Source organism: Sphingobium sp. AP50, assembly GCF_900109095.1.
Taxonomy (GTDB): Bacteria; Pseudomonadota; Alphaproteobacteria; order Sphingomonadales; family Sphingomonadaceae; genus Sphingobium.
This window is the reverse complement of record NZ_FNYZ01000002.1, coordinates 169,603-226,025: the sequence shown is the minus strand read 5'-3', so window position 1 is coordinate 226,025 and position 56,423 is coordinate 169,603. Positions and strand designations below refer to the sequence as shown.

Genomic DNA, 56,423 nt, shown 5'->3' with positions numbered 1-56,423 from the left:
CGACTTCCATGCCGCGCGCCTTTTGCGCCGGATTGCTGAGCGACAATGCGACGACGTCCTTGTTGTTCAGCGTGACCTTCAGGCCCGATCCGGCGATCAGCCGCTGCAAGGCGACGTCTGGCGTCATCTTGCCGTTGACGGATTGCGCATGCAGCCCCGCGACCTGATCATAGGGGAAGAGCAACTGGGCGCCGGACTGGCGCGCAAACAATGTCAGCGCCGTCTGCATCGACTGGGCCGGAATCTTGAATTTTGCCGGTTCGGCTGCGCTGGCGGAAGACTGGGTGGCGAGGGCGACGATCGCCGCCGTCGCGCACAAGGACAGGTTACGAAAATTCCGCATCTATTACCCCCCGTGAAATATTTGAAATCTCAGTGGTGGATACGGAGGCGGATCGCGTTTCTGCTAACGACGCTTAAAAATATCTCATTTTTGTGACCCCGGCGCTCGGGCTATCGGGGTGCCCTGTTTTGCGGTCACGGGGATGAGGGCGAAACGGGAGAGATGGGGAAACAGGGGAACAGCGTGAACGTGGAATCGATCAGGGCAAGGCTGGATTGGTTCAAGCAGGCGATCCTGCCGCATGAAGGGGCATTGCGATCGCGCTTGCGCCGCATCGTATCGCGCAGCCATGATGTGGACGATCTGGTGGCCGAATGCATGACCCGCGCTTATGCGAACGGTGACATTCACCGCACGCATAGCGGCAAGGCATTTCTCTTCCAGATTGCCCGTAACCTGCTGATCGATGAAGCGCGGCGGGAAAAGATCGTTTCGCTGGAACTTGTCGCCGAACTCGACATGCTTCAGGTCGACAATTCGACCGAAGAAGCCTTACAGGCGCGCGACGAGTTGCGTCATCTTCAGGCTATTCTCGACACATTGCCGCAGCAATGTCGCCGGGCCTTCATAATGCGCCGGGTTCATGGAAAATCCGTGAAGGAGATAGCAGAGGAGATGGAGCTATCCGTCTTTACGGTAGACAAGCATTTGACGCGCGCAGCCGTGAAGATAATGCAGGCCATCGGTCAGTTTGAGGGTTCCGGATTTGGTTGGTCGCTACACAAGCGCACAGGACATGCAGGCGATCGAGGCCGAAGCGGCGCGCCTGTATCTGAAGGCGCGGGCGAGCGACGCGGCCGATGACTGGAACGCGGCCTATGCGTGGGTAGCGGAAAACCCGGCCCATGGCTTCGCCTTTGCCAAGGCAGAGGCCGGATGGGAACTGGCCGAACGGCTGAACGAACTGCCGGCCAGCCAGGATGAGGCCCCCGCACCGCAGGCCGTCATTGCGCAGGCGGAAGCAAGGCCGCTGATCGGCAGGCGCCGTCTGCTCGTCGGTCTGGCGACGGCCGCCGCAGCCATTGGCGTGGCCTCTACCGTCGCCCTGCGGCTGTTCGACACGGTCGACCATTATCGCACGGCGCTTGGCGAAACCCGCACGGTGCGCCTGGCCGACGGATCGCTGATCCACCTCAACACCAACAGTTCGGTCGAGGTCGCCCTGCGCGATGATATGCGGTCCATCAAGCTGCTGCGGGGCGAAGCGCGTTTCGATGTGGCGCATGACACAAAACGGCCGTTTATCGTGAATGCGGACGGGACGCTGGTGCGCGCGGTCGGCACCATGTTCAATGTGCGCCTGCGGGCGGACGTGACCGAACTGACAGTGATCGAGGGGATCGTTGCGGTGCGCAACGGCGATTCCGCCGTGCGACGGATCGAGAGCGGCCGCAGTGCCGCCGTGCGTAGCGGCAGCATCGCCGTTACCCATTTGGAACCGGCCAAGATCAAGCAGCGCATCGCCTGGCAGGACGGCATGGTGGAATTTGAAGGCGATACGCTGGCGCAGGCGGTCGAAGAGTTCAACCGATATCGCGCGACGCCGCTGGTCATCGGCGATCCGGAAATCGCCAGTCTGCGCGTGGGCGGCGCCTTCCGGCTCGACCGGTCGCAGGATTTCGTCGATGCGCTGGAAAGCGGCTTTGCCATTCGGGCCGTGCCGGGCAGCGACAATTCGATAATATTGGTTTCTGCCAACGGCGATTAGCAGAATGGCGCCGGCCGCCCGTATCAACGGGGATGGATCAGCTTTCTTCTTTCGCGTCAGCCAGACTATCGCCCTCCTCCGGCACGGCCGGGCAAACCACCATATCCCGCCAGGATCGCTTGCGGTCGATTCTGGGCGGATCGATCGGCAATATGATCGAATGGTATGACTGGTATGTCTATTCGGCCTTCACCCTCTATTTCGCGCCGATCTTCTTCCCCTCGGACGACAGCACGGCGCAGTTGCTGAACGCGGCGGCGATTTTCGCCGTCGGTTTCCTCATGCGGCCGATCGGTGCCTGGGCGATGGGCATCTATGCCGACCGCCGGGGGCGCAAGGCCGGGCTGACCCTGTCGGTGATGATGATGGCGGGCGGATCGCTGATGATCGCGGCGATCCCCAGCTATGGCACGATCGGGGTCGCCGCGCCGGTGCTGCTGCTGTTCGCGCGGCTGATACAGGGGCTGTCGATCGGCGGCGAATATGGCGCCAGCGCCACCTATCTGTCGGAAATGGCGCAGAGCGACCAGCGCGGTTTCTTTTCCAGCTTTCAATATGTGACGTTGATCGCAGGGCAGTTGCTGGCGCTGTGCGTGCTGCTGCTGCTCCAATTGTTCCTGACCGAACATCAACTGGAAAGCTGGGGTTGGCGCGTGCCCTTCGTCATTGGCGGGGTGATGGCCATTGGCGTCTATCGCCTTCGCCGGGGCCTCAAGGAAACCGAAGCGTTCGCAGAAAGCGCGGCAGTGAAGGAACAGCCGCAGTCGAGCGGGTGGAATCTCATCCGCCGGCATCCGCGCGAAGTGTTGTTGGTGATGGCGTTGACCGCCGGCGGCACGCTCGCCTTCTATGCCTACAGCACCTATATGCAGAAATTCCTGGTCAACAGTGCTGGGTTCGGCCGCCAGACCGCGACCGCCATCATGGCGTCGGCGCTGTTCATCTACATGCTCCTGCAACCCATGGCGGGGTGGCTGTCCGACCGGATCGGACGCAAGCCGCTGCTCATTGGGTTCGGCGTCAGCGGCGTGCTGTTCACCACGGCGATCTTCACCGCGCTGGAAAGCGTCACATCCTCCTTCAGCGCCTTCCTGCTGGTGCTGGCCGGTTTGGTGATCGTCACTGGCTACACGTCGATCAATGCCATTGTGAAGGCGGAACTGTTCCCGGCCAATATCCGGGCTCTGGGCGTCGCCTTGCCCTATGCCCTTGCCAACACGCTGTTCGGCGGCACCGCCGAATATGCCGCGCTCTGGATGAAGCAGGCGGGGATGGAAGGTGGCTTCTACTGGTATGTCACCGCGATGATTGCCGTGTCGCTGATCGTCTATCTGCGCATGCCCGATACGCGCAAAACCAGCCAAATCTGAAGAGAAGGGGGAAGAAGCCCATGCCATCGCTGAATCGGACGCTTTGTTATATCCTGCCGCTGATGCTGCTGTGTCAGCCGGCGACGGCGCAGGATGCCCCATCGCCAGTCGAGCCGGCCTTCACCTCGGTCCAGCCGGGCGACTTCGCCATTGCCGGATCGCTGTCCAATAGCTGGGCGGATTTCGACAATGATGGCGATCTCGATCTCGCCGTGTCGCTCAAGGGCGGCGACATCCGTCTCTATCGCAACGACAATGGCCGGTTCGTCAATGTCGGGCCGCAACTGGGCCTGCCGACATCGGGGCCGGAAATGCGCGGCGTCGCCTGGGGCGACTATGATGGCGATGGCTGGGTCGACCTGCTGGGCGGGGCGACACAGCCGGGGGAACTCAGTCTGGTCTTCCACAATGACGGCGGCAAGAGATTCGCCAATGTCGCGCCCGAAATCGGGCTGACCATTCCCAACCGGTCAGCGCGTCAGACCAGTTGGGTCGATTATGACAATGATGGCGATCTGGACGTCTATGCCACGAACCGGATCGGCCCGAACAGTCTCTATCGCAACGACAAGGGCAAGTTCGTCCAGGTTTCGGCGGGGACTGGCGTGTCGGACTCGCGGCCCACGGTCGGGGCCTGCTGGTTCGATTATAATCGCGACGGCTTTCTCGATGTCTTCCTGGCCAACCAGTCGGGCGCAACGGATGCGCTCTGGCGCAACAATGGCGACGGCAGCTTTACCGATGTCGCGCCTGCGCTGGGCATGGACAATCCGGGACGGACCAAGGAGGAAGGCGGGGTCGGCTGCGCCGTTGGCGACTATGACAATGACGGCTTTCTCGACCTGTTCGTGCCCAATTATGGCGTGAACACGCTCTACCATAATAATGGCGACGGCAGCTTTACCAACGTTGCCGGGGCAATGGGCGTGGGGATAGACAATCACGCCGTCGGCGCCGCATGGGGCGATTATGACAATGACGGCTTCCTCGACCTCTATGTCACCTCCTATCATGGTCCGCGTGACCAGCAGCAGCCCAGGGACAGCTTGTTCCACAATGAAGGTGGCAAGGGGTTCCGGCAGGTTCTGACCGAAACGTCGAAGCTGAATGTCGGCGATCATGGCGTGCAATGGGTCGATTATGACCGCGATGGCGCGCTCGACCTGTCGGTCATGCGCGGTTACACCAGTCAGGGCGGGCACTTCCTGTTCCACAATGATCTGGACCGGGCGGCGGCAAAGCGCAGCCTGTCGGTGACGTTGCTCGATGCGAAGGGGCGCTTCACCCGCATGGGGGCGGAAGTGCGCCTGTATGACAAGGCGGGCAAGATATTGGCCACGCGCCAGCTTTCCACCGGTGACGGCTATAATTCGGAAAATGCCACGCCGCTACATTTCGGTCTGAAGTCGATGGATGCCGTGACGGTCGAGGTGACCTGGATGAGCCGCATGGGACGCAAGCTACAGACGGTGCGTAACATTGCCCCGGCCCGCTATGCCGGAAAGACGCTGGTCATCAGACAGAAGTGATGACGAATCGGGCGTGGTGGAGAATGATCCGCCACGCCTAGCCTCATGAAGGCAGCAGCATCGCCGGTCGACCTTTCATGCGCAGGGGTGGGATACCAGGCAAGACAGGCCGGATGGCCGGTGTCTGTCGTGCAGGTCGATGAAAACTGGAGCGGGCGAAGGGATTCGAACCCTCGACCCCAACCTTGGCAAGGTTGTGCTCTACCACTGAGCTACGCCCGCTCGGGCGGCCGAAAGACACATCTTCGGCGAATGTGGCCAATCGGCAAAAACTGGAGCGGGCGAAGGGATTCGAACCCTCGACCCCAACCTTGGCAAGGTTGTGCTCTACCACTGAGCTACGCCCGCTCGGGCGGCCGGAAGAGTGTACCTCTCTCGGCGGGTGGCGGCCAACTAGCAAGGCTTTCCCAAATCGGCAAGGGGCAGAATTGCAGAAAAATGAAATCCTCTTCCCGGATCGCCAAAATCCCGACTTTTCGGCACTTTAGCAGGGCACGGAAAATGAGCTTCAGGTGGGCGCTGTCCCGCCGCTCGGCGAATCGCAAGCTTCCCGTCGTGAAAAAGCGCCGCTTGGCGCGCGCCGTCCATCTGCTAATCTGTATTCTTATCCGTTGCGGCGGGATCATTTGGCGCCGCCCTTCGTAATGAACAGCAGCCAGCGGGCCAAAAATAAGCAGGCCGCTCAATCGCAGGGAAGAACAGACATGTCGTCCGATTCACTGACGCGCCGCGGCCTGTTGCAGGGCAGCGCTGTCATCGCCGCCGCCGCGCCGGCCCTGTCCGCCGCCTCCGCCACAGCGCCCTCCCCAAATAGCGGAGTCAAAGCCATGATGCCGGTGGAACTGACCGTCAACGGCCGTGAGGTCCATCTCCAGCTTGATCCCCGCACCAGCCTGCTCGACGCGCTGCGTGAACATCTGCACCTGACTGGCACCAAGAAGGGCTGCGACCATGGCCAGTGCGGCGCCTGCACCGTCATTGTGGAAGGACGTCGGATCAACAGCTGCCTGACGCTGGCGGTGATGCATGATGGCGAGACGGTGACGACGATCGAGGGGCTGGGCACGCCCGAGGCGCTGCATCCGATGCAGAAGGCCTTCATCGTCCATGATGGCTATCAGTGCGGTTACTGCACGCCGGGGCAGATTTGTTCGGCGGTATCGGTGCTGGAGGAGATCGCGGCCGGCATCCCCAGCCATGTCACGCAGGATCTGGACGACGTAGCGCTCAGCGATGCGGAACTGCGCGAGCGGATGAGCGGCAATATCTGTCGCTGCGCCGCCTATCCCAACATCATCGCCGCCATGCGCGACGTGGCAGGGGAGAAGACGGCATGAAGCCCTTTACTTATGAACGTGCCACCAGCGTACAGGCGGCGGCGAAGGCGGCGGCTTCCGTACAGGGCGCGCGCTTCATCGCGGGCGGCACCAACCTGCTCGACCTGATGAAATTGCAGATCGAAACGCCGACCCATCTGATCGACGTCAACCATCTTGGCCTCGACCGGATCGAGGAGACGCCGGAGGGCGGGTTGCGGATCGGCGCGCTGGTCCGCAATACGGACCTTGCCGCCGACAGGCGGGTGCGGCGCGACTATGCGGTGCTCAGTCGCGCACTGGTGGCCGGGGCGTCCGGGCAGCTCCGCAACAAGGCGACGACCGGCGGCAATCTGCTGCAACGGACGCGCTGCCCCTATTTCTACGACACGCGCATGCCCTGCAACAAGCGTCAGCCCGGCAGCGGCTGCGGCGCGATGCAGGGGATGAGCCGTAGCCTCGCCATATTGGGCGTCAGCGACGCCTGCATCGCCCAGCATCCCAGCGACATGGCGGTAGCGATGCGCCTGCTGGACAGCGCAGTCGACACGATCGATGCGAATGGCGCGACACGGTCCATCCCGATCGCCGACTTCCACCTGCTGCCCGGCGACACGCCGCAGCGGGAAACGCTGCTGAAACCGGGCGAAATGATCACAGCCGTCACCCTGCCAAAGCCGATCGGCGGCACCCATGTCTATCGCAAGGTTCGCGACCGCACCTCCTATGCCTTTGCGCTGGTATCGGTGGCGGCGATATTCGGCAAGGACGGCACGGCGCGCTTCGCCTTTGGCGGCATTGGGGCCAAGCCCTGGCGCGTGGCGGCGGCGGATGCGGCGGCAAGGCGGGGGCCAAAAGCCGTGGCGGAGGCTGCCCTCGCTGGCGCCCGCACGACCCATCATAATGACTTCAAAAAGCTGCTGGTGGAACGGACGCTCGCGTCGCTCTATCGGCAGCAGGAGGCACGGGCATGAAGTTCGACCAGCCAGCAGGCATCAACCCGATCGACCGGGGCCGGGTGATCGGCATCCCGCATGACCGGATCGACGGCGCCGCCAAGGTGACGGGCACCGCCCCCTATGCCTATGAGCGCCACGATGCCGCGCCCAATGCCGCCTATGGCTGGATCGTCGGGTCGGCGATCGCCAAGGGACGGATCGCAGCGATGGACCTGCGTGCGGCGGAAGGTGCGCCCGGCGTGCTGGGCATCGTCACCCACGCCAATGCCGGCAAGCTGGGCAAGGGCAGCATGAACACCGCGCCGCTGCTGGGCGGACCGCAGATCGACCATTATGAGCAGGCGGTGGCTTTGGTCATCGCCGACACCTTCGAAAATGCGCGCGATGCGGCCAAGCTGGTGCGGATCGATTATGTGGCGGATGTCGGCAAGTTCGATCTGGCGGCCGAAAGCATTCGGGGTGTGATGCCGCCTGACAGTTTCGGATCGCCGGCCGATTCGAAGGTCGGGGATTTCGACAGTGGCTTTGCAGCGGCGGCCGTGACAGTCGACCAGCGCTACACCACGCCCGACCATAGCCATGCGATGATGGAGCCGCACGCCACCACCGCCGCCTGGAACGGCGACCGGCTGACGCTGTGGACATCGAACCAGATGATCGACTGGGGCGTGGGCGAGGTGGCGAAGACGCTGGGCATCCCCAGGGCGAATGTCCGGCTGGTGTCACCCTATATCGGCGGCGGCTTCGGATCAAAACTGTTCGTGCGCGCCGACGCGGTTCTCGCCGCGCTGGGGGCTAAGCGGGTCGGGCGTCCGGTCAAGGTCGCGATCGCCCGGCATCAGATTCCCAACAACACCACCCATCGCCCCGCCACCATCCAGCGCATCCGCATCGGCGCGGACAAACAGGGCCTGATCGATGCGATTGGCCATGAAGTCTGGTCGGGCGACCTGCCGGGCGGCGGGCCGGAAACGGCGGCGATGCAGACCCGCCTCCTCTATCGCGGGCCGAACCGGATGACGGCGCACCGGCTGGTGACGCTGAACCTGCCGGAGGGGAACGCCATGCGCGCGCCGGGCGAGGCGGTCGGCCTGCTGGCGTTGGAAGTTGCGATGGACGAACTGGCGGAGGCCTGCGGCGTCGATCCGGTCGAACTGCGCATCCGCAACGACGTGCAATATGATCCCGAAGCCGGCCCGCAGCGCCCCTTTTCCAGCCGCAAGCTGGTGGAATGTCTGCGCGCCGGTGCGGACCGTTTCGGCTGGGCCAAGCGCAACGCGAAGCCGGGGCAGGTGCGCGATGGGCGCTGGCTGGTCGGCATGGGCGTGGCGGCGGCGTTCCGCAACAATGTGGGGATGAAATCGGGTGCTCGGATCGGCGTGGATAGCACGGGCCGGGTGATCGTCGAAACCGACATGACCGACATCGGCACCGGCAGCTATACCATCATCGGCCAGACGGCGGCGGAGATGCTGGGCGTCACGCTCGATCAGGTGACGGTGCGTCTGGGCGACAGCCGCTTCCCGGCATCGTCCGGGTCGGGCGGCCAGTGGGGCGCCAACAGCTCGACCGCCGGCGTCTATGCCGCCGCCATGGCGCTGCGCGCGATGCTGTCGGAAAAGGCCGGCTATCCCGCCGATCAGGCGCTGTTCGAGGATGGGCTCGTCAAGCATGGCAACCAGTCGCAGACGCTGGCGGCGCTGGCCGGGCGGGAAGGGCTGTGGGCCGAGGACAGCATCGATTTTGGCGATCTCGACAAACGCTATGCGCAGGCGACCTTCGGCGCGCATTTCTGCGAGGTCGGCGTCGATATCGACACGGCCGAAATCCGCATCCGGCGCATGGGCGGGGCCTTTGCCGCCGGGCGCATCCTGAACCCCAAATCCGCGCGCAGTCAGGTGATCGGCGCGATGACCATGGGCGCGGGCGCGGCGCTGATGGAGGCGCTGGACGTCGACACCCGTTTCGGTTTCTTCGTCAATCACGACATGGCGGAATATCTGGTGCCGGTGCATGCCGACATTCCGCCACAGGACGTACTGTTCATCGAAGAACTGGACGACAAAAGCTCGCCGATGAAGGCCAAGGGCGTAGGCGAACTGGGCATATGCGGTGCCGGCGCGGCGGTGGCCAATGCCATCTACAACGCCACCGGCATTCGGCTGCGCGACTATCCGCTGACCATCGACAAGCTGCTGAAAGCGCAGGCGGCTTAAGTAAATTCCGACCCAAGGTATAATGGAGCGCCGCGTCCCCTGTCCCTAGCCTTCCCGGCAAAGAATATGGGGAGAGGCTTTGTGAAGATTTTGGCGGCGCTGCTGGCGGGGAGCGCGATCGCGCTGGTTGGCGGAACGGTCCGGGCGCAGCCCCCGGACGAGGCGGAGACGGCGCGCCAGCCGATCATCGTCACTGCACCCGGCGGCGCGGTCGACATTGACGATGCGCTGACCCTGACCGCCGCCGACATCAGCCGCACCGGCAGCCCGGATTTCCTTGGCGCGCTGACCCGCAATTTTGCCGGTGTCACGCTTCAGGATGCGCAGAATAATCCCTGGCAACCCAATCTCGTCTATCGCGGCTTTGTGGCGTCCCCGCTTCAGGGGCAGGCGCAGGGCATCGCCGTCTATCTGGACGGTGCGCGCTTCAACCAGCCCTTTGGCGACACAGTCCAGTTCGACCTGCTGCCGGAAGCGGCAATTCGCAGCGTCAACCTGCTCGACAAGAGCGCCGTCTATGGCCTCAACGCGCTGGGCGGCGCGCTGACGCTGGAAACCAAGACCGGGGCCAGCGATCCGGGGCTGGAGGCCAGCCTCTCCCACGGTCGCTTCGGCATGACGGAGGCCAGCATTGCGGGCGGCACATCATGGGGCGACTGGAGCGCTTTCGGGGCCTTTCAATATACGCGCGATGATGGCTGGCGCGATCATTCGCCCTCCACCCTCTATAATGGCTATGCCGATATCGGCTTCGACACCGCGACGGGCGGCCTGCACCTGAAGGTGGTGGGTGCGAACACCGACCTTACCGGCAATGGCGTGTCGCCGGTCGAATTGCTGGCGGCGGATCGGCGCGCGGTCTTCACCTGGCCGGACAATAGCCGCAGCCGCTATGGCCGGGTCAGCCTGCATCCCTGGGTCGCCCTGTCGGACACCACCCGGCTGGAAGGCACGCTCTATGCCCAGAAGCTGACCCTGCGCACCGTCAATGGCGACGCCGCCGATATCGAGGGCTGCGAGGATGACGATGATGAAGGCTATGTCTGCCTCGAAACCGTGGGCGGCGATGACGATGACGAGGAACAGGCTGTCCTGACCGACGCCAATGGCAATCCGATCGCCGACACGCTGGGCGGGGAGGGCTATGGCGTCCTTAATCGCGGCCGCACCGCCACGCGGGCGATGGGCGCGCTGGTGCAGCTGATCGACAAGCGCATGCTGGGCGCGGGGGAGAATGTCTTCGCGCTGGGCTTCAGCTATGACGCCAGCCGAACCCGCTTCGGCACCTCGACCGAACTCGGCGCCCTGACCGACGACCGCAGCGTCAAGGGCCTGGGATCGATCATCGTGCAGGAAGATGGCGCGATCGCGCCCGTCGGCCTGATCGCCCACACCGATTATTGGGGCGCCTTCGCGCAGGATCGCCTGCCCATCACCTCTCGCCTGTCGGCCGAAATCGCGCTGCGCTACAATTATGCCCGGATCGTCATGCAGGATCAGATCGGCACCGCGCTCAACGGGCGTCACCGGTTCGAGCGGCTGAACCCCGGTATCGAATTCGATTATGCGCTGTCGGACGGCATCAGCCTGCGGGCGGGCTATGCGGAAAGCAACCGCGTGCCGACCCCCGCCGAACTGTCCTGCGCGGACGAGAATGCGCCGTGCAGCCTCACCAATTTCTTCGTCGCCGATCCGCCCTTGAAACAGGTCGTGGCCAAAAGCTGGGAAGCAGGGGCGAAGGGCCATTCACAGGCCGGCGGCTTCGCCATCGACTGGCTGCTGTCCGCCTACCGCACCGACAATCGCAACGACATTCAATATGTCGCGTCGGAGATTCGCGGTCGCGCCTATTTCCGCAATATCGGGATGACCCGGCGGCAGGGTGTGGAAGCAACGCTCCGCGCCAGACGGGGCGGCTTCAGTGCGGGCCTCAGCTATGCCTTCACCGATGCGACCTATCGCGCGCCGCTGATCCTCTCCAGCCCCGCCAATCCCTCGGCGGATGAGGATGGGCTGATCGCTGTCGAACGCGGCGACCATCTGCCCGGCATCCCCCGGCACAGCGCCACCCTTAGCCTCGACTATGCCGGAAAAGGCTGGTCCGTGGGCGGCGACGTCATCGGCCGGTCGGGCCAATATCTGGTCGGTGACGAAGGCAATGATGAAGCGAAGCTGGGCGGCTATGCGGTCGTCAACCTGCGCGCCAGCGTCGATCTCATCAAGGGCGTCAGCCTGTTCGGCACGCTCAGCAACGCCTTCAATCGCCGCTATGCGACCTTCGGCACTTTCAGCGAAGTGGACGAGATCGAACTGGAAGAAGCGCCCGGCGCCTCCAACCCCCGCGCCTATGGGCCGGGCGCGCCGCGCCGCTGGCAAGTAGGCGTGAAGGCGCGTTTCTAAATTCGATGCAAGTTATTGATCATAAAGGAAAATAGGAGGGCATGCGTTCAGATCGAACGCATGCCCTCCATAAAATCCTTTCTTATCAATACCTTGTTCTTGCGCAAAATTAAACAACTGTCTCACTCGCTGTCGCAGTTGCGCGCGGCTTCCGTCAGTCCGGCACGTCCACCCGCGGCAGCAGCGCGGCTTCAAGCCCCGGATAAAGGTGGGAAACGCTGCGCTGCAATTCATAGCGGGCGGCGGCCATGGTCGCAAAACGGTCCGGAATGGCGACCTCGCCCGCCTCCACCATGTCGAGGCCATCGCGCACCGCCTGCGTCAGCGTCGCTTCCAGCCAGTCGATCCAGTCCCGCGTCTGGGCGATCGCCGCCGTGCCGCCCGGATCGAACGGCCCATGGCCGGGCACCACGCCCTTGTGCGGCAGCGCCTTCAACTGATCCAGACTGGCGCGCCATTTCGCCAGATCAGCGGTCGGCGTGCTCGGCGCCCGATCGTGAAAGACCAGATCGCCACCCAGCAGCAGCCCGCTTTGCGTATCCAGCAGGGCCAGGTCCGCGCTGCTATGGCCGGACAGGGCCAGCAATTGCAGCCTGCGCCCGCCAAAATCCTCCTCCGCCTGCGTGATTGCCCGCCCCGGCAGCATCAGGTCGGTGCCGCGCATCCAGTCGCCCAGCAGCCGGTACATGCCATCGGCATAGCCTTGCCCCTCCGCCCGCAGCGCCTCGATCGTACCGGGCAGCGCGGCGACGATGGCCGGATCGAACGCCGCCAGCCCCATGCCATGATCGGGATGGAGATGGCTGACATAGACCCGCACCACCGGCTTGCCGGTCAGTTGCTCCGCCGCCTGCCGCAGCGCGCGGGCATAGCGGACGGACGGGCCGCAATCCCACAGTACGGTGCCCGCCGGCGTGGCGATGATCGCGATATTGGCGATGGCCCCGCCATTGCCCGCCTCGATCGGCTCGTCGGCCCCGTGCACCAGCCATAGGCCATCGCCGATCGCGTCTGGCACGATGGTATAGTCGGCCGCGCGCGCGGGCGCAGCGGCCAGCGCCGCCATTCCGCCGATCAGGGTTCGTCGCGACAGGATCATCGGCCACCCGGCATGGGTGACTGGCGCGCGACGGAGAGTGCCGCCTTATAGTCGCGGCCATTGGTGTCGCGCGCCATGATCGTCAGCGCGTCGCCCGGCTTGCCATCGACCATCAGCGTGATGGCCGGGTCTTCGGCGACCGCCGCCCAGATTTCCATCTCGCCCAGCGTTCGGCCCTCTGCATCCTTCACCGCCAGTGCCTCCAGATGATAGGTGGCGATATTATCGACGAAGCCGGTGTCCATCGGATGCCGGAAATTCAGGCGCAGTCGGCTGAGTCCGTCCGCCATCGGCCAGGCTTCACCCCGTATCTCGCCCAGATGATCGGCCCAGTCGCCTTTGACCCGGCTGACCGGCGGCGCGGAACAGCCGCCGCCTGCCGCATCCACCCAGCCGCCCGATACCAGCCACGCACCGCTCGCCAGTTGCACCGCGCCGCGCACCGGCGTCCGCTGGTCCAGCTTGATCCGGGTCGCGACATAGGCGGCAGCATGGGTCGGGCGATAATCGATCGCGATCGGTATGGGGTTCAAATCGACCAGCAGCACGATGCGGGTCACGCCGGGAATCGCGCGGGCATCGATCGCCACCGGGAAGGATCGCTGATTCTCCGCGATCATGGGAAAGTCCACCTTCAGCCGGGGATCGAAGCGAACAGGATCGTCGCCAAACAGCGTGCGCGCATGCGCGGTCCACATGGGCGATCCCAATGGATCTGCGGGCGCTGTCGCCCTGGCACCGGTCGCGACCCATGCCAGGGCGATCGCGACCCAAAGGCTTGCCTGCCTTTGCATTGTCCTTCTCCCTTGAGCCGGGGTCTATTCTCCTTTTTTGTCGCCTACCATTGGCCCTTGGTCGTATCGGGAGAGAGACATGCGTGCCGCCCAGATTCCCGTCTTGATTGCCGCCCTGCTGATCGTCCCGCCCGCGCTGGCGCAGGATGCGCTGTTCGATGCGCAGGGCTATCGCATCGCCCATTATCGCGCGCCGGTGCATCAGCCGCCGCCGGGCGTCGGGCGGATCGCGCCACAGGCAGCGGCCCAGTTGCGACCGGGGCGTGACGCGATCTTCATCGACGTGCTGCCAGCCGAGGGCGGCCATAGGGAAGCGGACGGTCGCTGGCGGCTCGCCACCCCGCATGAGTCGATCCCCGGCGCCCACTGGTTCCCCGAAGCGGGCCGGGGCGAACTGGCACCCGGTATAGGCGACTGGTTCGTCCAGGGGATCGCCCGGCTGACCCAGGGACGGCGCGACCGCATGCTGATTCTCTTCTGCAAGGCGGATTGCTGGATGGGCTGGAATGCAGCCAGTCGGCTGCGCGCGGCGGGCTATCGCAATGTCTGGTGGCTGGCCGAAGGTGTGGACGGCTGGACCGACCTGAAACGGCCGCTTTCCCGCGCGCAGCCTGATGGCGGTGTCGCCCCATAGGACCAAAGGTCAATTGTGCGCGTAGCCCCTGTGGCCGCACTCTCCCCTTAATCCGGCCGAGAAGGCCGTTTGATTCCATGGAGAGTGATTTGACTGACCTGCGTATCCCGGCCGTTCTGCTGACCGCTGCCGCCCTGGCTGTTTCGCTGCCCGCTTGCGCCAAGGACATCATCGTCCACATGAAGAATCAGGGTGCCGATGGCGCCATGGTGTTCGAGCCCAGCTATGTGAAGGCCGCACCGGGCGACACGATCCGTTTCCAGCCGTCGGACGCCAGCCATAATGCCGAAACCATGGCCAACATGCTGCCCGCTGGCGCCACGCCGATGAAGGGCGCGATGAACAAGGAAGCGGTGCTGACCGTCGGCAAGCCCGGCCTCTATGGCATCAAGTGCATGCCCCATTATTCGATGGGCATGGTCGCACTGGTGCAGGTGGGCAAGGTGACGCCGGCCGACATCGCCGCCGCCAAGGCGGTGAAGCTGCCGCCCTTCGCCGCCAAGCGCATGACCGCGGCCCTCGCCAAGGTGAAGTGAGCGCAGCCCCTTTCATTCAGACGCATATCATTCGGGAGTAGAAGCATGTTGCAGCAGGTGATGGAGCGTTTCGCGGGGCAGACGCTGATCCGCGACCAATATGACAATTATATCGGGGGCGAATGGGTCGCGCCGGTGCAGGGCGACTATTTCGACAATATCTCGCCCGTTACCGGTCAGGTGGTCGGCCGGATCGCGCGCGGCACCGCCGCCGATATCGAACTGGCGCTGGATGCCGCGCACAAGGCGAAGGATAGCTGGGGCAAGACCTCGTCCACCGAGCGGTCGAACATCCTGCTGAAGATCGCCGACCGGATGGAGGCCAATCTGGACCTCATCGCGATGGCCGAGACGATCGACAATGGCAAGCCGATCCGCGAGACGACCCACGCCGACGTCCCCCTCGCCATCGACCATTTCCGTTACTTTGCGGGCTGCGTCCGCGCGCAGGAAGGATCGATCAGCGAGATCGATCATGACACGATCGCCTATCATTTCCACGAGCCGCTGGGCGTGGTCGGCCAGATCATCCCGTGGAATTTCCCGATCCTGATGGCGGTGTGGAAACTCGCCCCGGCGCTGGCCGCGGGCAACTGCATCGTATTGAAGCCCGCCGAACAGACGCCGATGTCGATCCTCGTCCTGCTCGAAGTGATCGGCGACCTGCTGCCGCCCGGCGTGCTGAACGTCGTCAACGGCTTTGGCGTCGAAGCGGGCAAGCCGCTCGCCAGCAACAAGCGGATCAGCAAGATCGCCTTCACCGGTGAAACCACCACCGGCCGCCTCATCATGCAATATGCCTCGGAGAACCTGATCCCCGTCACGCTGGAACTGGGCGGCAAGTCGCCGAACATCTTCTTTGAAGACGTGATGGATGCGGACGATGACTATTTCGACAAATGCCTTGAAGGCTTTGCGATGTTCGCGCTCAACCAAGGCGAAGTCTGCACCTGCCCCAGCCGCGCGCTGATCCAGGAATCCATCTACGAAAAATTCATCGAACGCGCCATCGCCCGGGTGAAGGCGATCAAGCAGGGCAGCCCGCTCGACCCGTCGACCATGATCGGCGCGCAGGCGTCGAACGACCAGCTCGAAAAGATCCTCTCCTATATCGAGATCGGCCTGAATGAAGGGGCGGAACTGCTGACCGGTGGCGAACGCGCCAGCCTCGATGGCGAACTGGCCGACGGCTATTATGTAACCCCGACCGTGCTGAAGGGCCACAACAAGATGCGCATCTTCCAGGAGGAAATCTTCGGCCCCGTACTGGCCGTCACCACCTTCAAGGACGAAGCCGAAGCGCTCGCCATCGCCAACGACACGCTCTATGGCCTCGGCGCCGGCGTATGGACGCGCGACGGAACCCGCGCCTATCGCATGGGCCGTGGCATTCAGGCCGGGCGCGTATGGACCAACTGCTATCACGCCTATCCCGCCCATGCGGCGTTCGGTGGCTACAAGCAGTCGGGCATCGGCCGTGAAAACCACAAGATGATGCTCGACCATTATCAGCAGACCAAGAATCTGCTGGTCAGCTACAGCCCCAAAGCGCTCGGATTCTTCTAAGAGACCGTTTGAAGATGGTGCGGTTGAGGGCTGGCGAGGGATTTTGTGCGCTGGCAAGGAGCGATCGAAACCACGATGCCGGGACATCGTGGTGAGATCGCGACGCCGCCAGCGCGCAAAAGCACCGTCAGACCGACCCGCATCCATTTTTAAACGGTCTCTCAAGGGGCTGCGAACAGTCGAAGGCGCTTTCCTCTCCAACTGCCTTCGACGGCGGCGGGCATCATTTTCCCCGATGCCCGCCGCATCGTTTTTTGGGGAAAGGGAAGAGGATGCACATGGCTGAACTTCCACCACGGATATTGGCGACGCCCGCCGCGCAAGCACTGATGCACCGGCTGGCGCAAAGCCATGGGGCCCTGATGTTCCACCAGTCGGGCGGCTGCTGCGACGGTTCCGCGCCGATGTGCTTCCCGCGCGGCGAGTTCAGGGTCGGCGCGCAGGATGTGCTGCTGGGCCATGTCGCGGGGGACATTCCGGTATGGATCGGCGCGGCGCAGTTCGAATATTGGCGCCATACCCAGGTGACGATCGACGTCGTGCCGGGGCGCGGCGCGGGCATGTCGCTGGAAAGCCCGCAGGGCGTGCGCTTCATCGTGCGTTCGCGCATCTTCACCGATGACGAAAATGCTCTGCTGGAGGCGGCGGGCGAGCCGGTACGCGGGGATAGCGTAACGGGATAGATGCACCATTCCAAGGATGACAAGCGAACGCAAGGCGGTGCATAACCCTCAAAAATCAGGGTAGCCGCGGGGAGAGGGACATGACCATGCTAGCGTCGGAGATCGGCTTTGCGTCGAGCCACTCGCCAGATCCGGCGGTGGCGATGGCCGATGTCGCGCGGCAATTGGGGGATGCCTCGCTCGCCGGCATGCTGCTCTTCTGCTCGCACCGGTTCGACCGTGATGCGCTGGCCCGCGCGGTCAATCGCCATAGCGAAAATGTCGTCGCCATCGGCTGCACCAGCTCGGGGGAACTGACCGAGGCGGGCTATGACGAAGACAGCCTGAGCGTCATCGGCTTTCCGGCGGATGGCTTCCACCTCGTCTCCCATATTTTCGACGATATCGACGCTTTCGATCCGGTCGCCGCGCGGGAGGATATTCGCGCGCTGGCGGCGGTCGCCGATCGGGATAGCCGGCATCTGGGCGCGCAGGTCAATCATGTCGCGCTGTTTCTGGTGGATGGCCTGTCGCACCGGGAAGAATTGCTGACCATGACGATGCAGGATGCGCTGGGCGATATTCCGCTGATCGGCGGATCGTCGGGCGATGGCCTGGCCTTCCGCGAAACCGCGATCTTTCAGGGCGGGCGCTTTCACCGCCGCGCGGCCGTCATCGCGATCCTCTCCACCGCGCGCCCGATCCATGTGTTCAAGGCGCAGCATTATCGCCCCGGCGCGGCCAAGATGGTCGTGACCGGTGCCATTCCGCAGGACCGGATCGTGACGGAGATCAATGCCGAACCGGCGGCGCAGGAATATCTGCGGCTGGCGGGTCATGCCGGCGAGGCGCTGGGGCTGGCCTTCTACGCCGCTCATCCGCCGATGGTGCGCGCGGGCGGCGACTATCATGTGCGGTCGATCCAGAGCGCCAATGCGGATGGCAGCCTGACCTTCTATTGCGCCATCGACGAAGGCATCGTGCTGACCGTGGGTGAACCGATCGACCGGATCGCGGGCATGGAGGCGATGTTCACCGATATCGCCAGCCATGTGGGCCAGGTCGACCGGATCATCGCCTTTGATTGTGTCCTGAACCGCATCGACGCTGAACAGCGCCAGATCGGCCGTGCCGTGTCCGAACTATACGGCCGCCACCGGGTCATCGGCTTCAACACCTATGGCGAGCAATATCATGCCCTGCACGTCAACCAGACCTTCAGCGGGCTGGCGATCGGGCGATGACGGAGATCGCGCTCTCCCCGGTTGAAAGCGATTACGAGCTGGACAGCCTGCGCGAGGAGGTGCGCAAGCTGCGCAAGATCAACGCCGCGCTGATCGACCGGGTCGAACGGTCGAGCGACATGGCCGGCAACGCTTTCTCGATGTTCGAAACCGCGATCACGCTGGAAGCGATGGTGCGCGACCGGACGATCGAACTGGAAGATGCGCTGGGCCGCCTCGCCAAGGCCAATGCCGATCTGGCCGACGCGCATGACAAGGCGGAGGCGGCGCAGGTTCGCCTGCGCGACGCGATCGCCTCGATCAACGAAGGCTTCGTCCTGTTCGATGCCGACGACCGGCTGGTCCTGTTCAACGACGCCTATCTGGGCTTCTGGCCCGAAATCGCCGATCAGGTCCGCGAAGGCCTGTCGTTCGAGGAGGTCGCCCGGCTGGCCGCCGCCTATCACCAGCCGCTGGCATCCGTGGTGGCGCCCGATCGCTGGGTGTCCGACCGGCTCGCCCGCCACAGCGTGGCCGATGGCGGGCATGTGCAGGCGCTGGCCGACGGGCGCTGGATTCAGATCAATGAATTGCGCACCAGCGAAGGGGGCATCGTCGGCATCTATACCGACATTACCGAGGTGAAGGCGGAGGATGCCCGCGACCGCGCGCTGGAACTGGGCGAGCGTAACCTGGTGCTTCAGGCGACGCTCGACAATCTGTCCGAAGGCGTCTGCCTGTTCGATGCCCATGGCCGGGTCGCCGCCTGGAACGAGGCTTTGCAGCATCTGCTTGGCCTGCCCGACGACTGGGCGCAGGAAAGCGGCACCCATGCCGCGCTGGTGACGCTGTGCCGCGATCGGCTGGGGATGGCGGATCAGGGGTGCCTCGACTGGCGTGGCCATGGGCAGCGCAGCGATTCCGTCCATGCGCTGGTCCATGCCGACAACCGTAGCTATGAACTCCGCAGCACCGCGCTGGAACGGGGCGGGCAGGTGATCGGCTTTACCGACGTCACCGACATGCTGCGCGCGCAGGAATCCTTGCAGGAAACGGCTGAAAATCTGGAGCGGCGGGTGGCAGACCGCACCGCCGAACTGCGCGCCGAAGTGGCGGAACGGCGCGAGATTGAAGGGCAGTTGCGCGACGCCAAGACGGCGGCGGAAAAGGCCAATCTGTCCAAGACCAGCTTTCTGGCCGCCGCCAGCCATGACCTGCTGCAACCATTGAATGCCGCGCGTCTGTTTGTCGCGGCGCTGGGGGATCGCCGTCTGGCACTGCCGACCCGCGCGCTGGTGAACCAGACCTCCACCGCGCTCGATTCGGTCGAGGATCTGCTGGAAGCGCTGCTGGAGATCAGCCGTCTCGACGCCGGGGCGATCCAGCCGGAGATTGGCGACTTCCGGCTCGACACGCTGCTCGGCACGCTGCGGGTGGAATTTGCGCCGGTGGCCCGCGCGGGCGGGCTGGCGCTGCATATCGCCAGCGAACCGCTCTGGGTCCGGTCCGATATCCGGCTGGTCCGCCGCATCCTGCAAAATTTCCTGTCCAACGCGCTACGCTACACCCAGCATGGGGCCGTGTCGGTCGAATGCCGGGCCGGGGCGGATGGCATCAAGGTCAGCGTGATCGACAGCGGCCCCGGCATCGCGCCCGACAAGCAGGCGCTCGTCTTCGAGGAGTTTCGGCGGCTCGACACGCGGACCAGCGGCAAGGGGCTGGGCCTCGCGATCGTCAAGCGCGCGAGCGACATGCTGGGCCACCGGGTCACGCTGGAATCGGCGCCGGGCAAGGGATCGACCTTCTCGATCGCACTACCTTTGGGGGAGCCGGTCGCCGAAGCGGGCAGCGGCCCGGACATGCCCGGCCGCGACCGGAGCATGCGCGGCCTCAATGTGCTGGTGATCGACAATGAGCGCGCGATCCAGACCGGCATGCGCACCCTGCTGGGCGGATGGGGCTGCACCGTGCTGACGGCGGGCGGCTTTGCCGAGGCGACCGGTCTGTTCGCGCCGGACGCGATGCCCGACATCATCCTGATCGACTATCATCTGAACGATGGCGAAACCGGCGAGGCGACACTGGCGCAACTGCGCACACATTTCGACGCGACGGTGTCGGCCGTCATGATTTCGGCCGATCGCGGCAAGGAATTGAAGGCGCGTCTGGATGCGCAGGGCACGCCGCTGCTCAACAAGCCGGTCAAGCCCGCGCAATTGCGCGCCCTGTTGCGGACCATGCTGAAATAACATCGCCTTGGCCATCTTCCGCGCCGCAGCTAGGGTGTGGGCGGAAAAGGGGGCGGCACCGACATGGAATCGATGCAATTATTCGAACTGGTGATCGCCATGCTGCTGGCAATCATCCTGCTGCATTTTGCTGCGCACAAACTGGGCCTGCCGCCCGCCGTGGCGCTGCTGGCCGGGGGTGGGCTGTTCGCCTTCCTGCCCGGTCTGCCGGTGATCTCGCTCGATCCCGAACTGGTGCTGGTCATCTTCCTGCCACCGCTGCTGATGGATGGGGCGTGGTTCATCGCGCTGCGCCACCTACATCGCCATATGCTGGGGATCATCGCGCTGGCGGTCGGTGCGGTGGTCTTCACCACGGCGGTGATCGCGGTGGTGGCGCATATGCTGGTGCCCTCGCTCCCCTGGGCCGCCTGCGCCGCGCTGGGCGCGATCGTCGCGCCGCCAGACGCCGTGTCGGCCCGCGCCGTGCTTCAGAATGTGCGCCTGCCCCGGCGCCTGTCGATCCTGCTGGAGGGCGAAAGCCTGTTCAACGACGCCAGCGGCCTCGTCCTCTTCCGCTTCGCCGTGGCAGCGGGCGTGACCGGCGCGTTCAGCATGGTCGACGCGCTGGAAAGTTTCGCGCTGCTGGCGATCGGCGGCGCGCTGGTCGGCGCGGCGGTGGGTGCCGCCTGGGTGCTGCTCGCGCCCCGGCTGGACGACAAATATCTGATGATCGCCTCGTCTCTGCTGGCGCCTTGGGCCTCCTATCTGCTGGCGGAAAGCGGCCATCTTTCGGGCGTGATCGCCACCGTCACCACCGGCCTTATCTGCGGCTGGTATCAGCATGTCGTCTTTTCGGCCGAAGTCCGGATGAACGGCACATCCTTCTGGGCGGTGATGATCTTCCTGATGGAGGCGTTCGTCTTCCTGCTGATCGGATCGTCGCTGCGTGGCGTGATCGACCGCGTCGGCGGTTTCGATGTGGTGCTGGCGGAAATGACCGGGCCGGTGCTGGCGATCCTGATCGCGCTGACGGCGGCGCGCTTCCTGTGGGTGTTCGGATCGGACGGCGTCATCCGCCTGATCCGCGCGATGGGTGTGCGCCGCTATACGCCGATCGGCGCCCGCGCAGCCACGGTGCTGGGCTGGGCCGGGATGCGCGGCGTGGTGACGCTGGCGGTGGCGCTCAGCGTGCCCGAAGGCTTCCCCGGTCGCGACTTCATTCTGGTGACGGCCTTTGCCGTGATCTTCGGCACGGTGCTGATTCAGGGGACGACGCTGGGCGCGGTGATCCGGCTGGTGCGGCTGGAGGAACCCGAAGCCGACAGGCCCCGCATGACGATGAGCGAGGCGGAGGCCGCCATGGCGCAGGCGCAACTCCGCGTGGTGGAAGTCCATGCCTATGATGGCGAAGGCGCGCTTCAGCATCCGCGCCTGCTCGATCGCTATACCCGCCATGCCAGCATATCGACCGCCTATGCCGGGCAGGAGGCGGATTTCGCCGACCAGCTTCACGCGCATTTCGACCTGATCCTCAAAGCCGTAGCAGCAGGCCGGATCGAACTGCTGCGCCTCCACCGCAATGGCGACATAGACGAGGAGACGTTGCAGGAACTGGAGCGCGACCTTGATCTGGAGGAACTGAGCGCTCTGTCGGCCAAGGCCTGAGAAAAGGCAAAGGCCGCATGCTCCGGCAGGAGCATGCGGCCTTCTCCACCCCCAGAAGGGTTATTCAAATCAGAAAGCGGCGGTGATCGAACCCACGACGCCGGCCTTGCTGACATTGTGACCGGCAGTCGTGTAGAGCGACTTGTCGGTGTCGACATAGGATACGCCGAAGGTCAGATGACCCCAGGTATAGGTCGCGCCGAGATTCCAGTCGGTATATTCCTTGCCGATCGTCAGATAGCTGGGGCCGAAGCTGTGGCCCAGATGCGCCGACACGCCCAGCGGAGTGTTGGGGATCGAGGCCGACAGGTCACCCGCGACGTACAGATTATCTTCCTTGCCATTGCCGACGGTCAGCGCCTTCGCCTTGGGGGCGTAGTTGACGGTCAGCTTCGCGGTGGCGGGGCCGAACGTGCCCTTGACCGATGCATAGGGCTCGACGAAGTCGGTGTTCGCGCCCGCATTGCCCGGATAGTAATAATAGAGGACGCCGACGTCGATCGTCGCTGCGCCGACGGTGGTCGTGTAGCCGCCGATCAGGTCGAGTTCCTGATCCGATCCGGCCGCGATATAATCGTCGATCGAGCTGCCCCAGGTCGAGACATAGAAGCCCGAGCTGTGGCTGACGGTGATGCCGCCCTGCAACGCGATCTTCTTGTTCGTCTGCGAGATGCCACGGAAGCGATAATCGGTGACGACCGCGGCATTGCCGGTGACGGTCAGCTCGGGCGCCGGTTCGTCCTGCGCCATGGCGGGCGCCGAGAAGGCAGCGAGAGCAATGGCCGAGAGGCCGATGATGGACTTACGCATGGGGATTCCCCTTGATGATGGTTCTGCGATCGTCCCGCCTGCGTTCAGGCGCCTTCCTCTATGCTCCCCCGCTCGGGATGGGTCGGCTGCCTCAACGCGTTTGGAAATGCCCTTCCGCATTGCGCCGCACAAGATTTTATTGCCGATTGGTGTCTTTTACTGCCGTAATGTTGCTGGACTGCAACAAAATCAGGCGCGACGCATCAGTCGTCCTCGACTAAAGTCGACCCGACGCCAGGGATTCATGGGAAATCTTGATTAGGCTGTGATGGCTTTGCTCTGATTCACGCCGTCATTGCGAGCGCAGCGAAGCAATCCACTGGTGCGCCGTGGATTGCTTCGCCGCGCTTGCAATGACGATTCAGATTCTCGTCCTCACGCTTTATGGCTGGTCTGTTTCCGGGGCGCGGTGGATGACGCGCTGCGGATAGGGAATGGTGACGCCATGATCGCGGAATAATTGCCACACGCGGCCCAACACGTCCGACTTCACATTGCCGACGCCGCCTTCGGGGTCGCTGATCCACACCAATATATCATGTTCGACGCGGCTTTCGCCAAAGGCGGTCAGCCAGACATTGGGCTTGGGGTTGGCCAGCACGCGGGGGCTCTCCTGCGCGGCCTGCAACATCAGTTTCTGCGCAAGCGGCAGGTCGCTGTCGAAGGCGATGCCCACCGGGATGCGGACGCGGACGTTCCGGTCGGAATAGGACCAGTTCTCCACCTCCTGCGTCATCAGATTCTCGTTGGGAATCAGATGTTCCTTGCCGTCGCGGGTCAGCACGCTGACGGCGCGCACGCCGATCTTGTTCACCCAGCCGAAACTGTCGCCCACCACGATCACGTCGCCCGGCTTGATCGATCGGTCCATCAGCAGGATGATGCCGGCGATCAGATTGCCGATGGTCTTTTGCAGGCCGAAACCGATGGCGAGGCCCAGCGCGCCGGAAAAGACGGCAAAGGCGGTCAGGTCGATCGACAGCAAATCGACGCCGATGAAGAAGGCGGCGACGATCACGGTGATCGCCGCCAGCTTCTGCGCCAGCAATTTCTGCGTCGGGTCGAAGCCGCTGGCCTTCTGGATCGACCGGCCGATGATCTGGTTGGCAAGGCGCACGGCGGCGAACAGGGCGACACAGGTGGCGGCGATCGACAACAGGCCCAGCAGGGTGATGCGCCGCTTGCCCAGCGTCACGCCGACCCGGTCCAGCATCTCGCCCACCGGCGCAATGCCGCCGCCGCTGCCCGACACGATCAGGATGAACAGGATCAGTGCCAGCGGCACCACCGCCCAGCGCGGTATGGCCAGCCCGCGCAGCAAATGGGTGGCAAGCAGCGCCACCGCGCCGCCCAGCACGATGCCCATCACCAGATGCCCCAGCGACCCTTCCGGAAAGAAGATGAGGCCCAGCAGCAGCAGGCCGGCAGCCAGCCCATGGCGGGTGATGGCGCGGACATGGCCCGCCAGCGCATCGCCCAGCGGCGGCAGGCGACGGCGCAGGCGCGGCGCGACCAGCCGGGCAAGGCCCCAGGCCGTGGCATAGAGGAAGATGGCCAGCACCAGCGCCACCAGCGGCTGGATCAGGTCCGGGTCGCCGGGCAGGCGGGCGATCAGGTCGGTCAGGCCCGGCGTCACCGCATCAGCCCGCGTCGCGGATCGCGCGGAAGCGGGCAAGCCCCGCGTCGAGGTCCGCGATCAGATCGGCCGTATCTTCCAGGCCAATATGCAGGCGCACCGCCGGCCCCTCCGCCGCCCAGTTCGTGGCGCTGCGATAACGGGCCGGATCGACCGGCAGGGCCAGGCTTTCGAAGCCGCCCCAGCTATAGCCGATGCCGAAATGGGCGAGACCATCGATCAGGGCGGCCCGCGCTTTCTCATCGCCCCCCTTCAGGATGAAGCTGAACAGGCCGGTGGAGCCGCTGAAATCCCGTTGCCACAGCGCATGGCCGGGGCAGTCCGGCAGCGCCGGATGCAGCACGCGGGCGACGTCCGGCTGCGCTTTCAGCCAATGCGCGATCGTGACCGAGCTGTCCTGATGCTGTTTTAGCCGCACGCCCAGCGTGCGTAGGCCCCGCGCCGCCAGCCAGGCATCGTCGGGGCTGACCATCTGCCCGAACAGATAGGCGGTCTGGCGCAGCTTGCCGAACCATTCCGCATTGGCCGTTGCGCTGCCCATCATCACGTCCGAATGGCCGACAATATATTTGGTGCAGGCGAGCAGGGCGATATCCACGCCATGCGCCATCGCCGGGAAATAGAGCGGCGTCGCCCATGTATTGTCGAGCAGGGTGACGACCCCGTTGGCTTTCGCCCAGCGGGTGATCGCGGGAATATCCTGCACCTCGAAGGTCAGGCTGCCGGGGCTTTCGAGGAAGATCGCGCGGATCGGCCCGCTTGCCAGATGGGCGTCGAGCGCGGTGACATCGGTCGGATCATAATAGATCGTCTCGATGCCTTGGGGGCGGAGCATCTGCTCGCAGAAATTGCGGGTCGGGTCATAGGCGCTGTCGACCATCAGCAGCCGGTCGCCGGGTTTCAGCACCGCCATCAGCGCGCAGGCGATCGCCGCGACACCCGACGGATAGAGCATCGTCCCTTCCGCGCCCGGCTCCATTTCGGTGAGCGCATCGGCCAGGCTCCAGGCGGTCGGCGTGCCTTTGCGCCCATAGAAGAGCCGCTCATGCGTGCTGCTGCCCGCCGCCTTCCGCAGATGGGCGACATCGTCATAGAGGATGGTCGACGCGCGCCAGACCGGCGGGCTGACGATGCCGCCGGGTTGCCCCGGCATCCCCGTCCATTCCGGCCTGCGTCCGGCCTGTGCCAGCTTGGTCAGCGGCTTGCGATCATTGGGAATGCTCATGCTGCGCCTGTCGCCTTGGGTGTCGCCGGGTCGAAACCCCATTCGGCCCAGCTGCCGTCATAGAGGCTGACGTCGGTCGCACCGAGTGTCTCAAGGCCGGCGAGCAGGATCGCGGCGGTGACGCCGCTGCCACAGGTGGTGATGACCGGTCGATCAAGGTCGATGCCCACGCCTTCATAGAGTGCGCGCAGTTCCTCGGACGACTTCATGCTGTTGTCGGCGGCGAACAGCGACGAATAAGGCAGGTTGCGCGATCCGGGGATATGGCCGGACGCCATGCCGGGGCGCGGCTCCGCTTCGGTGCCGGTGAAGCGGCCCGCGCCGCGCGCGTCCAGCATCTGGCTCTCGCCACTTGCCAGATTGGCCAGCATGTCCGACTTGCTGCGCACCTGCGCGCGGTCGATCCGGGCGGTCGCAGTGCCGGGAGCGGGCGTCGCCGCGCCGCTTTCCGTCGCGCGGCCTTCCGCCAGCCATTTGGGCAGCCCGCCATCCAGGATCGCGGCGGACGCGCCCACGCCATAGAGGCGCATCATCCACCATGCGCGCGCGGCGCTGCGGATCGGACTGTTGTCATACAGGATGATGCGGCTGTCGGCGTCGATGCCCAGCGCCTGCACCCGCTGCGTCATGGCATCGTCGGTCGGCAGGCTGTGCGGCGCGGGATCGCTCGGATCGGCCAGCGTGTCGAGATCGAGGAAGGCGGCGCCGGGAATATGACCGGCCTCATATTCCGCGCGCGCGTCCCGCGGCGTGCCGGGCAGGAACAGCGTGGCGTCCACTATGCGCAGACCGGGTTCACCCAGTGCGCTGGCTAGGGCATCGGTGGAAATGAAAATGCTCATGCAGACCTCTTAGGGCCTGCCCGCCTTCGATTAAAGCGCGACTTGGCCCCGCAACCTATTCGCGGGACCAAATCGAAAGGCAAGATTACCGCGGCTCCACCGCCGGCGCCGGTTCGGCATAGGGCATGACCAGCCGCCCGTCCGGCGCAGCGGTGAAGGTCGTCTGCGAAGGATAGGCGAATTCGATCCCCTCGGCATTGAACGCCTTCCAGATGGCCAGTCCCATGCGGTGGCGCGACTGGAAATAGTCGTGCGTGTCCGGGTCCGGCACGTCGAAGCTCAGCTCATAATCCAGCGAACTGGCGCCGAAACGCACCATCCCGGCATGCACGAACAGGAATCCTTCCGCCTCGACGATCTTCTGGAGGATGGCGGGAATCGCCTCCGCCTTGTCCTCCGGCGTCTGGTAGACGATGCCGATGGCAAAGGTGACGCGCCGCTGGATCAGCGTCTGAAGGCTGGTAATTTCCTTCTGGAGCAGATTGGCGTTGGACATCACCTTCTTCTCGCCGCTCATCGCGCGCAGCCGCGTGCTCTTGAGGCCGATCTTCTCCACCCGCGCCGTGGTCTGGTCATAGGTGATGATCTCGCCCCGGCGGAACGGCTTGTCGAAGATGATCGACAGCGCCGCAAACAGGTCGGAAAAGATGCCCTGCGCCGCCAGACCGATGGCGATACCGCCAATGCCAAGGCCCGCGACCAGACCGGTGACGTTGACGCCCAGATTGTCCAGCACCACGATCGCCGCGATGGCGAACAGCGCGAAGCTGACCAGCACACGGATCAGGCCCATGGCATTGGCCAGCGTCTCGCCACCGCCATCCTCGGCCAGCGTCTTGCGCTCGATCAGGCCCAGGATGATTTCCCGCGCCCAGATGGCGGCCTGCAACACGGTTGCGATGGTGAACAGGAAGCCGACTGTCTTGGCCAGCGACACCGGCGCATCGGCATAGCCCACGACCAGCCGGGCAGCGATCATCATCATGAAAAATTGGGTAGTGCGTGCGGCGGCGCGGCCCAGCACATTGGTATAGCCCAGCGGATCGCCGCTATGGCCCTTATGCCGCTTGCCAAATTCCCGCAGGGCGGCAAGCGCAAGGTAGATCAGCGTCCCCGCGCCCACCGCAATCAGGATCTGGAGATAGTGAAGCTGGAACCAGTGCACGGTGGAATGCCACATTTCGGCAAGGTTGGGCGGGGTCACGTCGATATCGGGAAGGGCGGGGTCTTTCTTGCTGGCCATGCCTGTCCTGTCTGGAGTTTGGAAACCGTTTCAGGCCGCCGCTGCAAGCGGGGCGCAATCGGCGATGGAATCGAGGAAGGCGATCAGGCCGCGTTCCGTGCGGGATAGATAGCGGGTTCGGCGCGGCAGGCGAAGCCCCGCGCGCCATTCATCCTGCCCTTCACGGCAAAGCGCGATCAGGGCGGGGTGGATGTAGCTTTTGCGGCTGATCGCGGGCGTGTTGCCCAGCGCTTGCGCCACCGGATCGATCATCTGCTTCAGGCTGACATGTTGAGCCGCCAGCGTTTCGAAGGCGATGGCCGAAGCCCCCCATGTGCGGAAATGCTTGGCAGTGAAGGGCGCGCCCATGGCCTGCGCGATATAGGCGTTGACGTCGCTGGAACAGATCGGCCGCGCTTCGCCATCCTCGTCCAGATATTGGAACAGATGCTGGCCCGGCAGATCCTGCACCTGCCGCACGAATCGCAGCAGGCGGCTGTCGGTCACGGTCAGTTGCTGCTGCTTGCCAGACTTGGCGCGGTAGCGCAGCGTCAGCGATTTGCCGTTCAGGTCATAATGGCGGCGACGCAGCGTGGTCGCGCCGAAGCTTTTGTTGGTGGTGGCATAATGTTCATTGCCCACCCGCAGCTTCGCCAGATCGAGCAGACGGATGACCACCGCAATGGTGCGATCCTTGCGCAGGCCGCGCTGCGACAGGTCGATTTCCAGTTGCTCGCGCAATTTCGGCAGGGCGCGGCCGAAATCGGGGCAGCCGGCATATTTCTCTGCCTCCCGCGCGGCGCGGAAGTCGGGATGATAGCGATATTGTTTGCGGCCCCGGTCGTCATAGCCGATCGCCTGAATATGGCCGTAGGGCGACGGACAGAACCAGCAGTCGCGATAGGCGGGCGGCAGGGCGATGGCATTCAGCCGGTCGATCTCGTCGCGATCGGTGATGCGCCTGCCATCGGCATCCCGATAGGCCCAGCCGCGTTTCAGCGCGCGCCGCGTGATGCCGGGAATGCTATCGTCCGCATGGACGATGGGGGATTGCGCCATATTATCCTTCTCATGGCGCAAAACCCCTGATGCATCGCTTCGTTCCTACCGGACCCGGATCGGCGGCGTGCCTAGACGCCAGGGCAGGGGGCGGCGGCGCAGCACCGACAGATGCGCCAGCACCCATGTCGCACAGACGGTGATGATCGGCGCGGCAAAGGGCAGGGCGCCGGGCACCAGCAAGGTCAGCGTCGCCGCTGCGCCGCCGCCCAGCGCCAGCGCCAGCGCGCGCGGCTCTCCATCGGGACCGCGCAGCCACACCATGCAGGCGGTGACGCCGATCAGGAAGCACAGGATCGGATGCGCCGGATTGCGCGCCATCACGCCGATCGCGACCAGCAACAGGATCAGCGCGCCCGTGCTCCAGCGCAGGCCACGCTGCCCCAGCAACAATGTGCAGAGCGGATAGGCGACCAGTTCGCACACGATCGCCGCCAGTGCTATGGTCTGCGCCAGCCCCATGTCCCCCGCGATCAGGGCGACCACGGCCGTCGCCCCCCAGCGCAGCAGCCGGGTCGGCGCCATCAATATATGGCTGATCCAGTCCTTCGCCTCACCCCGCAGCGCAAAGCGCCGGTCGGCCAGCCGCAACTGAAATCCGCCCACCAGCAGCAGTGCGTCCACGCCCCATGGCAACAGGCCCGGCGCAACCAGTGGAGAGGCGAGCAGCAGGCCCAATATCAGCCCGTGCGCCAGCCCCAGCGCACGCAATTCGCCGCTCATGCCGGCAATCCGCGCTGCGCGGCGAGCGCCGCGCCCAGTTGCGCGCGCGCCGCATCCTTGCGCTTGCGTGTCAGATAGGTGTCCAGCCCGATTTGCAGGGCCAGCATCATGAAGATGAAGGGTTGATAAGCGATACCCACGAACAGCGACCCGATCATGTATATTATATGTCCTTGTTGCAGCGCGATCGCGAGCGGTGCGATCCACGCCTCATCCGGTCCGTCACGCTTGCGATAGGTGCGGCGGATGGCTTCGGTGCGAATGAAGCAGATGAAGTGAATCAGCGCCCAGATGGCGAAACCGAAATAGCCCTGTTCGCCCAGCAGCTCGAAATAGGCGCTGTGATAGGCACGCCCCTTGTCGGTGACGAGCCGGCGCTCGACCCGGCTGCCGTCAGCGTCGGTGATCGTGCTCTGGGCGAAATAGGTGAAACTGTTCTGGAGATAATTGTCGAAGCCGCCGCCACCCGGATGCGTCTTCACATAGTCGAGCGTCCACATCCACACCGCGACTCGCGTGGAGGCGCTTTCGTCGCCCTGATGATTTTCGATCGTCCCCATGCGCTGGGTGAAGCTGGCCGGCAGGAAGGGGATGGCGGCCAGCGCCGCCAGCGCCATCAGCGGGCCATAGACGAACTTCTTCTTCGACCGCAGCAGCATCATGCCCGCCAGGATGACCAGACAGACCAGTCCGGTGCGCGCTTCCGTGCCGACCGGCATCAGCATGCAGGCCAGGCACAGGCAGTAACAGAAGAGCTTCACCTTCCAGTCGCGCGGGAAGATGGTGCCATGGGTACAAACCCACAGGATCAGCGGGATCAGCGCGATGGCGACGCAACTGATGATGCTGCCTTCATACAGGCCGCTATTATTCTCCACCATCAGGTTCAGCACGCCATAGCCGCCGCCCGACAGCGCGGTCTTCATGCCGCCATTGATGATGATGGTACTGGCGCACAGGATCATGAACACGATCAGCGCCTCGATTCGCAGGCGTGTGCGCAGCACCAGCGGCAGGAACACGCCCGCGATGATCGCTTTCCACACCCAGTTCCACTTGGTCATCGCCTCGACCGGGAAATCGGCGGTCAGCGTGGTGTAACCGCACCAGGCGACCAGCAGCAGCATCAGCCCCTGCCGCGCGGAGAATCGGCAATCCTTCTTATCGTCCACCAGCAGCCAGGCGCCGACCATCGCGGCAAAGGCGATGAAGGAAATGGGGATGCTGTTCAGCAGCACATAGGACAGGCGCTGGGGCGATACGATATCGATATAGGCATAAACCGCGACCAGCAGGAACGGCCGACGGAACCCCATCAGGAAGAAGAGGCCAAGGAAGGCGACGAAGAACAGGTCACGCATCGGCGCGCGACTCCGGCGAATCGGGGGCGCCCGGCCCCTGCGGATCGGGATCGCGGTCCAGGTCCGCGCGCGGCAGCAACCGCCACGCAGCCAGCAGGATTGCGCCATGGCTGACCAGCAGGGATAAGGCATCGATCATTGGGCGTCGATCATCGCGAAGGGCTGGGTTAGGGTGCGCACGGCCTTTCTCCTAGCGATACAGAGTTGACGGGCCGTTAAACCTTTTGAGTCACACAAGGCAGGCTATGACTCATATTCTCCATGTGCTGGACCACAGTCTTCCGATGCACAGCGGCTATACGTTCCGCACCCGGGCGATTCTGCGCGCGCAGATCGCCAAGGGGTGGCAGGTCCGCGGCATCACCGGCCGCCGCCACAGCGCGGCGGGGCCTTTGCAGGAGGAGGTCGATGGCCTCATTTTTCATCGCACACCCGGCGAACCGGCCACCGGCAATGCGGTGCTGCGCGAATGGCGCGACATTTCGGCCCATGCCGATGCAATCGACGCGCTGGTGCGGCAATGGCGGCCGGACGTGATCCACGCCCATTCGCCGGTGCTCAATGCCATTGCCGCCCAGCGCGTGGCCAAGCGGCACGGCATCCCGATGATCTACGAAATCCGCGCTTTCTGGGAGGATGCGGCGGTCGGCAACGGCACCGGGACCGAAGGCAGCCCGCGCTACTGGCTGACCCGGCAGCTTGAAACCCATGCCGTGCGCAATGCTGACGCCGTGGCGGTCATCTGCGAAGGGCTGCGCGGCGATCTGATCGCGCGGGGTATCGATGCGAACAAGATCATCGTGTCGCCCAATGGTGTCGACATGGACCAGTTCGGAACGCCGGTGCCGCGCGATCCGGCGCTGACCGCGAAGCTGGGGCTGGAGGGCGCCGATGTCGTCGGCTTCATCGGCAGCTTCTATGATTATGAGGGGCTGGACGATCTGATCGCCGCCATGCCGCGACTCGTGCGCGCCCGTCCCAAGGCAAAGCTGCTGCTGGTCGGCGGGGGGCCGATGGAACAGGCGCTGCGGGATCAGGCACTGGCTTCTCCCTTCACCGACCATATCGTCTTCGTCGGCCGGGTGCCGCATGATCAGGTCGAACATTATTATGCGCAGGTCGATGTGCTGGCCTATCCGCGCAAGGCGATGCGCCTCACCGATCTCGTCACCCCGCTCAAGCCGCTGGAGGCGATGGCGCAGGGGCGACTGGTCGCTGCGTCCAGCGTGGGCGGTCATCGCGAACTGATCGAGGACGGCGTGACCGGCACTTTGTTCGCGCCGGACGACCCCGCTGCGATTGCCGAATCGCTCGCTGGCCTGTTCGCCGATCGTGCCGGATGGGATGCGCGCCGCGCCGTCGCACGCGCCTTCGTCGAGCGCGATCGTAACTGGTCGTCAAACATTTTGCGTTACGAACCCGTTTACCAGCAGTTGCTGGCGCGCTCGATCCGAACGCGGGCAGCCGCCTGAACAGGATGTGGAAACACAGGTGGCGACAGGCGTTCGGAACGGGAGAGGTAAGGCCATGGTGGCGCTGGGCGGAATCGCCGTCGCGCTGCTGACGTTGCTGATGCCGGTGGGCCTGATCGAAACGATCGTGGCATCCAGCGGCTTTAGTGAGGCTTTTCCGGCCGCCGCCCCGCCTTTGGGGATGAATGCGCGGCTGGTGGTGGCAGCTTTTGCCGGCCTGATGGCGGCAGGGCTGATCGGAATGACCCGCAAAGCGCCGGAAGGCGCGGCGGATGAAGAGATTGGGAAGGGACGCGCCCCTCGCGTCCAGGGAGCAAAGACTATGGGTTTCGCCTTCTCAAAGCTGACAGCATTGGCGCGGGGCCGCGCTATGCCCGATGCCGGTGTCGACCTGCCATCGCTGCGCCGGGCCGATGCCCACCCCGATGCGCCGCCCCGCCCGCCCATCTTCGCCAGCCGCGATTTTGACGGTGTCGAAATTTTTGCGCGCCCCGAATCGGCGCGCCGTCCTCTGGTGGTGAACCGCGAACCGGAAGCCGAATCGCTGCTCCCGTCCGCGACCTTCGCACGGCCGGAGGCGCCGCTTCCCGATGTTGAGGCCCCGGCGCCGCAGCCCGCCTTCCTGCGCCCGGTCCAGACCTATGTAGAACCCGAACGGGCTGTCGAACCCGAACAGGTCTTCGCCGCCCCGGTCGAGGATAGCTTTGAGCCTGATTTCGAAGATGTCGTCGCAACGGCTCCGCAACCGGTCGAGCCGAAGCTGGCGCCGTTGCCGCTGCGCCAGCCGACGCAGGGTCTGTCCGTCGCGCAATTGACCGACCGGCTGGAGCGCGGCCTCGCTTTGCGCAACCGCGCCACGGTGCCGTCGGTCGACTCCGCTGGCGTTCTGGCCGACATGGCCGTGCCGCCGGCTGTGCCCGTGCGCGGTGCCGTGGAACAGGATACGGACGAAGCCCTGCGCGCAGCGCTCGGCGCGCTGCGCAACCTGGCCGGTCGCCGCTGATCCGGCTCTCACCAATCCTCGATCGTCAGCGCGGACAGTTCCAGCCAGACGCTGTCCGTCTCGATCAGCCCGTCATCTATGCTGATGTCGGCGACGAAATGGCCCGATAGGGTCCATTCCGCCGACTCGATGCCGGTGACGAAATTGTCGACTCTGGCCGCATAGTCGCCCCCCGCAAATCGCAGCCGAATGACATGGCGGCGTCCTTCGAACAGGGCGCTGGCCCATGGCCGGCTGTTCGCCCGTTCGATCGTCGTCGGCATGCCCGCCCGCGTCAGCAACTGTTCCAGAAACTGGGGCAGGGGATCGCCCCTGCGATCGGCGATATCCTTGTTTCGGACCAGATTGCTCGACCCGAATCCATGATGAGCCCTTGTCATCGGCCGATGCTCCTGCGATAATTGTTCATGAAATGTTCTACACGTCTTTTCACGCGATCGCCCGGTTCGCGGCCCATCCGCAGGTCGAAGACCAGCCGTGGATCGCGCACGCATTCGCGGCCAAAGCGGGTGGGCGGCATCTGAAATTCGTGCAGGAATCGTTCGATAGTGCGCAACAGCATCTGCCTTCGTCTCCCTCGATTGGGCGACTCGCCCCGCGCGAGTCAGTAGGTAAATTCCTATCTCTCTGCCAATTTCCTACTTGTCTAGGAAAATTCCTATCAATATGGATGTGCTATGGATGAATCGTACGATGCCCGCATGGCGCTGGACCGGCTAATTGCCGATCGGGGGGAAAATTATGCCGATCTGTCCCGGCTGATCGGCCGCAACCCGGCCTATATCCAGCAGTTCATCAAGCGTGGCTCGCCGCGCAAGCTGGATGAGGAGGATCGCCGCATCCTGGCCCGCTATTTCGGCGTTGCGGAACAGATGCTGGGCGGTAGCGCGACGGACAGGGCGGCTCCGGTGCGGATGCGCGGGCTGCCTGCCGTGGTCGCGGTGCCCCGGCTCGCGCTGGGCGCGTCGGCGGGCGGCGGCACGCTGGACGATGATGAACGGGCGTCGGGCGCTATGGCCTTCGACGCGCGCTGGCTGCGCCATCTGGGCGTCCGGCCCCAGCGCGTCTCGATCATCCGGGTCGATGGCGAATCGATGGCGCCGACGCTCAATGACGGCGACGACATCATGGTCGATCATGATGACGATGCCGATCGGTTGCGCGACGGCGTCTATGTGCTGCGGCTGGACGCGGTCCTGATGGTCAAGCGGATCGCCATGGGGCCGCTGCGCGGTCGGTTCAGCGTGGTCAGCGACAATCCGCATTATCCCGACTGGGCTGATATCGATCCCGCGCTGGTGGATATTGTCGGCCGGGTCGTCTGGACCGGACGACGCTTGCACTGACAGGTCGGATGGGATGCTATGGCCATACACAGGGAGTTGGCTTTGAACGATAATGGCGCCGTGATCCGCAAGGCGATGGAATGGCAGGGTGCGCCCATGGCGCTGGCGACGGTGATTTCCACCTGGGGATCGGCCCCCCGTCCGCGCGGCAGCCATATGCTGGTGCATCGCGATGGCCGGCTGGAAGGCAGTATTTCGGGCGGCTGCGTCGAAACCGACGTGCTGCAACGCGCCGCCGAGGTGATCGCCGGGCGGCCCGCCCATGTTCAGACCTATGGCGTGGCCGATGGCGATGCATGGGAAGTCGGCCTGCCCTGCGGTGGCGAGATCGCCGTACTGGTGCAACCGGTCGCGGAACATGGCTTCGCGCCGCATCTCTTCGCCCGTATCGCGGACGAAAGCGGGAAGGGCCGGGCGCTGACGCTGATGACCGATCTGGTCAGCGGTCAGACTCGCGAAGGGGAAGGGGCCGATGGGTTCGCCAACCGCTATGATCCGCCCCGCCGCTTGCTGATCGTCGGCGCGGTGCAGATTGCACAGAGTCTGGTGCCCCTCGCGCAGGCCATTGGCGTAACCCCGGTCGTGATCGATCCGCGCGGCCGCTTTTTAACGCCGGAACGCTTTCCGGGCGTCTTGCTGGACGATCGCTGGCCCGACGAAGCGGTCGCGGCCCATCATCCCGGCGAATCGACCGCGGTGGTGACGCTCAGCCACGACATCAAGATTGACGATCCTGCGCTGGCTGCCGCCCTGCGCGCGCCGACCGGCTATATTGCCGCGCTGGGATCGCGCAAAAGCCATGCGGCGCGCCTCACGCGACTGGGGGCAATGGGATTTTCACCCGACGATCTGGCGCGAATCGATGGACCCGCCGGACTGGATATCGGCGCGATCGGCCCGGCGGAAATCGCCCTGTCGATCACCGCGGGCATGGTCGCGGGCTTCAACGCCAAAGTTTGAATAAGCAGGGTCGATCGACATTCAGATGATGACGGAGCGAAAATGGTGGATTTTCGCGACCCTTGAAACGAGTCACGTACCTCGTTTCAACGAAGCGTACTAAAAGTAGGTGAGCACCGGAAGCGCGGAAATTCGCCATTTGCAGCCCGTCAGGGCTGAATGTCGAATGCCCCCTGCCGCAAGGGACGGGCAGGGGGCATATCCCTTACGCTGTCGGGCACAAAGGACCGGGGCGCCGTAGCAAAGCGCCACGAAGGATCAATACCCCAAATGACGTATATGTGAAATTTCCTGTCGCAGGACGGGATTTTACATATGTAATATTACGAAATATCGCGTCAGATGTCAGTGGCATTACTTGATGAAAGCCACCAACATCTTGTTATCCGGCCCTTTTCAACAACAGCGTCCGCCATTCTTGCCGCCATAGCGGGCTTCCTGCCGGTTCCGAAAAAATTGCGTCCGGTCCATCGGCGATTGATCGGGATGATGCGCCGCCATGTGCCGCAGATAGGCGTCATAGTCGGGCAGCCCGACCATCAGCCGAGCGGTGCGGACGAATGTGGCCAGCATTGCCCTCATTCCGCCGGCACCAGTTGCGCGGGAATTTCCCGCGCGGTCGGCGCGGCGATCCGGCGCGCGGCAAGGCAGGTCTTCACCGTGAAGAACAGGATCGACAGCACCACCGCCAGGAACAGCGCGACCAGCGCGGCGTCCACCATGTCGTTGAAGATGATCCGCTGCATCTCCGCCATGGATTTAGCCGGGGCCAGGACGACATGATCCTCGGTCGCCGCCTTGCTGAAAATGCGGGCATGGGCCAGGAACCCGACCTTGGGATCGGCGGAAAACAGCTTCAGCCACCCGGCCGACAGGGTGCAGATTAGCAGCCAGGCCGCCGGCACGATCGTCACCCAGGCGAACCGGTCCCGCTTCATCCGGAACAGGACGGCGGTGCCCAGCATCAGCGCGATCGCCGCCAGCATCTGGTTGGAAATGCCGAACACCGGCCACAGCGTATTCACCCCGCCCAGCGGATCGGTCACCCCCTGATAAAGGAAGAAGCCCCAGGCCGCGACACACAGGCCCGTCGCCAATATGCCGGGAACATGGCTCTTCGTTTCCTTGAAGGCGGGCACGGCCAGCGCGATCAGATCCTGCAACATGAACCGCCCGGCCCGCGTGCCCGCATCGACGGCCGTCAGGATGAACAAAGCCTCGAACAGGATGGCGAAATGATACCAGAAGGCCTTCATCGCCGGGCCACCGACAACATGGCTGAAGATTTCCGCCATCGCCACCGCCAGCGTCGGCGCGCCACCCGCCCGGCTGATGATCGTATGTTCGCCGACATCCTTGGCCGTTTGCGCGATCAGGTCGGACGAGATGGGGAAGCCCATGGCGGTGACGGCGGCCGACGCGCTCGCCGGATCGGTGCCGATCAGCGCGGCCGGGCTGTTCATGGTGAAATAGATGCCGGGGTCCAGGATCGACGCGCCGACCAGCGCCATGATCGCCACGAACGCCTCCATCAGCATCGCGCCATAGCCGATCATCGGCGCATGGGCTTCGCTGGCGATCAGCTTGGGCGTGGTGCCGCTGGAAATCAGCGCATGGAAACCGGACACCGCCCCGCAGGCGATGGTGATGAACAGGAAGGGGAAGAGGCCGCCCGACCAGACCGGGCCGTTGCCGCCGACGAATTGGGTCAGCGCCGGCATCTTCAAGGGCGGCGCCATGATGACGATGCCGATCGCCAGCGCTGCGATCGCCCCGATTTTCAGGAAGGTCGACAGATAATCGCGCGGCGCCAGCAGCAGCCAGACCGGCAGGACGGAGGCGACCGCGCCATAGCCGATCAATATCCAGCAAAGCTGTACCGGCGTGAAGGTGAAGGCCGGCCCCCAGACCGGCGACAGCGATACCGCCTGCCCATAGACGATCGCGGCAAGCAGGCCGATCAGGCCAAGAATCGAGACTTCCCCGATCCGCCCCGGCCGTATCCAGCGCGTATAGGCGCCCATCGCCATGGCCAGCGGCACGGTCGCGGCAACGGTGAACATGCCCCACGGGCTTTCCGCCAGCGCCTTCACCACGATCAGCGCCAGTACGGCCAGAATGATGACCATGATCATGAAGGCGCCGAACAGCGCGATCGTCCCCGCGACCTGCCCCATTTCCATGCGGATCAGCTCACCCAACGACTTCCCGTCGCGCCGCATGGAGATGAAAAGAACCATGAAGTCCTGCACCGCGCCCGCCAGCACCACGCCGAAGATGATCCACAGCGTGCCGGGCAGATAGCCCATCTGCGCCGCCAGTACCGGCCCCACGAGCGGCCCCGCACCGGCAATTGCCGCGAAATGATGGCCGAACAATACGCTGCGGTCGGTCGCCACATAGTCCAGCCCATCGGCCCGCCGGATCGCCGGGGTCGGCCGCGCGGGATCGAGCCGCATCACATGGCGCGCGATATAGAGCGCATAATAGCGATAGGCGACCAGGAAGCTGCTCACCGCCGCGACCACGATCCACAACGCATTGACAGTCTCGCCACGCGATACCGCCACCACGGCCAGCGACGCCGCACCCAGCAGGGCAAGGATGATCCATGGAATATGCCGGGTCACGCGCGCTCCGTAAGGTCGTTAGGGGAAGCGCGCACCCTAAGCCCCCAAGCCCGAAACACAACCGGTTAGCGGCGGCGGAACGGCCAATCCGTAATGCCGCTGGCCCATAGCGCCCACCAGATGATGACCGGCTGCAACGCCAGCCGGGGGCCATGATACCACCAGCTCAGATGCACCCCGCCCAGGGGAATGTCGTTCAGCGCATGATTGATATTGGCCGGCCAGACGCACAGCGCATAGAGCGCCAGCCCCCATCCTGCCGCCCGGCGCAGGCGCGGGATCATCAGACCCGCCGCGCCCGCCAGTTCGGCGATGCCGGTCAGCGCGACCACCATCTGCGGTTCCGGCACCCAGCCGGGTGTAATCGCCACGAAGCCCGCTGGCCGGGTCAGATGCGCGATGCCCGCCACCAGATAGGCGGCCGCCAACACCCAGCGCGCGATGGTCCGGCCGCGCGCCATTTCAGTGCATCACGTCGATTTCCAGTTCGCCTTCATCCTGCCCGTCCCAATAATGGGCGCGCTCGGCATGGACATGGATCATCACCAGTCCCGGCGTATCGGCTCCTTGCGCGAACCAAAGTTCCAGATCAGGGTTCCAGTGCGCATCGAACTTGGCGCGGTCACGGATCAGGTCCGCCCGCCCCTCCAGCGCGATGAATAGCGGCCGCTGCCCGAACAGGCCGGATTTGCCATGGAAGGACAGGCTGACCCGCGGGTCGCGCTCTATGTCCCGCACCATCAATGCGTCTTCGGTGGTGAAATAATAGCTATCGCCGCCATGGGCGACATCCTGATTGTTGCTCATCGGCCGGGCGCCGATATGACCATCCTCCGTATGGGTAGACAGCATCGCGAAATCGATATGCTGCATCTTCTCGGACAGGCTGGCGATCGTGTGGTGCACCATATGCCTCACTCCTTTCCTCTGTGCGCTCTTAACGCAGGATAGGGCGATTCGGGTTCCATCGGCCATCGACACCAAAGGGAATAGAACATATCAGGAACATGTAAAGTGATTCGGGACTGATCCTATGGGCCGTCGGGCCGCACCAACCTATCGCCTGTTCTTCGCGGTCAAGCCGCCGCCCGTGGTCGCGCGCCGGATCGATCATTATGCGGAGATACTGGCGGGCGGCGCGGATCGCATCCTGCCCGCGCATCAGCATGTGACGCTGGGCATCATGGCCGACATGCCGACTTATCCCCATGACCGGATCGAATCGCTGCGGGCGGCCGCCACACAGATCATGGCCGATCCGTTCGATCTGCTGCTCGATCGGCTGAGCTATGGCGGCCGGTCGGCGGCGCTGCGCCCTTCGCGCAACAACGCGCCGCTGGTCCGGCTACAGCGACAGGTGGCCGAGGCCCTGAAGCGGTCGGCCGCCCCGCCCCGCGACGACTGGAGCTTCAGCCCGCACCAGACTCTCTTCTACCGCGACGGCCCCCCGGCCCAGCGCCGCATCGACGGCTTTGGCTGGCGGGTCGAGGAACTGGTGCTGCTATGCAGCCATGTCGGACGCACCCGCCACGATGTCGTCGGCACCTGGAAGCTACAGGGCAGCGCGCAATATAGTTTGTTTTGATGCAGGGGGTGATGGGGGCTTTGGGGAGTAGGTGACGTCCCATTTTTGTAGCCCCTACCGCAAGCGTTGGCCGGAGGCACGTGACTCCGGCCAAGGGCGGCGAGACTTAATGAGCGAAGTGAATTTAGTCGCAGCGGGGTGGGCATTTGCAACGTTGCGCAGGCCCACGCCCTAACCCCCTCCCGCCTGCGGGAGGGGGAACAAGGTCCGCCTTTGGCCTCACCGCTTGCGCACAAACTCCGCGCGCAGCACCAGGCCCTTGATGCCGTCATATTTGCAGTCGATTTCTTGGCTATCGCCGGTCAGCCGGATCGCCTTGATCAGCGTGCCGCGCTTCAGCGTCTGGCCCGCGCCCTTGACGGTCAGATCCTTGATCAGCGTCACCTGATCGCCATCGGCCAGCAGATTGCCCACCGAATCGCGCACTTCCACGGCACCGTCCGCGCCAGCACGTTCCGCCGCATCCGCCGCGCTGATCCACTCGCCGCTGGCTTCGTCATAGACATAATCGTCATCGGCCATGCGCTTATCCCTGACTGACGGCTTCCAGAACCGCGGCGCGCAGTTCCGGGATGCCCATGCCTTTTTCGCTCGACGTGGCGATGATCTCGGGATGGGCAGCGGGGCGCTTGCGGATCGCGTCAGCCGTCTTCTGCGTTACGGCCGCCAGTTCGCTGGCCTTGATCTTGTCGCTCTTGGTCAGGACGATGCGATAACTCACTGCCGCGCCATCCAGCATGTCCAGCATGTCATTGTCGACATCCTTGATGCCGTGGCGGCTGTCGATCAGCACCAGCGCCCGCTTCAACGCGGCGCGCCCGCGCAGATAGTCGTTCACCAGGAACTTCCATTTGCGCACGATGTCCTTGGGCGCCTTGGCATAGCCATAGCCCGGCATGTCGACCAGCCGGAAGCGCAGCGGATCGCCCACGTCGAAGAAGTTGAGTTCCTGCGTGCGGCCGGGCGTGTTGGACGTGCGGGCCAGGCTGTTGCGGTTGGTCAGCGCATTCAGCAGCGAGGATTTGCCCACATTGGATCGCCCGGCAAAGGCGACCTCATTCACGTCCATATCGGGCAGGAAATCCAGCGTCGGCGCGGATTTCAGGAAGGTGATCGGACCGGCGAAGAGCTTGCGCGCTTCCTCGATCAGTTCCGCATTGTCTTGTTCGTTCACATTCATTCTCCGTTCGCCCTGAGTAGCCGCTGAGCGAAGTCGAAGCGGCGTATCGAAGGGCATCTCGCCATGCTTCGATACGGGACTTCGACTTCACCTTGTGTGAAGTTTACCCTGAGCGCCTGCTGCAAGCAGGCAGTCGAAGGGCTCAGTCCCTACTCAGCACGAACGGCTATAGGCTCGTCACTTCGCCGGCACCGTGGCGCTTTGCACCGGATGCTTGCGATACAACCACCATTGTTGCGCCATCGACAGGCAGTTGTTGGTGATCCAGTAGACCAGCAGGCCCGCTGCGAAGGGCGCCATGATGAACATCATCATCCACGGCATGATCGCGAACACCTGCTGCTGCATCGGGTCCATCTGCGCAGGGTTCAGCTTGAACTGGAAGTACATGCTGATGCCCAGCAGCAGCGCCAGCACACCGATCGCCAGGAAGGACGGCGGGGTGAAGGGCAGCAGGCCGAACAGGTTCAGGATATGCATCGGGTCGGGCGCGGACAGATCCTTGATCCACAGCACGAAGGGCTGGTGACGCATTTCGATCGTCAGCTGCAACACCTTGTACAGCGCGAAGAAGATCGGGATCTGGATGAAGATCGGCAGACAGCCGGCCAGCGGATTGACCTTCTCCTGCTTGTACAGCTCCATCATTTTCAGCTGAAGCTGCTGCTTGTCGTCCTTATATTTCTCCTGCAGCGCCTTCATCTTGGGCTGCACGGCGCGCATCGCCGCCATGCTGGCGAATTGGCGCTGGGCGACCGGGAACATCAGCGCACGGACGCAGAAGGTCAGACAGATGATGGCCACGCCGAAATTGCCGAGCGTTTCGAACAGCCAGTGGAGCAGCGCGAAGATCGGCTGTTCGAACCAGTAGAACCAGCCCCAGTCGATCGCACGGTCGAACAAGGGCACACCGGCGCGCTCATAGGCCTGAAGCGTCTTCACTTCCTTGGCGCCCACGAACAGGCGGACGCTTTGCGTGATGGCCTTGCCGGGCTGGAGAATGGAGGTCATAGTCGAGATATCGGCTTGATATTGCTTGTTCAGGCCTTGGAACTGACCGGAAACGACGGCTTTCTGATCAGGCACCAGCGCAGACAGCCAATATTTGTCGGTGAAACCGACCCAGCCACCGGTCGTGGTGTACTTATTCGCGCCTGCAACGGCCTTTGTGCCAAACATCTTGGCGAAAAAGCCCGGTTCTTGGCCATCAAGGTTATCGAAGTTGATATCGTAATTGGCCGCGCCGTTAAATACCCCAACCGGACCTGTATGGATGGTCCATGTGGACAAATCCTTCGAGTGATCCTTGCGGCTGATATAGCTATAGGGCTTGACGCCTACGGCTCCGGCGCCCGTGTTCGACACCTTCTGCGCGGCGGTGATCATGTAATTTTCATCCACCGACAGGCGGATTTCGAAAATCTGGCCGACGCCGTTATTCCACGTCAGCGTGACCGGGCTGGTCGGGGTCAGTTCGCTGCCCTGCGCGGTCCAGACCGTGTCCTTGGTCGGCGCCGTCAGGCCTTCGCCCTGCCAGCCGAAGCCGGCGAAATAGGCGTCCTGCGTACCCGACGGGCTGTAGAGACGGACCGAAGGCGAATCCTTGGCGATCGTGTCCTTGTAGGTCGGCAGCACGATGTCATCGATGCGCGCACCCTTCAGGTTGATCGATCCGGTTAGCCGGGGCGTGCGGATGGCGACGCGCGGGCTGTCCTTCAGCACCAGTGCCCGGTCGCGAATCGCGGCGGGGCCATCGGCGGCATCGGTGCCGGGCGCGGCGACCGGGACGGTCTTGCCGCCCTCGATCTTCGTCGCGGGCGGATTGGCCGCCGGGAAATAGCGATTCGAGACATATTGCCAGCCGAACAGGATCGCTGCGGTCAGCAGCACCGCCAGAATGATATTCTTCTTGTCGTCCACTTGGTTCGGCTCCGCCGTCTTATGTCTATTATGTCAGGGGACCGGGTCGTAGCCCGATCCACCCCATGGGTGGCAACGCATTAGCCGCTTGAACCCCAGCCAGCTACCCTTGATCGCGCCATATTTGCGGATCGCCAATATCGCATATTGCGAACAGGAAGGGGCGTAGCGGCAGGTGGGGGGCAGGATGCGCGAAGGGCCAAGCTGCCAGCCCCGCGCGATCAGGATCAGCAGCCGGGCAATCATCACTCCTCCCCGCTCGCGGGGAGGTGGCGACCCGAAGGGGAGTCGGAAGGGGATAGCTTCTTGGCGCGAGTCTCCACAGGCCTCGCCTTGCCCTTCCGGCGCGACGGATCACGCGGCGGATCGATCGGCCGCGTCATGATCTTGCCCAGCGCCTTGCTCAGTTCGGCATGCAGCAGGGAAAAGTCGCGCTCGATCCCGCCATCACGGCCGATCAGCACATGGTCGGCCCCGGCGATGCCAAGGGTCGGCAGCAATTCGCGCGCCAGCACGCGAAAACGGCGCTTCATCCGGTTGCGGATGACAGCGCCGCCAACTTTTTTCGTGACCGTGATGCCGTAACGCATCGCCGGATCGCCATCGCCGCGCTCGCGCACCAGCAGGACGAATCCTGGCATGGGGGCACGGCGTCCGCGATTCGCCGCCAGAAAATCCGCGCGCCGGACCATCATGGCCGGCGCGACAGGCTTTTCAGGCGTTGAAATCAGGCGCTCAGGCTCTTGCGGCCGCGCGAACGGCGCGCGCGGATCACATTGCGGCCACCGGGGGTCGCCATGCGAGCGCGGAAACCGTGACGGCGCTTCCGAACCAGATTGCTCGGCTGAAAAGTGCGCTTCATCGTTCATTCCTCAAAACAACTAGAGAATCGGGCGTGACAAAAAAGGGCCGCCAAAACAGCGGCCGCAAGTCAGGGGGCGTCCGATAGGCAAATGGGGTCGGGAAGTCAATGGCGGAAGCGGCAATGTGCCAACCTCTCATCCGTTCGGTTCGAGCTTGTCGAGAACCCGGTCATGCAATTCCCGACAAGCTCAAACCCAACGGCGCTTTATTTACTTCCCGCGCGCGGTCGCCACGCCTTCCTTCAGCGCATCGAATCCGATCGCGCCATTCAACACCTGCCCGCCGATAACGAAGGTCGGCGTACCGGTCGCCTGCAATTTCTGGGCAAGGGCGATGTTCGACTGGATTTCCGAATCATATTTGCTCGACGCAATGGCCGATTCGGCTTCCGACTTGGTGATGCCCGCCTTGGCCGCAGCCGCGACGATCGTGTCGCGCGTCACCTTGCCCGCGCCATAGAGCGCCTTGTGATAGGCCATATATTGGCCGCGCTCGGCGGCGAGCAGCGACACCTTGGCCGCGTCGCCGCTGGTTTCGGACAGGATCGGCAATTCGCGATAGACGACCTTCACCTTGGCGTCAGACCCGACCAGCTTGGCCAGATCAGGCAAGGAAGCCCGGCAATAGCCGCAGGCATAGTCGAAAAACTCGACCACGGTGACGTCCGCATTGGCCGCGCCTTCCCACGCGCCCGCATAGGGCGTTTCCAGCGCGCTGCGGCTCGCGTCGATCGTGCTCGACATCCGCTTGGCCTGCAACTTCTCCACCGCCTGCGGGATGATCTCGGGATGCTCCAATATATAGTCGTGGACGATCTTCTCGATCGCTGCCTTGTCGGTCGAATTGACGGCGGCGGGCGCCTGTACGGCGAGCGCGGCGCTGGCGGCCGCGACGATGGCGAAAGCGCCAAGGGTCATCTGCATGGTCCTGTTGGATAAAGCGGCGCGAAAATTCGGCCGGGTCTGGTCAGTCATCTTATCGTTTCTTCCGCTGCTGCTCGATCGCGGCGCGCGACACCATCGCGATATCCTGCGCCCGCAGATAGTCAACCGTGCCGGGCTTCAACCCCTGCATGGCGGCGTCGGCGCTGCGCAGCGCCATCGGATATTGCGCCATCATCTCATAGCGTTCCGCCGTCGCCAGCGCCGCGCGCGGAATATCCCCGCGCCGTTCATAGACGACACCCAGTTGATACCAGGCAAAGGGATTCTCGCGATCCCGCTGCACGGCCAGCCGCAGCACCTGTTCTGCCTCCGCGAAATTGGCCTCATCTTCGGTGGCGATCAGCGCATGGGACAGCAGCACCGAAATCAGGGGCTGATTGGTCAGCTTCACCGCCTCGCGCAGCGGCGCCACGGCCAGAGCAGGCTTGCCGCTCTCCAGCAATATCTGCCCCTTCAATTCCAGAAAATAGGGGTCGTGCGGCATGGCGGCCAGCAAGGCATCGGCTTCGCTCAGCGCCTTTTCGGGATAGGCGCTCTTATGCCAGGCATAGGCGCGGGCATAATGGGCCGGGATCGTCTGGTCGCTTTCGGGATATTTGGCCAGCGTCTGGTTGGGTTCCGACACGAATCCGATCAGCTTCGCCTTGATCCGCTCGAATCGCGCCTCCAGCGCCGGATCGGGCGGCCGGTCCCAGGCCGGATCGACGGTATAGACTTCGCGCAGCACATTGATGCGCTCGCCCGACAGCGGGTGCGTGCGCCCATAACTATTGTCCTGCGGGATCGCGAGGCGATATTCCTGATTTTGGAGCTTCTTGAAAAATTCCAGACTGCCCCGGCCGCTGATCCCGGCGGTGTGCAGATAGCGCGCACCGGCAAGGTCGGCCGAGCTTTCCTGCGCGCGCGAAAAGGCCAGGAAATTGCTCATCGCGGCCTGCTGGCCCAGGCCCAATATGCCCATGCCCGCTTCCGCGCCGCCCGCGGCGATCGCGGCGGCGCCCAGGACGAGGCTCAATAGCGTGACACTGGTCGCAGCCTTGATGCCTTCGCCCGATCGGATGACATGCCCGCCCTCGATATGGCCCAGCTCATGCGCGACCACGCCCTGCAACTGGTTCACATTGTCGGCCTGCGCGATCAGCCCGCTATGCACCCACACATATTGGCCGCCCGCGACGAAGGCGTTGATCTCCGGATCGTTGATGACCATCACCTGGACATTCTTCGGCTCCATGCCGGCCGCCTTGACCAACTGGCCTGACATGTCGGCCATGAAGGCTTCCGTCTCCGCATCGCGCAATATCTGCTGCGCCATGGCCGGCCGCGCCATGCAGGCGAGCGCGGCGACCAGCATCGCACAATAGCGCAGGGACCGCCGCATCAGGCGATACCGTGGAGAAAAGGGGAGGGGAGCGGCACGATCGCGTCCTGCCCATATGGCCCTGAACCTGCCGTGAAGCATGGCCCAACGAAAAGCGCCGCTGCGCGCCGGTTAAAATCCGGAGTGCAGCGGCGCTTGTTCATTCTGGTCTGCGTCCCGGCTTATTCGCCGAAGGTGCGCTGCCACCAGCCGCGGCGCGGTGCGCCTTCTTCGGCTTCGGCGTCTGCCGGCGCCGCTTCGGCGGCGACAGGCTCAGCCATGGGAGCAGCTTCCACCTCGGCAGGCGCTTCGACGGCGACCGCTTCAGCGACCACATCCGCCTTCTTGCGACGCGTGCGCTTGGGCTTGGCCGGCGCTTCCTCTGCCGCAGGGGCGGCTTCGGCAACGGGCGCTTCCTCGGCCACCACATCCGCCTTCTTGCGACGGGTGCGCTTGGGCTTGGCGGGCGCTTCTTCCGCAACCGGCGCAGGCTCTTCGGCCGGCACTTCGATGACCGCTTCGATCGGCTCGACCACCGATTCAGCCTTCTTGCGGGCGCGGGGACGACGACGGGTCTTGGGCGCTTCCTCGGCGGGGGCCTCTTCGACCGGTGCGGCTTCGACAACCGGCTCGGCTTCCACAGCCGCTTCGGCTGCTTCCTCGACCGGCGCAGCGTCGCTCGCTTCGCCCTCGGCGCTCACGGCCTCTTCGCCGCCTTCGCGACGGCGACGGCCACCGCGACGGCCGCGACGGCCACGACGGCGCGCACCGCCCTCTTCCTCGCCAGCCTCGGCAGAGGTTTCAACGGCGCCTTCGACAGCCTCTTCAACGACCGCGTCCTCGGCATCGACAGCCTCGTCCCCGGCGTCTTCGCCCTCTTCGGCCGTTTCGGCAGCGCCTTCTGCGCCATTCTCGTCGCGCTGGCCGCCACGACGGCGACGGCGACGACGGCGGCGACGGCCACCATCGCGGTCCTCGCGGTCGCCACGGTCCGCACGCTCTTCACGCTCGGGGGCCGCTTCGGCCTCCTCGGCCTCTTCCTCTTCGATGTCGTCTTCGTCCTCGATGACCTCGAACTCATCTTCGTCTTCGGGAAGCGGCGTATAGTCGACCACCCGCTCCGGACGCGGCCCGCTGGCCTCGACCGACATGCGCGCGCCCTCGATCTCGCCATCGGGCAGGATCGCGATCGTCACGCCATAGCGCTGCTCGATCTCGTCCAGTTCGCGACGCTTGTTGTTGAGGACATAGAAAGCCGCTTCCTGGCTCGCGCGCAGGGTGATCAGGCTGCCGCGACCACGCGCCGCTTCCTCTTCCAGCATGCGCAGCGCGCCCAGACCCGCCGACGAAGCGGTACGGACCAGACCGGTGCCCTCGCAATGCGGGCACTGGCGGGTCGATGCTTCCAGCACGCCGGTGCGCAGGCGCTGGCGGCTCATTTCCATCAGGCCGAAGCCCGAAATACGACCGACCTGAATACGGGCGCGATCGTCCTTCAGCGCCTCCTTCATCGCCTTCTCGACCTTACGAATGTTGGAGTTCATCTCCATATCGATAAAGTCGATGACGACCAGGCCGGCCATGTCGCGCAGGCGCAACTGGCGGGCGATTTCGCGGGCCGCTTCCAGATTGGTGGCAACGGCGGTCTGCTCGATGCCATGTTCGCGCGTCGACCGGCCCGAGTTGATGTCGATCGACACCAGCGCTTCGGTCGGGTTGATCACCAGGTAGCCGCCAGATTTCAGCTGAACGACCGGGTTGTACATGGCGGCCAGCTGATCTTCCACGCTCGCACGCTGGAACAGCGACACCGCATCGGCATATTGCTTCACCCGACGCGCATGGCTCGGCATCAGCAGCCGCATGAAGTCCTTGGCCGCCTTGTATCCATGCTCGCCCTCGACGATGACTTCCTCGATATCCTTGTTATAGATATCGCGGATCGCCCGCTTGATGAGGTCGCTGTCATTATGGATCAGCGCGGGCGCATCGGACTTGAGCGTCTGTTCGCGAATCTCGTCCCACAGGCGGGCGAGATAGTCGAAGTCGCGCTTGATTTCCGGCTTGGTGCGCTGGAGCCCGGCCGTGCGTACGATGCAGCCCATGGTCGAAGGCAGCGCCATTTCGGCGATGATCGTCTTCAACCGCTTGCGGTCGGCCGCGTTGCTGATCTTGCGCGAAATGCCGCCGCCATGCGACGTGTTGGGCATCAGCACGCAGTAACGACCGGCCAGCGACAGGTAGGTGGTCAGTGCCGCGCCCTTGTTGCCGCGCTCTTCCTTGACGACCTGCACCAGCAGCACCTGACGGCGCTTGATGACGTCCTGAATCTTGTAGCGGCGGCGCAGCGCCATGCGCTTGCGGCGCAGTTCGTCGGCGGCTTCGTCGCCCTTGTTGCCGCCCTTGCGGCGACCGCCCTTATTGGCTTCGGGCGCTTCGCCCTCGGCGCTTTCCTCATCGTCATGATGATGGCTGGCCTCTACGACTTCTACGCCGTCCTCGCCTTCATCCTCATCATCATAATCGGCGCGCAGCGCGGCCTCTTCCTCGGCATGCTCGCGCTCTTCACGCAACAGCGCCTCGCGGTCTTCGCGTGGAATCTGATAATAGTCAGGATGGATTTCGCTGAAAGCGAGGAAGCCGTGGCGGTTGCCGCCATAATCCACGAAAGCCGCCTGAAGCGAAGGCTCCACGCGGGTGACTTTGGCCAGATAGATATTGCCTTTGAGCTGCTTGTGCTCGGCCGATTCGAAATCGAATTCCTCGATCCGGTTACCCTTGACGACCGCGACCCGGGTCTCTTCCCGGTGGCGCGCGTCGATCAGCATACGCATTGTCATTTATATGTCTCCGGCGTGGACGGGCAGCGGCGCGGGGCCGCGCTTCCACGCGATAGTGATGGGACGGCCGGGCGCGCTCCAATGTGGGCGCGGATGTCGGCATCGTCCGGGTTTCAAGGAAAAAGAGCGTGTCTGCTGCGTCGGCAGGGCCGGACAAAGCGCCGGGCCACACCATCCACGCCGCTTCGCCCGTTGCCGGGGCGAGCGTGGATGGAAATTCATGCCTCATGCAGCGTCAACCTGTTTACGTCATCGGCAGGGGTGCGATCCCGCGCCTGTCGATGCTTATCTCATTGGCCCCAAAGGCCGCTTTCATAAAGCGGACCTGTCAGGAATATGAATGGGTAGCAGTCAAATATCAAAGGGGCAACGGCTCCCTGAAATATTATGTCGAATCTGTGGCGGTGCCGCCTGACCCGCTTTTCATCCTGAAGACGCAATTAACCCTCTCATTTTACGCGACTCAAACCGGCGATGCTTAATCCGGAATTCAGCGTGGGGACGCTTCGGACGGATCATCTTCATGAAATTTGGCTGGACGGCCAATGTGCAGGCGTTGCACAAGCGACGCATGTTCCAAGGCCTTGCCCTGGCAGGCATGATCATAGCCGCTCCCGGCAGCGCGGGTGGCATTTCCGGTGTGGATGTGCGCGACAACCATGTTGTCGTGCGGTTCGACGACCGCGTGAACGGCGCGTCCGCCTTCCTGCTGGATTCGCCCCGCCGCATCGCGCTCGATATCGACGGCGCCCAGATGCGTCGGGCGCAATTCACGCCGGGACAGGGCAATATATCGGCGGTCCGTCAGGGGCAGCTGAGTGGCGGCACCGCGCGGGTGGTGCTCGACCTTGCCAGTCCGGCGACGCTGGGCGATGCGCAGATGGCGGCCGATGGCAAATCGCTCAGCTTCTCGCTGCGTGATGTCACCGATCAGCGCTTCCGGTCGGAAGTGGGCAGGGGGCGCACCCGCTTCGATGCCCCGGCCGACATGGCGGCACGCCCGCAAAAGCGCATCCATTCCATCACCGTGCCGATCCCGGCCGCCGCGCGGGGTCTTTCCCTGCCCCCGGTGGAGGGCGCACATGATGGCAGCCGGCCGCTGATCGTGATCGACGCCGGCCATGGCGGCCATGATCCGGGCGCCATCAACAAGGAAAATGGCAAGCGCGAAAAGGATGTCACGCTGGCCATCGCCCAGGCGATTCGCGATCAGCTGGTCAAGGGTGGCCGGGTGCGCGTGGCGCTGACCCGCGATGACGACAAGTTCCTGGTGCTTCAGGAACGCTATGGCATCGCGCGCAAGATGGGGGCGGACCTGTTCATCTCCATCCATGCCGACGCCGCCGAAAATACCGAAGCGCATGGCGCGACCGTCTACACCTTGTCCGAAACCGCCTCCGACCGCGAAGCCGCCCGGCTCGCCGCGCGGGAGAATAAGGCGGATATCATCAACGGCGTGAACCTTGGCGGCCAGTCGGGCGATGTCTCCTCGATCCTGATCGACCTGACGCAGCGCGAATCGATGAATATCTCGGCCAATTTCGCCCGCCTGTTGCAACGGGAGGCCGCGCCCTATGTGCCCTTCCGCAGCGCCTATCATCGCTTCGCGTCGCTGATGGTGCTCAAGGCGCCGGACACGCCATCGATCCTGTTCGAAACCGGCTATATCAGCAATGCCGACGACAGCGCCTTCCTCTCGTCCCGCGAAGGACAGGGCAAGATCGCCCGCGGCGTCGCCCGCGCGATCGAGGTGCATTTCGCCCGCAAGCTGGCGATGCGCGATGGCACGGTCGGGGGGTAAGAGCCTGTTTGGAAAATGCGCGAAAGAGCGCATTTTCGACCCCGCACCGGCCCGCACCCCCACCCGACCGCCCATCAGGATACCATGTCTGGGAGGTCGGGTGGGGGTGCGGGCCGGTGCGGATGCGCCACCGGCGCATTCCCCAAAAATGTCCTATGGGCGGGGCCTTTGCTATCATGGCTCCGCCTTTTCGATAGGATCAGGGATGCGCAATAAAATGTCGAAATCTGCGGGAAATATGCGAAGTTAAGGGATCGTTGTTCGCGCACCTTGCCCGCTTCGGACGCGGGACCGGCCACCAGATGCGGCCGATCGCATGATCCCCACTGGCCTTGGCCGCGATTTGACCCTAGAGCCTCATTCCCATGGAAGAGGCCCGTTCCGAAACCGCCCCTAAGTCCTTTGCCTATCGCCTGCGCCGTGACGCCGGGGGCCTGTTTGGACGCTTGCGCCCCCTATGGCAGCGCCGCCTGTTCCGCTGGGCGGCGATCCTGCTGGGCGGCTTCCTGCTATTCTGCGCGTTGTTCTGGGTGATTTTCGCCCGTGGCCTGCCGGACGCCGCCACGCTGCTGGAATATGAGCCCCCGCTGCCGACCATCGTGCGCGATATCAACGGTCAGCCGGTGCACAGCTATGCCCGCGAACGCCGCGTCCAGTTGCAATATAGCGATTACCCGCAACAGCTGATCCACGCCTATCTGGCGGCGGAAGACAAGACCTTCTTCGACCATCATGGCGTCGATTTCCCCGGCTTTGCCGGTGCGGTGTTCGACTATGCCAGCAAGCTTGGCTCAGGCCAGCGCGCGCGCGGCGGCTCCACCATCACCCAGCAGGTGGCCAAGAACCTGCTGATCGGCGACGAATATTCCCCCACCCGCAAGGTGAAGGAGATGATCCTCGCCTGGCGTATGGAAAATGTGCTGAGCAAGCAGCAAATCCTCGAACTCTATCTCAACCAGATCTTCCTCGGCCGGAACGCTTACGGTGTGCAGGCGGCGGCCCGCGCCTATTTCGACAAGGATGTCGCCGACCTCCAGCTCCACGAAATGGCCTATCTCGCCATCCTGCCTAAGGGTCCGGCCAATTATCGCCCGGAAAGCGAAACCGGCCATGCCCGCGCGCTCGACCGCCGCAACTGGGCGTTGGGCGAAATGGAAAAGAATGGCTGGATCACCGCTGCCCAGCGCACCGCCGCGCAGGCGCAGCCGCTCGGCACGGTGCAGGCGCATGGCTCCAGCTTCGATGCCCGCGCCGGCGGCTATTATATGGAGGAAGTCCGCCGCCGCCTGATCCAGCTTTTCGGCGAAAAGGCGGAGGACGGCCCCAACAGCGTCTATGCTGGCGGCCTCTGGGTGCGCAGCCCCTATGATCCCGCGCTACAGGATCATGTTGCTACCTCGTTGCGCAACGGCCTGCTGCGCTTCGACGCAGGGCGCGGCTGGTCCGGTCCGGTCGGCCAGGTGAATGTCGACAATGGCTGGGAAAAGGAACTGGCGGCCAGCTATATCGACGTCGACTATGCTGAATGGCGCGTCGCGGTGATCATCAGCCGCACGTCCACGGACGCACAGATCGGTTTCGCAGACGGCAGCACCGGCACGTTGCCTGCGGGCGCGGCGCAGACCCCCTATCGCAAGACCGGAGGCCCTGCTTTCTCGGCGATGAAGCCCGGCGACCTGATCGTCGTGGCGCGCAACGGATCGAACTGGGCGCTGCGCAGCATCCCCGAAGTCTCCGGCGGCATGATCGCGGAGGAAGTCCATACCGGTCGCATCCGCGCGATGCAGGGCGGCTTCGATTCGCGCCTGTCCAGCTACAACCGCGCAACGCAGGCGCTGCGGCAACCCGGTTCGACCATCAAGCCCTTCGTTTACGCAGCCGCGCTCGACAATGGCATGACTCCCGCCTCGATCATCGTCGATGGCCCCTTGTGCGTCTATCAGGGCGCAGGTCTTGGCCAGAAATGCTTCCGCAACTTCTCCGGCGGCAGCGCCGGTCCGCAGACGATGCGCTGGGGCGTGGAGCAATCCCGCAACCTGATGACCGTGCGCGCCGCCAGCCAGACCGGCATGGACCGCGTCGTGCGCACCATCAAGAATATGGGGATCGGCGATTATCAGCCCTATCTCTCCTTCGCGCTGGGCGCGGGCGAGACGACGGTAGAACGCATGGTCAACGCCTATGCGGCGCTCGCCAATCAGGGCCGGCAATTCCCGCCCAAGGTCATGGACTATGTACAGGATCGCCGTGGCAAGGTGATCTGGCCCGAACGCTGGCGCCCCTGCGACGGCTGCAACATGGCGAACTGGGACGGCAAGCCGATGCCCCGCTTCGGTATGGAGGGTAAGCAGGTGATGAACCCGATGACCGCCTATCAGGTCGTCCACATCGCCGAAGGCGTCATCCAACGCGGCACCGCCACGGTGCTGGCCGATCTCAATCGCCCGCTCTTCGGTAAGACCGGCACCACCAACGGCCCGACCAATGTCTGGTTCGTGGGCGGATCGCCCGACATCGTGGCAGGCGTCTATATCGGCTATGACAAGCCGCGGAGCCTGGGCGGCTGGGCACAGGGCGGCCGCATCGCCGCGCCGATCTGGAAGGCGGCGATGACGCCGCTGCTGGAAACCATGCCCAAGACGCCCTTCGTCGCTCCGGCTGGTATCCGCATGGTCGCGATCGACCGCCGATCGGGCAAGCGCGTCTATGGCGCCTGGCCCGGCACCGATCCCAAGCCGGCCGTGATATGGGAAGCCTTCAAGCCCGAATCCGAACCCCGCCGTTCGATCCGCAAGGAAGAAGCCGAGGAACAGGCCAAGGTCGCCGCGGCCCGCGCCGCCTCCGCCGTATCCAACGGCCGCCGCCGCAACGACGCTGATTTCCTGGAAGGACAGGGCGGGATTTATTGAAGATGGACCTGACCGGCGAATGGTGGGGAACATATTATTATCCCGATCACGCTGGGCCGGTTACGCCCTTTAACGCCCGAATTCAGGATAATGGCGGTCATATCGGGGGCGCTATCGTGGAACTGGACCAATTGGGCGATGGGGCGGTGCTCAACGCAACTATCATTGGCTATCGCCACGATCTGCACGTCGACTTCATAAAGACCTACGATGCAGAGGCGCCGGAGGAATATGGCAACCCAGTAGATTACGTAGGCAGCCTTTCGCCTGATGGGAGCAGGATTGTCGGCGTATGGAGTTTGCTTGAATTTGATGGCCGCTTCGAAATGTATCGGGAAATCGGGGCGGCGGAAAAGATAGAAGAGACGATCAGCGCGACTGTCGATTTTTAGTGCGTCATTGAGGCTTTTGTGGACTTTTCCAAACTCCCGTCATCCCCGCGAAGGCGGGGATCCATCTCACGCCTTTTCACTTTGGCGAGAGGCGAGGAGATGGGTTCCCGCTTTCGCAGGAATGACGGAGGAGAGGGGTGGCTGGCGCGAAATTACGCTGCGCGCTTTGCCACTTTCTGCCCCAATTCCATGTCCATCAATATCTGCACCGATCGCAGCGCGGAGCAGAAAGCGCAGAGCAGGGCATCGCTGCATATATGCGCGATCGGCGCGACGCGGCGGCCTTGCAGCAGGTTGATCAGCATATTCTCATCCTGCGTCAGCGCCTCTCCGCGCCCCATCTGCAATGGACGGCCGAGCAGGGATTCACTTAGCTCCAGCAGGCTGTCGACCGCGGGCAGCAACTGGCCGCAGCCATAATGGCCCAGATGCGCATAGAGGCTGGTCAGCGTCGGGCGCTGCATGCGCCGCGCCCGGCTCCAGCAGCGCACGGCTTCCAGAAACAGGAACAGCGCCGAAGAACTGCGGCGGGCGGTCGCGGAATGGATGTTGGTCATGGGATAGCCTTTAATGGAAGCCTGTCCCCCTTCGGTTCGCCGGTCGGCCTTGATCGGTCCGACTCTGCGCATAGCCTTTCTACGGGCCTGATATGTCCTGAAAATTTCTCAATTGCGCGGGCTTCGCAATAGGTGTGCCGCAAATTTTCGATCAGCCGCCTGTCCGCTGCGATAAGGCAAATGCTTGACGAAAGCTGTTTTCCTCAGGAAGGACGCCCTTCGACAAATTTGCGGCGAAAGCCTAATGAGAGCGTTCACCCCGAACCGGGCGTGAAAGGTGGAGAAAAGATCATGCGCGCCGAAGCGCAGCAATATATCGACCGTATCGACGCCGCGCTGGACCTGCTGCGCCGCTTCCTCGACTGGGACCGCGCGCTGCGCCGGCTGGACGAGTTGAACGCGCGCGTCGAAGACCCGACTTTGTGGGACAATGCCAAGCTGGCGCAGGAGGTGATGCGCGAGCGCACACGGCTGGACAGCGCGATCGGCGCGACCCGCTCGATCGCGGGCGAAAAGACCGACAATGCCGAACTCATCGAAATGGCCGAGGCCGAGGGTGATGAGGACATGGTGTCCGAAGCCATCGCCGCGCTGAAGGCACTGGCCGAGCGCGCCGACGAGGACAAGATCAAGGCGCTGCTGGCCGGTGAGGCTGACGCCAGCGACACCTATCTGGAAATCCATGCCGGTGCGGGTGGCACGGAAAGCCAGGACTGGGCCGAAATCCTGTCGCGCATGTATCGCCGCTGGGCCGAACGGCGCGGCTACAAGGTCGATCTGGTCGATTATCAGGCGGGCGAAACCGCGGGTATCAAGTCCGCCACCTTCCTGATCAAGGGCGAGAATGCTTATGGCTATGCCAAGACCGAAAGCGGCGTCCACCGTCTGGTCCGCATCAGCCCCTATGACAGCGCCGCGCGCCGCCACACCAGCTTCTCGTCGGTGTGGGTCTATCCGGTGATCGACGACAATATCGATATCGAGGTCAAGGAAAGCGACCTCAAGATCGATACCTATCGCGCATCGGGTGCGGGCGGTCAGCACGTCAACACCACCGACTCCGCCGTCCGCATCACCCACGTCCCCTCAGGCATCATCGTGGCGTCGCAGAATGACCGGTCGCAGCACAAGAACCGCGCGACCGCGATGAACATGCTGAAGGCGCGCCTCTATGAAGCCGAACTGCGCAAGCGGGAGGAAGCGGCCAACACCGATTATCAGGCCAAGACCGAAATCGGCTGGGGCCACCAGATCCGCTCTTATGTGCTCCAGCCCTATCAGTTGGTGAAGGATCTGCGCACCGGCGTCACCTCCACCTCGCCCGACGATGTGCTGGACGGCGCGCTCGATCCCTTCATGGCCGCTGCCCTGTCGCAGAAGGTGACGGGCGAATCGGTCGATGTGGAGGATGTCGACTGATGATCGCACGGGCGGTTGCGGCGGGCGCCTTGCTCCTGCTCGCCGCCTGCGATCAATTGAGCGGCGGCCACGAGTCCGATCGTCCCGTCGCCGCGCAGGATTTCCCCCGCGC

Annotated in this window: 54 protein-coding genes and 2 tRNA genes (2 of these 56 only partly in view); 26 read left to right on the top strand and 30 right to left on the bottom strand. The window is 64.1% G+C overall.

Features of this window, described 5'->3' with window-relative positions; translation table 11 throughout:
* Window positions 1–343, bottom strand: partial view of a TonB-dependent receptor gene (locus tag BMY84_RS07020; protein ID WP_093082320.1) — the 5' portion only. It extends 2,486 nt beyond the left edge of the window; only the first 343 of its 2,829 coding nucleotides appear in the window; its start codon is at window positions 341–343; its stop codon lies off the left edge, out of view.
* A 183-nt stretch (window positions 344–526) separates the two neighbouring features.
* Here BMY84_RS07020 and BMY84_RS07015 point away from each other — a divergent pair, with 183 nt between their 5' ends.
* The 4 genes from BMY84_RS07015 (at window position 527) to BMY84_RS07000 (ending at window position 4,950) form a co-directional block, all read left to right on the top strand.
* Entirely contained in the window at window positions 527–1,147 is a 621-nt protein-coding gene (locus BMY84_RS07015; protein ID WP_256215117.1) for an RNA polymerase sigma factor, read from the top strand.
* Entirely contained in the window at window positions 1,080–2,051 is a 972-nt protein-coding gene (locus BMY84_RS07010) for a FecR family protein (RefSeq protein ID WP_093082315.1), read from the top strand. The genes BMY84_RS07015 and BMY84_RS07010 overlap by 68 nt, the downstream gene beginning before the upstream one ends.
* A gap of 152 nt (window positions 2,052–2,203) precedes the next feature.
* Window positions 2,204–3,421 (top strand): MFS transporter, encoded by a 1,218-nt coding sequence (locus BMY84_RS07005; RefSeq protein ID WP_256215144.1) that lies wholly within the window; start codon window positions 2,204–2,206, stop codon window positions 3,419–3,421.
* A gap of 20 nt (window positions 3,422–3,441) precedes the next feature.
* Window positions 3,442–4,950, top strand: coding sequence for a CRTAC1 family protein (locus BMY84_RS07000; protein WP_093082310.1), 1,509 nt, complete (start codon window positions 3,442–3,444; stop codon window positions 4,948–4,950).
* 147 nt (window positions 4,951–5,097) lie between these two features.
* Here the strand turns inward: BMY84_RS07000 and BMY84_RS06995 are convergent.
* Together BMY84_RS06995 and BMY84_RS06990 are read right to left on the bottom strand one after the other, a co-directional pair.
* Window positions 5,098–5,172, bottom strand: a tRNA-Gly gene (locus tag BMY84_RS06995).
* A 51-nt stretch (window positions 5,173–5,223) separates the two neighbouring features.
* Window positions 5,224–5,298, bottom strand: a tRNA-Gly gene (locus BMY84_RS06990).
* A gap of 356 nt (window positions 5,299–5,654) precedes the next feature.
* On the opposite strand from BMY84_RS06990, the gene paoA reads away from it, so the two are divergent.
* From paoA to BMY84_RS06965, 4 genes are all read left to right on the top strand, one after another.
* Window positions 5,655–6,287 carry an aldehyde dehydrogenase iron-sulfur subunit PaoA gene (paoA, locus tag BMY84_RS06980; RefSeq protein ID WP_093082305.1) on the top strand — a complete coding sequence of 211 codons (633 nt, stop codon included), beginning with the start codon at window positions 5,655–5,657 and terminating at the stop codon, window positions 6,285–6,287.
* The gene (locus tag BMY84_RS06975; protein ID WP_093082303.1) at window positions 6,284–7,240 is read left to right on the top strand and encodes an FAD binding domain-containing protein; all 957 of its coding nucleotides are present in this window, start codon (window positions 6,284–6,286) and stop codon (window positions 7,238–7,240) included. Before paoA ends, BMY84_RS06975 begins: the two co-directional genes overlap by 4 nt.
* Window positions 7,237–9,441 (top strand): aldehyde oxidoreductase molybdenum-binding subunit PaoC, encoded by a 2,205-nt coding sequence (gene paoC / locus BMY84_RS06970; RefSeq protein WP_093082300.1) that lies wholly within the window; start codon window positions 7,237–7,239, stop codon window positions 9,439–9,441. Before BMY84_RS06975 ends, paoC begins: the two co-directional genes overlap by 4 nt.
* Before the next feature lie 66 nt (window positions 9,442–9,507).
* Entirely contained in the window at window positions 9,508–11,841 is a 2,334-nt protein-coding gene (locus BMY84_RS06965; RefSeq protein WP_093082298.1) for a TonB-dependent receptor, read from the top strand.
* 154 nt (window positions 11,842–11,995) lie between these two features.
* On the opposite strand, the gene BMY84_RS06960 is transcribed toward BMY84_RS06965, so the two are convergent.
* A complete protein-coding gene (locus tag BMY84_RS06960) occupies window positions 11,996–12,940 on the bottom strand; it encodes a quinoprotein relay system zinc metallohydrolase 1 (RefSeq protein WP_093082295.1) in 945 nt (314 codons plus the stop codon).
* Window positions 12,937–13,734: a quinoprotein dehydrogenase-associated SoxYZ-like carrier gene (locus BMY84_RS06955; RefSeq protein WP_093082293.1), complete on the bottom strand. Its 798-nt coding sequence runs from the start codon at window positions 13,732–13,734 to the stop codon at window positions 12,937–12,939. Before BMY84_RS06955 ends, BMY84_RS06960 begins: the two co-directional genes overlap by 4 nt.
* A 79-nt stretch (window positions 13,735–13,813) precedes the next feature.
* Between BMY84_RS06955 and BMY84_RS06950 the strand changes: the two genes are divergently transcribed.
* The 7 genes from BMY84_RS06950 (at window position 13,814) to BMY84_RS06920 (ending at window position 22,251) form a co-directional block, all read left to right on the top strand.
* Window positions 13,814–14,368, top strand: coding sequence for a rhodanese-like domain-containing protein (locus BMY84_RS06950; protein ID WP_093082290.1), 555 nt, complete (start codon window positions 13,814–13,816; stop codon window positions 14,366–14,368).
* A 77-nt stretch (window positions 14,369–14,445) separates the two neighbouring features.
* Entirely contained in the window at window positions 14,446–14,904 is a 459-nt protein-coding gene (locus BMY84_RS06945; protein ID WP_177203931.1) for a pseudoazurin, read from the top strand.
* 45 nt (window positions 14,905–14,949) lie between these two features.
* On the top strand, window positions 14,950–16,470 hold the full coding sequence (adh, locus tag BMY84_RS06940; RefSeq protein ID WP_093082288.1) for an aldehyde dehydrogenase: 1,521 nt from the start codon (window positions 14,950–14,952) through the stop codon (window positions 16,468–16,470).
* Between the two features lie 278 nt (window positions 16,471–16,748).
* The gene (locus tag BMY84_RS06935) at window positions 16,749–17,153 is read left to right on the top strand and encodes a DUF779 domain-containing protein (protein ID WP_093082285.1); all 405 of its coding nucleotides are present in this window, start codon (window positions 16,749–16,751) and stop codon (window positions 17,151–17,153) included.
* A gap of 80 nt (window positions 17,154–17,233) precedes the next feature.
* Window positions 17,234–18,376 (top strand): FIST N-terminal domain-containing protein, encoded by a 1,143-nt coding sequence (locus BMY84_RS06930; RefSeq protein WP_093082282.1) that lies wholly within the window; start codon window positions 17,234–17,236, stop codon window positions 18,374–18,376.
* The gene (locus BMY84_RS06925; RefSeq protein WP_093082280.1) at window positions 18,373–20,604 is read left to right on the top strand and encodes a hybrid sensor histidine kinase/response regulator; all 2,232 of its coding nucleotides are present in this window, start codon (window positions 18,373–18,375) and stop codon (window positions 20,602–20,604) included. Before BMY84_RS06930 ends, BMY84_RS06925 begins: the two co-directional genes overlap by 4 nt.
* Window positions 20,605–20,667: 63 nt before the next feature.
* On the top strand, window positions 20,668–22,251 hold the full coding sequence (locus tag BMY84_RS06920) for a Na+/H+ antiporter (RefSeq protein ID WP_093082277.1): 1,584 nt from the start codon (window positions 20,668–20,670) through the stop codon (window positions 22,249–22,251).
* 69 nt (window positions 22,252–22,320) lie between these two features.
* On the opposite strand, the gene BMY84_RS06915 is transcribed toward BMY84_RS06920, so the two are convergent.
* The 9 genes from BMY84_RS06915 to BMY84_RS29675 all read right to left on the bottom strand — a co-directional run bounded on the left by BMY84_RS06915 (window position 22,321) and on the right by BMY84_RS29675 (window position 31,268).
* Entirely contained in the window at window positions 22,321–23,061 is a 741-nt protein-coding gene (locus BMY84_RS06915; protein ID WP_093082275.1) for a TorF family putative porin, read from the bottom strand.
* A gap of 382 nt (window positions 23,062–23,443) precedes the next feature.
* On the bottom strand, window positions 23,444–24,736 hold the full coding sequence (locus tag BMY84_RS06910; RefSeq protein ID WP_371262406.1) for a mechanosensitive ion channel family protein: 1,293 nt from the start codon (window positions 24,734–24,736) through the stop codon (window positions 23,444–23,446).
* A complete protein-coding gene (gene metC / locus BMY84_RS06905) occupies window positions 24,702–25,922 on the bottom strand; it encodes a cystathionine beta-lyase (protein WP_093082272.1) in 1,221 nt (406 codons plus the stop codon). Before metC ends, BMY84_RS06910 begins: the two co-directional genes overlap by 35 nt.
* Window positions 25,919–26,764: a 3-mercaptopyruvate sulfurtransferase gene (gene sseA / locus BMY84_RS06900; protein WP_093082270.1), complete on the bottom strand. Its 846-nt coding sequence runs from the start codon at window positions 26,762–26,764 to the stop codon at window positions 25,919–25,921. Before sseA ends, metC begins: the two co-directional genes overlap by 4 nt.
* 85 nt (window positions 26,765–26,849) lie before the next feature.
* Window positions 26,850–28,007 (bottom strand): mechanosensitive ion channel family protein, encoded by a 1,158-nt coding sequence (locus tag BMY84_RS06895; protein ID WP_093082267.1) that lies wholly within the window; start codon window positions 28,005–28,007, stop codon window positions 26,850–26,852.
* A 30-nt stretch (window positions 28,008–28,037) separates the two neighbouring features.
* On the bottom strand, window positions 28,038–29,045 hold the full coding sequence (locus BMY84_RS06890) for a DNA topoisomerase IB (protein ID WP_093082265.1): 1,008 nt from the start codon (window positions 29,043–29,045) through the stop codon (window positions 28,038–28,040).
* Window positions 29,046–29,090: 45 nt separating this feature from the next.
* On the bottom strand, window positions 29,091–29,768 hold the full coding sequence (locus tag BMY84_RS06885; RefSeq protein ID WP_093082262.1) for a hypothetical protein: 678 nt from the start codon (window positions 29,766–29,768) through the stop codon (window positions 29,091–29,093).
* On the bottom strand, window positions 29,765–31,129 hold the full coding sequence (locus BMY84_RS06880) for a putative O-glycosylation ligase, exosortase A system-associated (protein ID WP_093082259.1): 1,365 nt from the start codon (window positions 31,127–31,129) through the stop codon (window positions 29,765–29,767). The genes BMY84_RS06885 and BMY84_RS06880 overlap by 4 nt, the downstream gene beginning before the upstream one ends.
* Window positions 31,122–31,268: a hypothetical protein gene (locus tag BMY84_RS29675; RefSeq protein WP_177184959.1), complete on the bottom strand. Its 147-nt coding sequence runs from the start codon at window positions 31,266–31,268 to the stop codon at window positions 31,122–31,124. Before BMY84_RS29675 ends, BMY84_RS06880 begins: the two co-directional genes overlap by 8 nt.
* 106 nt (window positions 31,269–31,374) lie before the next feature.
* Here BMY84_RS29675 and BMY84_RS06875 point away from each other — a divergent pair, with 106 nt between their 5' ends.
* Window positions 31,375–32,601: a TIGR04063 family PEP-CTERM/XrtA system glycosyltransferase gene (locus BMY84_RS06875; protein WP_093082257.1), complete on the top strand. Its 1,227-nt coding sequence runs from the start codon at window positions 31,375–31,377 to the stop codon at window positions 32,599–32,601.
* A 55-nt stretch (window positions 32,602–32,656) separates the two neighbouring features.
* Window positions 32,657–33,604 (top strand): hypothetical protein, encoded by a 948-nt coding sequence (locus BMY84_RS06870; RefSeq protein ID WP_177203930.1) that lies wholly within the window; start codon window positions 32,657–32,659, stop codon window positions 33,602–33,604.
* 8 nt (window positions 33,605–33,612) lie between these two features.
* On the opposite strand, the gene BMY84_RS06865 is transcribed toward BMY84_RS06870, so the two are convergent.
* Both BMY84_RS06865 and BMY84_RS06860 read right to left on the bottom strand, forming a co-directional pair.
* Window positions 33,613–33,984, bottom strand: a complete 372-nt coding sequence (locus BMY84_RS06865) for a hypothetical protein (protein WP_093082254.1) — start codon at window positions 33,982–33,984, stop codon at window positions 33,613–33,615.
* Window positions 33,981–34,166 carry a hypothetical protein gene (locus tag BMY84_RS06860; protein WP_093014315.1) on the bottom strand — a complete coding sequence of 62 codons (186 nt, stop codon included), beginning with the start codon at window positions 34,164–34,166 and terminating at the stop codon, window positions 33,981–33,983. The genes BMY84_RS06865 and BMY84_RS06860 overlap by 4 nt, the downstream gene beginning before the upstream one ends.
* A 115-nt stretch (window positions 34,167–34,281) precedes the next feature.
* Between BMY84_RS06860 and BMY84_RS06855 the strand changes: the two genes are divergently transcribed.
* Both BMY84_RS06855 and BMY84_RS06850 read left to right on the top strand, forming a co-directional pair.
* Window positions 34,282–34,950 carry a S24 family peptidase gene (locus tag BMY84_RS06855; RefSeq protein WP_093082252.1) on the top strand — a complete coding sequence of 223 codons (669 nt, stop codon included), beginning with the start codon at window positions 34,282–34,284 and terminating at the stop codon, window positions 34,948–34,950.
* A 42-nt stretch (window positions 34,951–34,992) separates the two neighbouring features.
* On the top strand, window positions 34,993–35,910 hold the full coding sequence (locus tag BMY84_RS06850; RefSeq protein WP_093082249.1) for an XdhC family protein: 918 nt from the start codon (window positions 34,993–34,995) through the stop codon (window positions 35,908–35,910).
* A 396-nt stretch (window positions 35,911–36,306) separates the two neighbouring features.
* Here BMY84_RS06850 and BMY84_RS06845 read toward each other — a convergent pair whose 3' ends face one another.
* The 4 genes from BMY84_RS06845 to BMY84_RS06830 all read right to left on the bottom strand — a co-directional run bounded on the left by BMY84_RS06845 (window position 36,307) and on the right by BMY84_RS06830 (window position 39,449).
* On the bottom strand, window positions 36,307–36,492 hold the full coding sequence (locus BMY84_RS06845) for a YbdD/YjiX family protein (RefSeq protein ID WP_093082246.1): 186 nt from the start codon (window positions 36,490–36,492) through the stop codon (window positions 36,307–36,309).
* The gene (locus tag BMY84_RS06840; protein ID WP_093082244.1) at window positions 36,489–38,540 is read right to left on the bottom strand and encodes a carbon starvation CstA family protein; all 2,052 of its coding nucleotides are present in this window, start codon (window positions 38,538–38,540) and stop codon (window positions 36,489–36,491) included. The genes BMY84_RS06845 and BMY84_RS06840 overlap by 4 nt, the downstream gene beginning before the upstream one ends.
* A 65-nt stretch (window positions 38,541–38,605) precedes the next feature.
* Complete coding sequence (locus tag BMY84_RS06835; RefSeq protein ID WP_093082241.1) at window positions 38,606–39,001, bottom strand: DoxX family protein; 396 nt, start codon at window positions 38,999–39,001, stop codon at window positions 38,606–38,608.
* 1 nt (window position 39,002) lies between these two features.
* Entirely contained in the window at window positions 39,003–39,449 is a 447-nt protein-coding gene (locus BMY84_RS06830) for a pyridoxamine 5'-phosphate oxidase family protein (RefSeq protein WP_093082239.1), read from the bottom strand.
* Window positions 39,450–39,573: 124 nt separating this feature from the next.
* Between BMY84_RS06830 and BMY84_RS06825 the strand changes: the two genes are divergently transcribed.
* Window positions 39,574–40,125, top strand: a complete 552-nt coding sequence (locus tag BMY84_RS06825) for a 2'-5' RNA ligase family protein (RefSeq protein WP_093082236.1) — start codon at window positions 39,574–39,576, stop codon at window positions 40,123–40,125.
* Between the two features lie 219 nt (window positions 40,126–40,344).
* Here BMY84_RS06825 and BMY84_RS06820 read toward each other — a convergent pair whose 3' ends face one another.
* From BMY84_RS06820 to BMY84_RS06780, 9 genes are all read right to left on the bottom strand, one after another.
* Window positions 40,345–40,647, bottom strand: a complete 303-nt coding sequence (locus BMY84_RS06820) for an alkylphosphonate utilization protein (RefSeq protein ID WP_093082234.1) — start codon at window positions 40,645–40,647, stop codon at window positions 40,345–40,347.
* A gap of 4 nt (window positions 40,648–40,651) precedes the next feature.
* The gene (yihA, locus tag BMY84_RS06815; protein ID WP_093082735.1) at window positions 40,652–41,299 is read right to left on the bottom strand and encodes a ribosome biogenesis GTP-binding protein YihA/YsxC; all 648 of its coding nucleotides are present in this window, start codon (window positions 41,297–41,299) and stop codon (window positions 40,652–40,654) included.
* A gap of 183 nt (window positions 41,300–41,482) precedes the next feature.
* Window positions 41,483–43,225 carry a membrane protein insertase YidC gene (yidC, locus tag BMY84_RS06810; RefSeq protein ID WP_093082231.1) on the bottom strand — a complete coding sequence of 581 codons (1,743 nt, stop codon included), beginning with the start codon at window positions 43,223–43,225 and terminating at the stop codon, window positions 41,483–41,485.
* 33 nt (window positions 43,226–43,258) lie between these two features.
* Entirely contained in the window at window positions 43,259–43,471 is a 213-nt protein-coding gene (yidD, locus tag BMY84_RS06805; RefSeq protein WP_093014345.1) for a membrane protein insertion efficiency factor YidD, read from the bottom strand.
* Complete coding sequence (gene rnpA / locus BMY84_RS06800) at window positions 43,471–43,917, bottom strand: ribonuclease P protein component (protein ID WP_093082733.1); 447 nt, start codon at window positions 43,915–43,917, stop codon at window positions 43,471–43,473. Before rnpA ends, yidD begins: the two co-directional genes overlap by 1 nt.
* Before the next feature lie 35 nt (window positions 43,918–43,952).
* Window positions 43,953–44,087, bottom strand: a complete 135-nt coding sequence (gene rpmH / locus BMY84_RS06795; protein WP_021317369.1) for a 50S ribosomal protein L34 — start codon at window positions 44,085–44,087, stop codon at window positions 43,953–43,955.
* Window positions 44,088–44,298: 211 nt separating this feature from the next.
* Window positions 44,299–45,063 carry a DsbA family protein gene (locus BMY84_RS06790; protein WP_093082229.1) on the bottom strand — a complete coding sequence of 255 codons (765 nt, stop codon included), beginning with the start codon at window positions 45,061–45,063 and terminating at the stop codon, window positions 44,299–44,301.
* 1 nt (window position 45,064) lies between these two features.
* A complete protein-coding gene (locus BMY84_RS06785; RefSeq protein WP_093082226.1) occupies window positions 45,065–46,414 on the bottom strand; it encodes a M48 family metalloprotease in 1,350 nt (449 codons plus the stop codon).
* 161 nt (window positions 46,415–46,575) lie between these two features.
* Window positions 46,576–49,233: an Rne/Rng family ribonuclease gene (locus BMY84_RS06780; RefSeq protein ID WP_218146920.1), complete on the bottom strand. Its 2,658-nt coding sequence runs from the start codon at window positions 49,231–49,233 to the stop codon at window positions 46,576–46,578.
* Between the two features lie 128 nt (window positions 49,234–49,361).
* On the opposite strand from BMY84_RS06780, the gene BMY84_RS06775 reads away from it, so the two are divergent.
* From BMY84_RS06775 to BMY84_RS06760, 4 genes are all read left to right on the top strand, one after another.
* Window positions 49,362–49,715 (top strand): hypothetical protein, encoded by a 354-nt coding sequence (locus BMY84_RS06775; RefSeq protein WP_143075002.1) that lies wholly within the window; start codon window positions 49,362–49,364, stop codon window positions 49,713–49,715.
* A 41-nt stretch (window positions 49,716–49,756) separates the two neighbouring features.
* The gene (locus BMY84_RS06770) at window positions 49,757–51,034 is read left to right on the top strand and encodes an N-acetylmuramoyl-L-alanine amidase (RefSeq protein ID WP_093082218.1); all 1,278 of its coding nucleotides are present in this window, start codon (window positions 49,757–49,759) and stop codon (window positions 51,032–51,034) included.
* A 365-nt stretch (window positions 51,035–51,399) separates the two neighbouring features.
* A complete protein-coding gene (locus BMY84_RS06765) occupies window positions 51,400–53,943 on the top strand; it encodes a penicillin-binding protein 1A (protein WP_093082216.1) in 2,544 nt (847 codons plus the stop codon).
* Window positions 53,940–54,335 (top strand): hypothetical protein, encoded by a 396-nt coding sequence (locus tag BMY84_RS06760; protein ID WP_143075001.1) that lies wholly within the window; start codon window positions 53,940–53,942, stop codon window positions 54,333–54,335. Before BMY84_RS06765 ends, BMY84_RS06760 begins: the two co-directional genes overlap by 4 nt.
* 152 nt (window positions 54,336–54,487) lie before the next feature.
* Here the strand turns inward: BMY84_RS06760 and BMY84_RS06755 are convergent, their stop codons facing one another.
* Window positions 54,488–54,892 carry a hypothetical protein gene (locus tag BMY84_RS06755; RefSeq protein ID WP_143075000.1) on the bottom strand — a complete coding sequence of 135 codons (405 nt, stop codon included), beginning with the start codon at window positions 54,890–54,892 and terminating at the stop codon, window positions 54,488–54,490.
* A 291-nt stretch (window positions 54,893–55,183) separates the two neighbouring features.
* On the opposite strand from BMY84_RS06755, the gene prfB reads away from it, so the two are divergent.
* Window positions 55,184–56,311 (top strand): peptide chain release factor 2, encoded by a 1,128-nt coding sequence (prfB, locus tag BMY84_RS06750; protein ID WP_093082208.1) that lies wholly within the window; start codon window positions 55,184–55,186, stop codon window positions 56,309–56,311.
* Window positions 56,311–56,423, top strand: the start of a protein-coding gene (locus BMY84_RS06745) for a class I SAM-dependent methyltransferase (protein WP_177203929.1). Its footprint extends 610 nt past the window's final position; only the first 113 of its 723 coding nucleotides appear in the window; its start codon is at window positions 56,311–56,313; its stop codon lies off the right edge, out of view. Before prfB ends, BMY84_RS06745 begins: the two co-directional genes overlap by 1 nt.

Bases quoted from the DNA above. Each gene is read 5' to 3' on its own strand.
- sseA (WP_093082270.1), bottom strand. From the start codon at position 26,764: ATGAGCATTTTCATTTCCACCGATGCCCTAGCCAGCGCACTGGGTGAA.
- BMY84_RS06915 (WP_093082275.1), bottom strand. From the start codon at position 23,061: ATGCGTAAGTCCATCATCGGCCTCTCGGCCATTGCTCTCGCTGCCTTC.
- BMY84_RS06770 (WP_093082218.1), top strand. From the start codon at position 49,757: ATGAAATTTGGCTGGACGGCCAATGTGCAGGCGTTGCACAAGCGACGC.
- BMY84_RS06975 (WP_093082303.1), top strand. From the start codon at position 6,284: ATGAAGCCCTTTACTTATGAACGTGCCACCAGCGTACAGGCGGCGGCG.
- BMY84_RS06880 (WP_093082259.1), bottom strand. From the start codon at position 31,129: ATGCGTGACCTGTTCTTCGTCGCCTTCCTTGGCCTCTTCTTCCTGATG.
- BMY84_RS06925 (WP_093082280.1), top strand. From the start codon at position 18,373: ATGACGGAGATCGCGCTCTCCCCGGTTGAAAGCGATTACGAGCTGGAC.
- BMY84_RS06935 (WP_093082285.1), top strand. From the start codon at position 16,749: ATGGCTGAACTTCCACCACGGATATTGGCGACGCCCGCCGCGCAAGCA.
- BMY84_RS06835 (WP_093082241.1), bottom strand. From the start codon at position 39,001: ATGGCGCGCGGCCGGACCATCGCGCGCTGGGTGTTGGCGGCCGCCTAT.
- BMY84_RS06870 (WP_177203930.1), top strand. From the start codon at position 32,657: ATGGTGGCGCTGGGCGGAATCGCCGTCGCGCTGCTGACGTTGCTGATG.
- BMY84_RS06780 (WP_218146920.1), bottom strand. From the start codon at position 49,233: ATGACAATGCGTATGCTGATCGACGCGCGCCACCGGGAAGAGACCCGG.
- rnpA (WP_093082733.1), bottom strand. From the start codon at position 43,917: ATGGTCCGGCGCGCGGATTTTCTGGCGGCGAATCGCGGACGCCGTGCC.
- BMY84_RS06830 (WP_093082239.1), bottom strand. From the start codon at position 39,449: ATGGTGCACCACACGATCGCCAGCCTGTCCGAGAAGATGCAGCATATC.
- rpmH (WP_021317369.1), bottom strand. From the start codon at position 44,087: ATGAAGCGCACTTTTCAGCCGAGCAATCTGGTTCGGAAGCGCCGTCAC.
- BMY84_RS06955 (WP_093082293.1), bottom strand. From the start codon at position 13,734: ATGCAAAGGCAGGCAAGCCTTTGGGTCGCGATCGCCCTGGCATGGGTC.
- BMY84_RS06875 (WP_093082257.1), top strand. From the start codon at position 31,375: ATGACTCATATTCTCCATGTGCTGGACCACAGTCTTCCGATGCACAGC.
- BMY84_RS07010 (WP_093082315.1), top strand. From the start codon at position 1,080: ATGCAGGCGATCGAGGCCGAAGCGGCGCGCCTGTATCTGAAGGCGCGG.
- prfB (WP_093082208.1), top strand. From the start codon at position 55,184: ATGCGCGCCGAAGCGCAGCAATATATCGACCGTATCGACGCCGCGCTG.
- metC (WP_093082272.1), bottom strand. From the start codon at position 25,922: ATGAGCATTCCCAATGATCGCAAGCCGCTGACCAAGCTGGCACAGGCC.
- BMY84_RS06885 (WP_093082262.1), bottom strand. From the start codon at position 29,768: ATGAGCGGCGAATTGCGTGCGCTGGGGCTGGCGCACGGGCTGATATTG.
- BMY84_RS06820 (WP_093082234.1), bottom strand. From the start codon at position 40,647: ATGGCCGATGACGATTATGTCTATGACGAAGCCAGCGGCGAGTGGATC.
- BMY84_RS06755 (WP_143075000.1), bottom strand. From the start codon at position 54,892: ATGACCAACATCCATTCCGCGACCGCCCGCCGCAGTTCTTCGGCGCTG.
- BMY84_RS06825 (WP_093082236.1), top strand. From the start codon at position 39,574: ATGGGCCGTCGGGCCGCACCAACCTATCGCCTGTTCTTCGCGGTCAAG.
- BMY84_RS06790 (WP_093082229.1), bottom strand. From the start codon at position 45,063: ATGACTGACCAGACCCGGCCGAATTTTCGCGCCGCTTTATCCAACAGG.
- BMY84_RS07000 (WP_093082310.1), top strand. From the start codon at position 3,442: ATGCCATCGCTGAATCGGACGCTTTGTTATATCCTGCCGCTGATGCTG.
- BMY84_RS06855 (WP_093082252.1), top strand. From the start codon at position 34,282: ATGGATGAATCGTACGATGCCCGCATGGCGCTGGACCGGCTAATTGCC.
- BMY84_RS06965 (WP_093082298.1), top strand. From the start codon at position 9,508: ATGGGGAGAGGCTTTGTGAAGATTTTGGCGGCGCTGCTGGCGGGGAGC.
- BMY84_RS06785 (WP_093082226.1), bottom strand. From the start codon at position 46,414: ATGCGGCGGTCCCTGCGCTATTGTGCGATGCTGGTCGCCGCGCTCGCC.
- BMY84_RS06765 (WP_093082216.1), top strand. From the start codon at position 51,400: ATGGAAGAGGCCCGTTCCGAAACCGCCCCTAAGTCCTTTGCCTATCGC.
- adh (WP_093082288.1), top strand. From the start codon at position 14,950: ATGTTGCAGCAGGTGATGGAGCGTTTCGCGGGGCAGACGCTGATCCGC.
- BMY84_RS06860 (WP_093014315.1), bottom strand. From the start codon at position 34,166: ATGCTGTTGCGCACTATCGAACGATTCCTGCACGAATTTCAGATGCCG.
- BMY84_RS06945 (WP_177203931.1), top strand. From the start codon at position 14,446: ATGGAGAGTGATTTGACTGACCTGCGTATCCCGGCCGTTCTGCTGACC.
- BMY84_RS29675 (WP_177184959.1), bottom strand. From the start codon at position 31,268: ATGATCGATGCCTTATCCCTGCTGGTCAGCCATGGCGCAATCCTGCTG.
- BMY84_RS06960 (WP_093082295.1), bottom strand. From the start codon at position 12,940: ATGATCCTGTCGCGACGAACCCTGATCGGCGGAATGGCGGCGCTGGCC.
- BMY84_RS07005 (WP_256215144.1), top strand. From the start codon at position 2,204: ATGATCGAATGGTATGACTGGTATGTCTATTCGGCCTTCACCCTCTAT.
- BMY84_RS06865 (WP_093082254.1), bottom strand. From the start codon at position 33,984: ATGACAAGGGCTCATCATGGATTCGGGTCGAGCAATCTGGTCCGAAAC.
- BMY84_RS06950 (WP_093082290.1), top strand. From the start codon at position 13,814: ATGCGTGCCGCCCAGATTCCCGTCTTGATTGCCGCCCTGCTGATCGTC.
- BMY84_RS06895 (WP_093082267.1), bottom strand. From the start codon at position 28,007: ATGGCCAGCAAGAAAGACCCCGCCCTTCCCGATATCGACGTGACCCCG.
- BMY84_RS06930 (WP_093082282.1), top strand. From the start codon at position 17,234: ATGACCATGCTAGCGTCGGAGATCGGCTTTGCGTCGAGCCACTCGCCA.
- yidD (WP_093014345.1), bottom strand. From the start codon at position 43,471: ATGATTGCCCGGCTGCTGATCCTGATCGCGCGGGGCTGGCAGCTTGGC.
- BMY84_RS06920 (WP_093082277.1), top strand. From the start codon at position 20,668: ATGGAATCGATGCAATTATTCGAACTGGTGATCGCCATGCTGCTGGCA.
- paoC (WP_093082300.1), top strand. From the start codon at position 7,237: ATGAAGTTCGACCAGCCAGCAGGCATCAACCCGATCGACCGGGGCCGG.
- BMY84_RS06845 (WP_093082246.1), bottom strand. From the start codon at position 36,492: ATGAGGGCAATGCTGGCCACATTCGTCCGCACCGCTCGGCTGATGGTC.
- BMY84_RS06890 (WP_093082265.1), bottom strand. From the start codon at position 29,045: ATGGCGCAATCCCCCATCGTCCATGCGGACGATAGCATTCCCGGCATC.
- paoA (WP_093082305.1), top strand. From the start codon at position 5,655: ATGTCGTCCGATTCACTGACGCGCCGCGGCCTGTTGCAGGGCAGCGCT.